Source organism: Nocardia sp. NPDC024068 (genome assembly GCF_040638875.1).
GTDB lineage: Bacteria > Actinomycetota > Actinomycetes > Mycobacteriales > Mycobacteriaceae > Nocardia.
In genome coordinates this window covers 56884-114124 of record NZ_JBEZYU010000002.1, presented here as the reverse complement: position 1 = coordinate 114124, position 57241 = coordinate 56884, and the positions used below count along the sequence as shown (strand labels likewise).

General features: G+C 68.6%; 54 protein-coding genes (2 of these 54 running past the window's edge). 29 read left to right on the top strand and 25 right to left on the bottom strand.

Annotated elements, in window-relative coordinates; all coding sequences use genetic code 11:
* From AB0F41_RS03405 to hpnE, 5 genes are all read right to left on the bottom strand, one after another.
* Positions 1-300, bottom strand: partial view of an acyl-CoA dehydrogenase gene (locus AB0F41_RS03405; RefSeq protein WP_357421428.1) — the 5' portion only. The gene continues 1923 nt to the left of window position 1, outside the view; only the first 300 of its 2223 coding nucleotides appear in the window; its start codon is at positions 298-300; the stop codon falls past the left edge of the window.
* 119 nt (positions 301-419) lie between these two features.
* On the bottom strand, positions 420-2018 hold the full coding sequence (locus AB0F41_RS03400; protein ID WP_357421090.1) for a GMC oxidoreductase: 1599 nt from the start codon (positions 2016-2018) through the stop codon (positions 420-422).
* Positions 2019-2308: 290 nt separating this feature from the next.
* Positions 2309-2821: an SRPBCC family protein gene (locus AB0F41_RS03395; protein WP_357421089.1), complete on the bottom strand. Its 513-nt coding sequence runs from the start codon at positions 2819-2821 to the stop codon at positions 2309-2311.
* On the bottom strand, positions 2815-3423 hold the full coding sequence (locus tag AB0F41_RS03390) for a TetR/AcrR family transcriptional regulator (protein ID WP_357421088.1): 609 nt from the start codon (positions 3421-3423) through the stop codon (positions 2815-2817). Before AB0F41_RS03390 ends, AB0F41_RS03395 begins: the two co-directional genes overlap by 7 nt.
* 41 nt (positions 3424-3464) lie before the next feature.
* Complete coding sequence (hpnE, locus tag AB0F41_RS03385; RefSeq protein WP_357421087.1) at positions 3465-4874, bottom strand: hydroxysqualene dehydroxylase HpnE; 1410 nt, start codon at positions 4872-4874, stop codon at positions 3465-3467.
* Positions 4875-4890: 16 nt separating this feature from the next.
* Between hpnE and AB0F41_RS03380 the strand changes: the two genes are divergently transcribed.
* From AB0F41_RS03380 to AB0F41_RS03360, 5 genes are all read left to right on the top strand, one after another.
* Entirely contained in the window at positions 4891-6117 is a 1227-nt protein-coding gene (locus AB0F41_RS03380) for an oxygenase MpaB family protein (RefSeq protein WP_357421086.1), read from the top strand.
* Between the two features lie 72 nt (positions 6118-6189).
* Positions 6190-6645 carry a nitroreductase family deazaflavin-dependent oxidoreductase gene (locus AB0F41_RS03375; RefSeq protein WP_357421085.1) on the top strand — a complete coding sequence of 152 codons (456 nt, stop codon included), beginning with the start codon at positions 6190-6192 and terminating at the stop codon, positions 6643-6645.
* 57 nt (positions 6646-6702) lie between these two features.
* Complete coding sequence (locus AB0F41_RS03370) at positions 6703-7791, top strand: ADP-ribosylglycohydrolase family protein (RefSeq protein ID WP_357421084.1); 1089 nt, start codon at positions 6703-6705, stop codon at positions 7789-7791.
* Positions 7792-7922: 131 nt separating this feature from the next.
* Complete coding sequence (locus tag AB0F41_RS03365; RefSeq protein ID WP_357421083.1) at positions 7923-8684, top strand: SDR family NAD(P)-dependent oxidoreductase; 762 nt, start codon at positions 7923-7925, stop codon at positions 8682-8684.
* A 155-nt stretch (positions 8685-8839) separates the two neighbouring features.
* Positions 8840-9721 carry an acyl-CoA thioesterase domain-containing protein gene (locus AB0F41_RS03360; protein ID WP_357421082.1) on the top strand — a complete coding sequence of 294 codons (882 nt, stop codon included), beginning with the start codon at positions 8840-8842 and terminating at the stop codon, positions 9719-9721.
* Between the two features lie 29 nt (positions 9722-9750).
* On the opposite strand, the gene AB0F41_RS03355 is transcribed toward AB0F41_RS03360, so the two are convergent.
* Both AB0F41_RS03355 and AB0F41_RS03350 read right to left on the bottom strand, forming a co-directional pair.
* Positions 9751-10770, bottom strand: coding sequence for an oxidoreductase (locus tag AB0F41_RS03355; protein WP_357421081.1), 1020 nt, complete (start codon positions 10768-10770; stop codon positions 9751-9753).
* Between the two features lie 169 nt (positions 10771-10939).
* Positions 10940-11794 carry an SAM-dependent methyltransferase gene (locus tag AB0F41_RS03350; protein WP_357421080.1) on the bottom strand — a complete coding sequence of 285 codons (855 nt, stop codon included), beginning with the start codon at positions 11792-11794 and terminating at the stop codon, positions 10940-10942.
* Between the two features lie 303 nt (positions 11795-12097).
* On the opposite strand from AB0F41_RS03350, the gene AB0F41_RS03345 reads away from it, so the two are divergent.
* From AB0F41_RS03345 to AB0F41_RS03325, 5 genes are all read left to right on the top strand, one after another.
* Positions 12098-13375 (top strand): cytochrome P450, encoded by a 1278-nt coding sequence (locus AB0F41_RS03345; RefSeq protein ID WP_357421079.1) that lies wholly within the window; start codon positions 12098-12100, stop codon positions 13373-13375.
* Between the two features lie 127 nt (positions 13376-13502).
* Positions 13503-13649, top strand: a complete 147-nt coding sequence (locus tag AB0F41_RS03340) for a DUF1059 domain-containing protein (protein WP_357421078.1) — start codon at positions 13503-13505, stop codon at positions 13647-13649.
* 167 nt (positions 13650-13816) lie between these two features.
* The gene (locus AB0F41_RS03335; RefSeq protein ID WP_357421077.1) at positions 13817-14530 is read left to right on the top strand and encodes a 3'(2'),5'-bisphosphate nucleotidase CysQ; all 714 of its coding nucleotides are present in this window, start codon (positions 13817-13819) and stop codon (positions 14528-14530) included.
* A gap of 53 nt (positions 14531-14583) precedes the next feature.
* Positions 14584-15405 carry a mycofactocin-coupled SDR family oxidoreductase gene (locus tag AB0F41_RS03330; protein ID WP_357421076.1) on the top strand — a complete coding sequence of 274 codons (822 nt, stop codon included), beginning with the start codon at positions 14584-14586 and terminating at the stop codon, positions 15403-15405.
* Positions 15406-15593: 188 nt separating this feature from the next.
* Positions 15594-16721: an NDMA-dependent alcohol dehydrogenase gene (locus AB0F41_RS03325; RefSeq protein ID WP_357421075.1), complete on the top strand. Its 1128-nt coding sequence runs from the start codon at positions 15594-15596 to the stop codon at positions 16719-16721.
* Between the two features lie 31 nt (positions 16722-16752).
* Here the strand turns inward: AB0F41_RS03325 and AB0F41_RS03320 are convergent, their stop codons facing one another.
* Complete coding sequence (locus tag AB0F41_RS03320) at positions 16753-17211, bottom strand: MaoC family dehydratase (protein WP_357421074.1); 459 nt, start codon at positions 17209-17211, stop codon at positions 16753-16755.
* A gap of 282 nt (positions 17212-17493) precedes the next feature.
* Between AB0F41_RS03320 and AB0F41_RS03315 the strand changes: the two genes are divergently transcribed.
* Positions 17494-18231, top strand: coding sequence for a sulfite exporter TauE/SafE family protein (locus AB0F41_RS03315; protein ID WP_357421073.1), 738 nt, complete (start codon positions 17494-17496; stop codon positions 18229-18231).
* Between the two features lie 18 nt (positions 18232-18249).
* Here the strand turns inward: AB0F41_RS03315 and AB0F41_RS03310 are convergent, their stop codons facing one another.
* Positions 18250-19317 (bottom strand): crosslink repair DNA glycosylase YcaQ family protein, encoded by a 1068-nt coding sequence (locus AB0F41_RS03310; RefSeq protein ID WP_357421072.1) that lies wholly within the window; start codon positions 19315-19317, stop codon positions 18250-18252.
* A 116-nt stretch (positions 19318-19433) separates the two neighbouring features.
* Positions 19434-20954 carry an SDR family oxidoreductase gene (locus tag AB0F41_RS03305; RefSeq protein WP_357421427.1) on the bottom strand — a complete coding sequence of 507 codons (1521 nt, stop codon included), beginning with the start codon at positions 20952-20954 and terminating at the stop codon, positions 19434-19436.
* Positions 20955-21138: 184 nt separating this feature from the next.
* On the opposite strand from AB0F41_RS03305, the gene AB0F41_RS03300 reads away from it, so the two are divergent.
* Entirely contained in the window at positions 21139-25761 is a 4623-nt protein-coding gene (locus tag AB0F41_RS03300; RefSeq protein WP_357421071.1) for a cation-translocating P-type ATPase, read from the top strand.
* 65 nt (positions 25762-25826) lie between these two features.
* On the opposite strand, the gene AB0F41_RS03295 is transcribed toward AB0F41_RS03300, so the two are convergent.
* Entirely contained in the window at positions 25827-26738 is a 912-nt protein-coding gene (locus AB0F41_RS03295; RefSeq protein WP_357421070.1) for a PRC and DUF2382 domain-containing protein, read from the bottom strand.
* A gap of 405 nt (positions 26739-27143) precedes the next feature.
* On the opposite strand from AB0F41_RS03295, the gene AB0F41_RS03290 reads away from it, so the two are divergent.
* Positions 27144-28811 (top strand): FAD-dependent oxidoreductase, encoded by a 1668-nt coding sequence (locus AB0F41_RS03290; protein WP_357421069.1) that lies wholly within the window; start codon positions 27144-27146, stop codon positions 28809-28811.
* A gap of 13 nt (positions 28812-28824) precedes the next feature.
* Positions 28825-30258, top strand: a complete 1434-nt coding sequence (locus tag AB0F41_RS03285) for an ATP-binding protein (RefSeq protein WP_357421068.1) — start codon at positions 28825-28827, stop codon at positions 30256-30258.
* A gap of 30 nt (positions 30259-30288) precedes the next feature.
* On the opposite strand, the gene AB0F41_RS03280 is transcribed toward AB0F41_RS03285, so the two are convergent.
* Together AB0F41_RS03280 and AB0F41_RS03275 are read right to left on the bottom strand one after the other, a co-directional pair.
* Entirely contained in the window at positions 30289-31029 is a 741-nt protein-coding gene (locus AB0F41_RS03280) for a hypothetical protein (RefSeq protein WP_357421067.1), read from the bottom strand.
* 30 nt (positions 31030-31059) lie between these two features.
* A complete protein-coding gene (locus AB0F41_RS03275; protein ID WP_357421066.1) occupies positions 31060-32205 on the bottom strand; it encodes an FAD-dependent monooxygenase in 1146 nt (381 codons plus the stop codon).
* Positions 32206-32303: 98 nt separating this feature from the next.
* Between AB0F41_RS03275 and AB0F41_RS03270 the strand changes: the two genes are divergently transcribed.
* On the top strand, positions 32304-32921 hold the full coding sequence (locus AB0F41_RS03270) for a TetR family transcriptional regulator (protein WP_357421065.1): 618 nt from the start codon (positions 32304-32306) through the stop codon (positions 32919-32921).
* On the opposite strand, the gene AB0F41_RS03265 is transcribed toward AB0F41_RS03270, so the two are convergent.
* On the bottom strand, positions 32881-34047 hold the full coding sequence (locus AB0F41_RS03265) for an alpha/beta hydrolase (RefSeq protein ID WP_357421064.1): 1167 nt from the start codon (positions 34045-34047) through the stop codon (positions 32881-32883). The genes AB0F41_RS03270 and AB0F41_RS03265 overlap by 41 nt on opposite strands.
* A 57-nt stretch (positions 34048-34104) precedes the next feature.
* Entirely contained in the window at positions 34105-34776 is a 672-nt protein-coding gene (locus tag AB0F41_RS03260) for a TetR/AcrR family transcriptional regulator (protein WP_357421063.1), read from the bottom strand.
* A gap of 38 nt (positions 34777-34814) precedes the next feature.
* Here AB0F41_RS03260 and AB0F41_RS03255 point away from each other — a divergent pair, with 38 nt between their 5' ends.
* Complete coding sequence (locus AB0F41_RS03255) at positions 34815-36326, top strand: NAD(P)/FAD-dependent oxidoreductase (protein ID WP_357421062.1); 1512 nt, start codon at positions 34815-34817, stop codon at positions 36324-36326.
* Between the two features lie 440 nt (positions 36327-36766).
* The gene (locus AB0F41_RS03250) at positions 36767-37897 is read left to right on the top strand and encodes a lipase family protein (protein ID WP_357421426.1); all 1131 of its coding nucleotides are present in this window, start codon (positions 36767-36769) and stop codon (positions 37895-37897) included.
* Between the two features lie 165 nt (positions 37898-38062).
* On the opposite strand, the gene AB0F41_RS03245 is transcribed toward AB0F41_RS03250, so the two are convergent.
* Together AB0F41_RS03245 and AB0F41_RS03240 are read right to left on the bottom strand one after the other, a co-directional pair.
* A complete protein-coding gene (locus AB0F41_RS03245; protein WP_357421061.1) occupies positions 38063-38611 on the bottom strand; it encodes a gluconokinase in 549 nt (182 codons plus the stop codon).
* Positions 38608-38964 carry a hypothetical protein gene (locus AB0F41_RS03240; protein ID WP_357421060.1) on the bottom strand — a complete coding sequence of 119 codons (357 nt, stop codon included), beginning with the start codon at positions 38962-38964 and terminating at the stop codon, positions 38608-38610. Before AB0F41_RS03240 ends, AB0F41_RS03245 begins: the two co-directional genes overlap by 4 nt.
* Before the next feature lie 447 nt (positions 38965-39411).
* Here AB0F41_RS03240 and AB0F41_RS03235 point away from each other — a divergent pair, with 447 nt between their 5' ends.
* Both AB0F41_RS03235 and ligD read left to right on the top strand, forming a co-directional pair.
* Positions 39412-39972 carry a hypothetical protein gene (locus tag AB0F41_RS03235; protein ID WP_357421059.1) on the top strand — a complete coding sequence of 187 codons (561 nt, stop codon included), beginning with the start codon at positions 39412-39414 and terminating at the stop codon, positions 39970-39972.
* 112 nt (positions 39973-40084) lie between these two features.
* Positions 40085-41044 carry a non-homologous end-joining DNA ligase gene (gene ligD, locus AB0F41_RS03230; protein WP_357421058.1) on the top strand — a complete coding sequence of 320 codons (960 nt, stop codon included), beginning with the start codon at positions 40085-40087 and terminating at the stop codon, positions 41042-41044.
* Between the two features lie 79 nt (positions 41045-41123).
* On the opposite strand, the gene AB0F41_RS03225 is transcribed toward ligD, so the two are convergent.
* The 4 genes from AB0F41_RS03225 to AB0F41_RS03210 all read right to left on the bottom strand — a co-directional run bounded on the left by AB0F41_RS03225 (position 41124) and on the right by AB0F41_RS03210 (position 45330).
* On the bottom strand, positions 41124-42380 hold the full coding sequence (locus AB0F41_RS03225; protein ID WP_357421425.1) for an MFS transporter: 1257 nt from the start codon (positions 42378-42380) through the stop codon (positions 41124-41126).
* An 83-nt stretch (positions 42381-42463) separates the two neighbouring features.
* Positions 42464-43612, bottom strand: coding sequence for a galactonate dehydratase (gene dgoD / locus AB0F41_RS03220; protein WP_357421057.1), 1149 nt, complete (start codon positions 43610-43612; stop codon positions 42464-42466).
* Positions 43613-43660: 48 nt separating this feature from the next.
* Positions 43661-44326, bottom strand: coding sequence for a 2-dehydro-3-deoxy-6-phosphogalactonate aldolase (locus AB0F41_RS03215; RefSeq protein WP_357421056.1), 666 nt, complete (start codon positions 44324-44326; stop codon positions 43661-43663).
* Complete coding sequence (locus AB0F41_RS03210; protein WP_357421055.1) at positions 44323-45330, bottom strand: 2-dehydro-3-deoxygalactonokinase; 1008 nt, start codon at positions 45328-45330, stop codon at positions 44323-44325. Before AB0F41_RS03210 ends, AB0F41_RS03215 begins: the two co-directional genes overlap by 4 nt.
* A 68-nt stretch (positions 45331-45398) precedes the next feature.
* Here AB0F41_RS03210 and AB0F41_RS03205 point away from each other — a divergent pair, with 68 nt between their 5' ends.
* Positions 45399-46169, top strand: a complete 771-nt coding sequence (locus tag AB0F41_RS03205) for an IclR family transcriptional regulator (RefSeq protein WP_357421054.1) — start codon at positions 45399-45401, stop codon at positions 46167-46169.
* Positions 46170-46998: 829 nt separating this feature from the next.
* Here the strand turns inward: AB0F41_RS03205 and AB0F41_RS03200 are convergent.
* Entirely contained in the window at positions 46999-47457 is a 459-nt protein-coding gene (locus AB0F41_RS03200) for a cupin (RefSeq protein ID WP_357421053.1), read from the bottom strand.
* A 186-nt stretch (positions 47458-47643) separates the two neighbouring features.
* Between AB0F41_RS03200 and AB0F41_RS03195 the strand changes: the two genes are divergently transcribed.
* Positions 47644-47994, top strand: a complete 351-nt coding sequence (locus AB0F41_RS03195; RefSeq protein ID WP_357421052.1) for a UBP-type zinc finger domain-containing protein — start codon at positions 47644-47646, stop codon at positions 47992-47994.
* A 163-nt stretch (positions 47995-48157) separates the two neighbouring features.
* Here the strand turns inward: AB0F41_RS03195 and AB0F41_RS03190 are convergent, their stop codons facing one another.
* On the bottom strand, positions 48158-48979 hold the full coding sequence (locus AB0F41_RS03190; protein WP_357421051.1) for a DUF1206 domain-containing protein: 822 nt from the start codon (positions 48977-48979) through the stop codon (positions 48158-48160).
* 216 nt (positions 48980-49195) lie between these two features.
* Entirely contained in the window at positions 49196-49651 is a 456-nt protein-coding gene (locus tag AB0F41_RS03185) for a helix-turn-helix domain-containing protein (RefSeq protein ID WP_357421050.1), read from the bottom strand.
* A 45-nt stretch (positions 49652-49696) separates the two neighbouring features.
* On the opposite strand from AB0F41_RS03185, the gene AB0F41_RS03180 reads away from it, so the two are divergent.
* The 4 genes from AB0F41_RS03180 (at position 49697) to AB0F41_RS03165 (ending at position 53530) form a co-directional block, all read left to right on the top strand.
* A complete protein-coding gene (locus AB0F41_RS03180) occupies positions 49697-50563 on the top strand; it encodes an SDR family NAD(P)-dependent oxidoreductase (protein ID WP_357421049.1) in 867 nt (288 codons plus the stop codon).
* Positions 50564-50752: 189 nt separating this feature from the next.
* A complete protein-coding gene (locus AB0F41_RS03175; RefSeq protein ID WP_357421048.1) occupies positions 50753-51208 on the top strand; it encodes a nitroreductase/quinone reductase family protein in 456 nt (151 codons plus the stop codon).
* A 210-nt stretch (positions 51209-51418) separates the two neighbouring features.
* Positions 51419-52387, top strand: coding sequence for an ADP-ribosylglycohydrolase family protein (locus AB0F41_RS03170; RefSeq protein WP_357421047.1), 969 nt, complete (start codon positions 51419-51421; stop codon positions 52385-52387).
* Between the two features lie 192 nt (positions 52388-52579).
* Positions 52580-53530 (top strand): acyl-ACP desaturase, encoded by a 951-nt coding sequence (locus AB0F41_RS03165; protein WP_357421046.1) that lies wholly within the window; start codon positions 52580-52582, stop codon positions 53528-53530.
* A 13-nt stretch (positions 53531-53543) separates the two neighbouring features.
* On the opposite strand, the gene AB0F41_RS03160 is transcribed toward AB0F41_RS03165, so the two are convergent.
* A complete protein-coding gene (locus AB0F41_RS03160; RefSeq protein ID WP_357421045.1) occupies positions 53544-54854 on the bottom strand; it encodes an MFS transporter in 1311 nt (436 codons plus the stop codon).
* A gap of 93 nt (positions 54855-54947) precedes the next feature.
* Here AB0F41_RS03160 and AB0F41_RS03155 point away from each other — a divergent pair, with 93 nt between their 5' ends.
* The 4 genes from AB0F41_RS03155 to AB0F41_RS03140 all read left to right on the top strand — a co-directional run.
* A complete protein-coding gene (locus AB0F41_RS03155) occupies positions 54948-55916 on the top strand; it encodes a helix-turn-helix domain-containing protein (protein WP_357421044.1) in 969 nt (322 codons plus the stop codon).
* A gap of 215 nt (positions 55917-56131) precedes the next feature.
* Positions 56132-56386: a cold shock domain-containing protein gene (locus AB0F41_RS03150; RefSeq protein WP_357421424.1), complete on the top strand. Its 255-nt coding sequence runs from the start codon at positions 56132-56134 to the stop codon at positions 56384-56386.
* A gap of 62 nt (positions 56387-56448) precedes the next feature.
* Positions 56449-56751 carry a hypothetical protein gene (locus AB0F41_RS03145; RefSeq protein WP_357421043.1) on the top strand — a complete coding sequence of 101 codons (303 nt, stop codon included), beginning with the start codon at positions 56449-56451 and terminating at the stop codon, positions 56749-56751.
* Between the two features lie 54 nt (positions 56752-56805).
* Positions 56806-57241, top strand: the 5' portion of a protein-coding gene (locus tag AB0F41_RS03140; RefSeq protein WP_357421042.1) for a MarR family transcriptional regulator. Its footprint extends 101 nt past the window's final position; 436 of the gene's 537 nt are visible here — the first part of the coding sequence; it begins with the start codon at positions 56806-56808; its stop codon lies beyond the right edge, outside the window.

Below are 57241 nucleotides of genomic sequence, written 5' to 3'. Positions count from 1 at the left end.
CGCGGCGCTGGCGACCACCGTGGGCAGCAACGGGCCCGGTAGGAGCGAGCGGCCCGATTCGGCGAGTACCACAGCGAGGTCGTCCAGGGTCCCACCCTGCCCCCCGACGGCCTCGCCCAGGTGGATACCGGGCAGTCCGAGCGCCACCAGGTCCGGCCAGAATGTGGGCAGCACACCCTGTTTCAGCTCGTCGGCGTACTTGCGCGTGTATTCGCGACCGGCGTGGCGGCCGGCGAAACCGGCGACGGTTTCGGCCAGCGCCGCCTGGTCGGCGGTCAGGGCAACAGGCACGGTTCTCATTCCGGTCGGGGGCTCGGGCATATCCCGGACCATGGCCCGGGGACCTTCAGATTAGAACACGTTCTACACCGGGCGCGGGGATTCCGGGTTCCCCGCGCCCACCCGGCGGCGCTCCGATATCAGATCACCGCACCCACGTCCTGGACCACCAGGTTGTCCATGGCACGTTCGGCCACCGCGGCGATGGTCATCGACGGGTTGCAGGCAGCGGCGTTACCGGGCAGCAGCGCCCCGTCGAGGACGTAGAGACCACGCTGCCCGAGCACCCGGCCGTCGAGGTCGCAGACCGAACCCATACACGCGCCCCCGAGCGGATGCCAGGTCGAGGGGAACGCCCGGTTGGTATCGCCCACCACCGAGGCCGCCCCGGCCACCTTGTGCACGGTCTTCTCGATATGGCCGTACTGAATGTCCGCATCGCCGTCCGCGGGCCACGACAGCCGGGCGGTTTCGGCCGCGGAATCGTAGACGAATCGGCCGCGGGCCTCACTCACGCCGTATCCCACCAGCATCGTGGTGCGGGCATCCATCCCCAGCGGCGGGATCGATGCCTGGATCACAGTGTGGGCGGTCGCGGGATCACTCCAGTTGAGGCTGCCGTAGACGACGGGTCCACCCTGTTCCGGCCCGAAATCCTCGGCCAGGTCGGTCCAGGTGTAGATCCGGTCGGCGTTGGTGCCCCAGCCGGCGCCGAGCTCGTCCGGCAGATCCGGGACCAGCCCCTTGCCCGACGCCCGCATGAGCAGACGGGTGGTGTTGAGGCTTCCGGCGGCCATGACGAGCGCATTGGCCGTGAGGATCTTCTGCTCCAGAACCCGGGCCGATTCGTCGGTGCGGTCGACGTGGACGATCCAGCGACCGTCGGGGCCGCGTTCGATATCGGTCACGTTGTGCATCACCTGCACATCGACCAGTCCGGTCGCCTCGGCTTCGGCAACGTAGGTGACATCCACGGAATGTTTGCCACCGTTGTTCACGCCGAAGGCGCCCGCACCGTTGGAATAGGACGCCTTCATCTCGCCGCGCGTTTCGGCGAGTGCGTAGTTCCAGTCGATCGGCATCGGGATCTTCGACACCGGAAGCCCGGCGGCCGCGGCGTTCCGAGCGAAAACCCGCGCCGCCTTGTAGTTCGGATGCGCGATCAGTTCGTCCGGCGCCACCGCCAGTTGCAGCATCGAGGCGACACGCGGGTAGTGGACGCGGTCCATCAGCCGCCAATCCAGTTCCTGCGGGAAGTGGGTGTTGAACACCGCTTCCGCCGGCTGCAGCGACATCCCCTGGTAGAGCAGTGAACCGCCGCCGAGGCCGGCCGCGCACAGCGCGGTCATATTCTCGCCGACCACCGCGTCGAGCAAACCCGTGTAGGGCTCGAGAGCTACCGGCCTGCCGAGCACCTGGGGCGCCGACCCGTACCACAGCAGCCGCTTGTCGGGATCGAGCGGATTACCGAAGGTATTGGCGTCGGGCCCGGTGGCCCAGCGTTTTCCGCGTTCGAGTAGCAGCACGGGGACACCCGCCCGAGCCAGACGCAGGGCAGCGATCCCACCACCGAAACCCGAACCCACCACGATCACCCGGTGCTCTTCGCGCACCATCGGAGTCCGCCGGCGCGGGGTCCGCACACTGTTGTCCGCCGTCGCGACCGCCGCGCCGGTCAGCGTGATACCGGCCGCCGCCGCGGCACCCCCCAGAAAAGTGCGCCGTGAAATTGCGGACAAGAGCGACCTCCGAACCAGCCGTGCACACGACTCCGCGCAGGCGCACCGCCGCTGCCTCACCCCGGACGCAGCGGCCGGGTAGCCGACAACGGAGTGCCCGCGAAGATTTCGCGGGCGGGCTCAAAAGTAGATACATGTCACAGCCGGTGTCAAGAACCTATCGGTCGATTGCCCAATTACGCCCCGAGTCGCCGCCGACCCCTATCGCACCAGCTCAGCGCACTGATCCACGATGGGCTCCAGGCGACATGGACACCTGTCCAGCGCAGGTGGGGAGGCTATTCTCGGCGTCAGCGGGCGACTTCGAGTTCGGCCTTCAGCCGATCGAGAGTGCGCCGGATATTGCCTTTCTGGAATTCGGCGAAACCCCGCTTTCCGGTGGCGATCCGGTCGAACCACAGGGCCGGCGTATCCGGCCAGGTGGTGCGGTCGTCGAACCAGGTCTCGGTGATCCGGGTTCCCCCGGCCACGGCCACGAACTCGTACTCCCAGGTCGCCACGGCCACCGGCAGCAGCAGTTTCCCCACGCCCCAGCGCCGTACCTCGAACCGGAACAGGCTCGGCCGTACCGCCTCGGTCACCGTGCATTCGGTGTGCCACCGCATCGGTCCCCGGCGATTGGCTCCTACGAACGTCATACCGGGATAGGCCGGCGCGCCGGGGTCGGTCACCACCGCACCGGTGTTCTCCGGACTCCACCGGCCCATCTGCGTCACATCGCTCACCGCGTCGTAGGCGGTATCCGGATCGACCGCCACCACGACGCTGTCGGACACCCGCGTGGTCCGGCTTATGTTCACCACTGCTGCAACTCCTTACCGATCCCGTATTTCATCAGCGGGACGATGGTGCCCCGGACGAAGTCCCGCGCCGCCCGCTCATCGTCGAAGTCCACGCCGGCAATCGGCGTGAGCATCAGTGAATGCGCCATCCGCGCGACCAGTTCGGCCACCGGGCGCGGGTCGTAGCGGGCGAGCAGGCCCTGCTCCTGGGCGGCCTGCAGCACGCCCGCGATGTATTCGATGCCTTGGGAGACCATCTCCTGGCCGCGCACGGTATAGAACCCGAGCGCGTCCTCCGGCGCCACCGACAGCAGCTGTGTCACCAGCGGATGGGTCCGGGTGAGCCGCAGGACGAACAGGACGGTTTCCTCGATCTGGGCGTCGACACCGGAGGCCGTGGCGGCGATCGTGGAGGCCTCCGTGAGCACCCGGCCGATCTCCCGGGACAGCGCGGCCTCGATGAGATTGTCCTTGCCCGAGAACCGCCGGTAGATCGTCACCCGATTGATCCCGCAGCGACGCGCGATATCGTCCAGGCTGCTGCGCCGAATGCCGACCTGCAGGATCCGAGCCAGCGTCGCGTCGAGGATCCGTTCATCGACTTCGTCATAGCTGCGAACCATATGGCCGGAGTATAGACCGGGCCTCAGGACGTCACCCCTGGTCACCGGATGGCAGCATGGGCAAGGAGAGCGGCCACCGCCCGTTCCGCGCTCTGCGCCGCGCTTTCCATCGTGGCCGACCAGTCGGTGCGCGTCCAGTCCCCGGCGAGCATCAGGGTGGGGACCGAGGTCCGCTGATCGGGCCGCAATCCGTCGGTGCCCACCACCTGCGAGAAGGTGGCCTTGGGCATTTTCACCACATGCGCGTGCACCACATTCGCTTCGGCCGCTTCCGGATAGTAGCGGCGGATGAGTGCCACCTGTTCCTCGATGATCTCGTCATTGCTCTTGTGGATCTGCTCGTAGGCGCCGCTGGTGGTGAGACAGTACAGCCACGAACCGCCGGGGTCGCGATCGTGCATCCGCTGCCGGTCGAAGACCTCGTCGATCACCCCGGTCCCGCCGATCAGCGCCTCCATAGCCGATTTCGTGGCGAGGGGGCGGTCCAGGTAGAGGTTGGTGCTGACGATGGGCGTCACGTTCAGTTTGTCCGCGGCGGCATAGATCTCGGCGTGTTCGGGGAGATCGTCGAGCAGACCGTGGATACCGGTGTTGGGCACCGCGCAGACCACGGCATCGGCCGGGATCTCGGTGCCGTCGTCCAGCACGACACCGGTCACCGCCCCCTCGGTGACGACGATCCGGCGGGCCAGGGTCCGGAAACGCACCCGCACCCCGTATTTCTCGAATACCCGTTCCGCACCGGTGATATAGAGCGTGTCCAGGTCCACGGTGGGATATCCGATGGTGACACCCACCCGGTCGCGGAGACCGATCCGGATTCCGGTGGCCAGCACATCGGCGAAGATCTTGGCCGATTCGCGGTCGACCGGCTCGGCGGCGATACCGAGCGCCAGCCAATCCCAGAGCGCCTCCCGTGCTTTCGCCGGCATCCCGACCCGTTGGAACCACTGCGCGGTGGTGAGATCGGCCAGGTCGGCGGGCTGGAACAGGGCTTCGCGGCCGAGGCGCGCGGTGGCACGCAGGGCGCGCAGCCGGTCGAGCAGTCCGGCGTCGGGATGGGCTCCGAGCACGGTACGGAGGGCGCCGATCCCGCTGGTGCGCAACGGCACCGCGCGCCCACCCGGCCAGCGCAGCGTGCCGCCGCCCGGGAACTGCACATACTCGCGGGTCCCCACACTCTCGAGATACCGGAACAGGCTGCGATATCCGCTCGCCACGACATGCTGACCGTTGTCGGGAACGTCGCCGACCTCCGGGACACGCATCGCCTGGGTGCGCCCACCCAGCCGGGTGCGCCGTTCCAGCACCGTCACCTGTTTACCGGCCTCCGCCAGCCACACCGCGGCCGCGAGCCCGGCCAGGCCGCCACCGATCACGACATATCGGCGCGGGTCGTTGCTCTGCCGCTCCCCGGCTTCCTGGGCATCCATTGACACAATGTAACGCATTCCATACATTCGTTTCATGGGTTTCGACGACAACGGCGTAGCCGTTCCCAGCCGCCATCCCGCCGCCCCGGTCAAGGTTCCCGGGCTGCGCCCCTTCGCGATGCTGATGGGCATCGGCGCACCGGATTCCGCCCAGTGGGAGGCCATGGGCGCCTCCCTGCTGGTCGGTGACGAACCGATGGACTCACTGGTCGACTGGATGATCGCCACCGGGATGGCCGCGACCCGGCCGCTCTTCGAACGCGCCCTGCATTCCGGAATCGACAGCGTCCCCGACGCCCCGGCACCACTGCGGGATTTCTTCACCACCGTGGAAGCCACCCCCGCCTGGGTGGACACCGAACTGGTGTCGCACGGCGAGCGGGTCCTGCGCCGCGGCGGCTACGACGGCCTGTACCTGGCGCGCGACGTCTCGTTCCTCGGCGGATATCTCGCGTCGGGATTCAACAAGACCCTCTTACGCACCGGCGCGCTGGAGAAGGGGCCTGCCCAGCGTTTCGCCGAGACCATGCAGTGGGCGCTGGACGTGCAGAACGGCATGGCGAAGTTCGGGCCCGGATACCGCTCCACCCTGCACGTTCGTTTCGTCCACTCGCTGGTCCGCCGCCATGTCGCCGCAATGCCCGATTGGGACGGCGACGCCTGGGGGTTGCCGATCAACCAGACCGATATGGCCGCGACCCTGGTGGGTGCCCTCATCGCACCGTTCATCGGCGGAATGGCCATGGGAATCCTGCCTTCCCACGCCGACCGCGAGGCCGCCGCGCATCTCGCCCGATACGTGGGCTGGCTGATGGGCGTCACCGACGAATGGCTGCCCACCGGGTTCCGGGACAGTGTCCGGATCCTGTACCACTGCATGTCGTCGATCACCAATCCCGACGAAACCACCCGCCGCCTGGCCCTGCCCATGGCCGACGATCCCCTCACCTGGAACTACCCGAATCTGCCCTGGCTGCGCGGCCGGATCGCCCGCGCCCAGCATCTGTCGATCGCCAGTATGTATCTGGGCCCCGGCGCCATGCGGCAACTCGGACTGCCGCCCTATATGCCGCCCTGGTACCCGCTCCTGCGCCTGCCCGTGAATCTGGCCCGCAGCGCGGCGGTCCGGATCAGCCCCACCGCCCGGCGCCTTGCCGAAGCGCGCGGGATACGGGAACAGGAGGCATTCAAACGACTCCTGGTCGGCAGCGGCCCCGCCGAGGTCGGGCGATCCGCCCATCACCTCCAGGAGACGGCGTAGCGCACCGGGCCCGGATTCGCCCGGCCTCGAACATCGCTGGGTAGCCTGAGGGCATGCCCCATGGTGACGCGCGTGCCTGACCCCGCGAATTCCGAACCCGCCCGCCGCTACCGGCGCGGGCGGCTGTCCGGCATGGAGAACAGGGTGATGACCGCACTCACCCGCGCGGGTTTGATTCCGTACTCCTACCTGCTCACCACCCGCGGCCGCCGGACCGGGCGGCCCCGGCACAATCCGGTCCTGCTCGTGGACCACGACGAGCGTCAATGGCTGGTTGCCCCCTACGGCGCCGTGGGGTGGGTGCACAACGCCCGCGCCGCGGGCCGGGTGACGCTCACCCGGCGCCGCCGCAGCCGCGATTACGCCATCCGGGAGGTCTCGGCGGACGAGGCCGGCCCCGTGCTGCGGCACTACCTCGAGATCGCCTCGGCGACCCGCGAGTACTTCCGGGCCGAACGCGGAGACCCGGTCGAGCGGTTCGTCGCGGAAGCCGGACAGCATCCGGTGTTCGAACTCACCCCGCTGTGACCGCAGCTCGCGGAAACCTGTTGTGCCGCGCCGGGTCTACTGCGAGGATCGCGGGTCGTGGATGACTACCGGACACTGGTCGACAGAATCCGCGGCACCCTGGTGGGCGGCGCGATCGGAGACGCCCTTGGTTGGCCGATCGAATTCCGGTCGCTGACCGATATCCGGAACGGGTACGGCGATGCCGGGATCACCGGGTTCCTGCCCGGCCCGGATCCCGCTGCGCCGCAACAGATCACCGACGATACACAGATGACGCTGTTCACCGCCGAGGGGCTGCTGCGCTGCCCACCCGGCCACGATCCGGTTCCGGTGCTGCGGCGGGCCTATCTGCGCTGGCTGGCCACCCAGGAGGAACCGCGACCGCCCGGACGGCCCGACGGCTGGCTGGCGGGCCTGGGGTTCCTCTATGCGGTCCGGGCTCCGGGAAATGCCTGTATGAGCGGGTTGCGGCGCCAGTCCGCGACCTACCTGGCGCCGCAGCCGTTCGGGGAACCGGGGCCTGTGAACGCCGGGTCCAAAGGCTGCGGAACGGTGATGCGTTCGGCGCCTTTCGGTCTGGTGGCGGCCGGTGCCCGGGTCGCCTTCGAGACCGCCGCGCGCTGCGGTCAGCTCACCCATGGCCATCCCACCGGTTATCTGGCGGCGGGGGCGCTGGGCGCGCTCGTCGACCGCCTGGTCACCGGATCCACGTTGGCCGAAGCGCTGAGCGAGACCGGCGAGATACTGGGCGCGGCCCCCGGAGCCCGGGAAACGATCGGCGCGCTCGCCCGCGCGGGCGAGCAGGCGGCGGCCGGGCCCGCGACACCCGAACGGGTCGAACAGGTCGGCCAGGGCTGGATCGCCGAGGAATGTCTCGCCGTCGCGGTGTACTGCGCCCTGCACGCCGAACGAACCGGTGATGTCCGGGGCGCACTGCTGCTCGCGGTGAATCATTCCGGCGATTCCGATTCCACCGGCGCCGTCGCCGGAAATCTCCTCGGCGCCCGCCACGGGCTCGCCGCGCTCCCATCGGAGTGGGTGGAATCGGTGGAGGGCCGGGATGTGGCGATTCAGGTGGCCGACGACCTCGCGGTGGGTTTCCACTACGGGGAGCGGCAGCGGCTCGGCGGCCGCTATCCACTCGATACCGCACCGGCCGGCTGAGCCCGCGACCAGCACTATCAACGATACTTCCATGAAAAGTCGCGTTCGGGCCCGTCCGGTCGCTATAACGTAGGCCGGGTTATGTCCGGCGCGTGTCGCCGGGCGACACTGCACCGAGAAGGACGGAAACCATGGAGATTCAGGGATCACGGGCAATCGTCGTCGGAGGGGCCTCCGGTATGGGTCGCGCGAGCGCCGAGGCCCTCGCCGCACGCGGTGCCAAGGTCACGATCGTCGACCGGACGGCCGCCGAAGGCACCAAAATCGCGGCCGATCTGGGTGGTTCCTTCTTCGAGGCCGATGTCACCGATCACGCGGGCGTGGAATCGGTGCTCGCCGAGGCGGTGGCCGAACTGGGCGGCCTGGATATCGCCGTCAATACGGCCGGGGGCGGGATCGCCAAGCGCACCCTCTCCAAGGACGGGCCGCATGATCTGGAGTCGTTCACCCAGATCATCAATCTCAACCTGATCGCCACGTTCAATCTCAACCGGCTACAGGCCTGGCATATGAGTCAGGGTGAACCGAATGCCGACGGCGAACGCGGCGTCATCGTCAATACCGCCTCCATCGCCGCTTTCGAAGGACAGATCGGGCAGGTCGCCTATACCGCCGCAAAGGCCGGGATCGCCGGGATGGCCCTGACCATGGCCCGCGACCTGGGTTCGGTGGGTGTGCGGGTGCTGGCCATCGCCCCGTCCCTGTTCGACACCGGGATCCTGGCGGGTGTGCCGGAGGAGATGGTGACCCCGCTGGTCGCCGGCAACGCGTTCCCGAAGCGGATGGGGCGGCCGGAGGAATACGCCAAACTGGCCTGCGCCATCGTCGACAACGCCATGCTCAACGGCCAGTGCCTGCGACTGGATGCCGGGATGCGGTTCGCACCCAAGTGACCCGCGCTCCCCGCCACGAAGCCGGTGCCCGCGCCGGCCGCGCGGCGGGTTCCCGGGGCCACCGGAGGCCGTAGGGGCGCCGCCGACCATAATGGACCCGACGGTAGCTCGAACTCCGCGGCTCGTGGCCGCACTTCGCACCACTGGAGGTGGCCATGACGCTGGAAGCCGTGCGGCCCGCGGAATCGATCGCCGACCGGATCGGGCTCGAGCGTCTGGAGGAGTTCCGGTTCCGCGGTCGTATCCACGCAGGCGCACCGCAACGCAGTTACGGCGGGGAGGTCGCGGGCCAAGCGGTCCTGGCGGCCGGCCTCACCGCACCCACCGACCGGCCCATCCATTCCGCGCAGACCTATTTCCTGTTGCCGGGCGACACCACGGTTCCCACCGATTTCGTGGTCGAACCGGTCCGGGACGGCGGTTCCTTCTCGACCCGCCGGGTGGAGGCCGTCCAGAACGACCGGGTGATCTTCACAATGCTCGCGTCCTTCCACCGGCCCGAGGACGGCCTGGCCCATCAGATCGCGGCGCTCGACACTCCCGCCCCCGAGGAGGTGCCGGATATCGCGGAGGTGTTCGCCGGGCATCCGGCCGCGCTCCAATGGACCAGCCATTTCCTCGACGCGCTCGGTATCGACGCCCGCTTTCCCGACCCGCCGGCCCGGGCCCACGCCATGCGCGGCGAAGCCTCTTCTCCCCGGCAGCGGGTATGGCTGCGAACCCGGCAGCCCGTTCCCGATGCCGGACTCGAGCAGGCGGCCTGCCTGATGTATCTCAGCGATCTGCTGTTGCTCTCGGCGACCACCGGCCCGCACGGTGACGCACTGGAACACGTGGACCTGCAGGTGGCCACGATCAACCATTCGATCTGGTTCCATGCGCCGATCCGGGTCGACGAGTGGTTCCTGCACGACCAGTACGGCCGCTGGTCCGGCGGGGGCCGGGGGCTCGCGCACGGGGAAGTGCTCGATCAGTCCGGCCGGCTCTGCGCGACCACCATGCAGGAGGGACTCATCCGGCCCCGCCGGCCGCGGTAACCCGGCGCCCGGTCCGATATGAATCCCGGCTACGAGGCGTCGCCGGTGGCGTCCGTCGCCGGACCCACCGCACCGCTCACCGGCGCGTCCGGTCGCGGCGATTGCGCACCGGGGGCGAAGGCGACGCCGGTCAGTTCCTCGGCGATCCCCCACAGGCGTCGGCCGGCCCCGGGGTCCGACGCACCGGGCGGCGTGGCCAGCAGCTCGGGCGGGCCCACCAGGCCCCACCGCTTGTCCGGCCCGTAGAACCCGGCACCCTGGACCTCGGGGTCGAGCGCCGCCCGCAGAATCGACTGGGCACCGGCCTCGGGCGTCTGGGTGACCAACCGGGCCAGCGTCATCACGATATCGCTGTACGCGATACGGACCAGCAGGCTCTGGTCGCGCAGGATCGTGGACCGCACCCCACCGGGATGCGCGCCCACCGATATCGCCCGCGAACCGGCGGCGGCCAGCCTGCGCTGCAATTCGACCATGAAGGTCATGGACGCCGTTTTCGATCGCGAGTAGGTGATCAGCCGTCCGAAACTGCGCTCGGATTGTAGATCGTCGAAATCCAGTGCCGCGCTGCGTCGCCCGTGACTCATACTGCCCACACCGACGATACGTCCGGCCGGGGCCGCGGTGATCAGATCCGCCAGCCGGGCGGTCAACGCGAAATGGCCCAGGAAGTTGATACCGAAATCGCTTTCGAACCCGTCGACGGTCAACGTCCGCGTTCCCGCCACCACGCCCGCGTTGTTGACCAGCAGGTCGATTCCGGGCAACTCGTCGTGCAGGCGCCGCGCACATTCCGCGACCGAGCTCAGATCGCCGATATCGACATGCACGGTCCGGACGTCGGAACCCGGTTCCGAATTCTCGATATCGGCCTCGGCCACCGCAGCGGCGGCATCGTTACGGCAGGCCAGCACCACCGTCGCCCCACGGCGCGCCAGGCCACGGGCCACCTCCAGCCCGATCCCGGTGTTCGAACCGGTCACCACTGCGGTGCGGCCCGACTGATCGGGTGCGTCCGCCACTGTCCACGGTTTGTTCGACGAGCTCACGGCACCTATCCAGTTCCAGCACGGTCTACGCCGCCCACCGTGGATATCGTCGGGGGGCAGCCGGTCCAGCGAAAAGTATAAGACAATTCTCGTTCACGAGAACCCTATTTCCGCCAGCGGCTGCCTAGCCCACAGTGCGGCAGACCGAATCCGCCGTACCCACCGCGTGTTACGAAACCTCCGGCTTTCGCGCGACCCCGCCGAGGATCAGCCCCTCCTCCGGAGTCGCGGGCGAGCGCGCCGGACCGGAAGGCCACCACTGATCCAGCGGCACCACGCCCGGCTCGACCGGCTCCAGGCCGTCGAAGAAGGACATGATCTCCTCCCGGCTGCGGAACCAGCCGGTACCCAGGCCGCGCTCCAGGAATCGCCGCTCCATCTCCCGGGCGAGCCCGTGCTCGGGAGATCCGGCACCCGGATCCCAGAAATGCGTAATCGCCACGAACGATCCGGGGCACAATGCCTCCGCGCAGCGCGCGACGATCTCCCGCGGGCGCTGCGCATCCTCGATGTGGTGTAGCACCGCGCCCAGGATCACAGCGACCGGCCGGCCGGGATCCAGATAACGCCACACCGCCGACTCCGGGGCCAGCAGCAACGGATCCGTGAGATCACCGCGCAGGTAGACCGTGTCCTCGTTGGTTTCCATCAGGACGCGTCCGTGCGCGCTGACCATCGGATCGTTGTCCAGATACGCCACCCGCGCCCAGGGATTCACCAGCTGGGCGATCTCGTGCGTATTGCCGACCGCGGGCAGACCGGCGCCCGCGTCCAGGAACTGCTCCACTCCGACGATGCCGCCGAGATAGCGGATCACGCGGCGTAGCCAGGCGCGGTTACGGCGTGCCATGGCACAGACACCGGGCGCGACCTCGCGCACGGCGTCCAGCACCGCGCGGTCGACCTCGAAATTGTCCTTGCCGCCGAGGCCGGCGTCGTAGACCCGCGCGATGCTCGCGCGGGACGTTTCGACGCCGACCGGCGACCGGCCGGTGGATGACGAAATGAACGGTGTATCCGGCATCGCTGTCTCTCTATCCGGTTGTCCTGGGGTACACGATCGACAGGTAGGGCTCGACAGGTAGGACGACGGGGAGTCTCCGAATTGATCGCTGCCGGAGGCGATCTCTCGAGAAAAGATTTTCGAACTCTCCATTTATACTGGTAGAGGGAGTATTTCGAATCCGAGTGTCGGGACCGTCTCGATTCCGCCGAAGCCGCCAACGCGCCGCGGGCCACGTTCTATCGTTGTCCTCTACATATGTGCGCGAGGGCCGGCCGTCGCCACCCGCGCGCGACCCTGGATCACCGAGCTCGGAGACCGCTCATGAGCACTACCGACAGCGCCCCGGTCACCCCTCGCCGCCACCACCGGCTCGATATCTCCGAACCGGACTTCTGGGCGCGGGATTTCGCCACTCGCGACGAGACGTTCGCCCGGCTCCGCGCCGAACCCGGTCTCACCTGGCACGCGCCGCCTCCGGCACTGTTCCCCCACGACGAGCCGGGCTACTGGGCGGTGACGCGGCACCACGATATCGCCCATATCAGCCGCCACCCCGAACTCTTCACCTCCACGCTGGGTATCAGCATGGATCCGATGCCGGTCGAACTACAGCGGCCCACCACATTTTTTCTCATGATGGACCCCCCGCAGCACACCCGGTACCGGAAATTGATCAGCTCTGCGTTCACCCCGCGCCAGGTGCGGCGGATCGAATCTCAGATCGGCGCCAACGCCACCGAGATCGTGGACGAGTTCCTGGCGAAGTTACGTGACGGCGAGCCGGTCGACTTCGTCGACAGTGTGTCGCGCATGCTGCCGATGCGCACCATTTCCGACATGATCGGGATCGAAGGGGGGCAGCGGGAGGCGGTGGCCTATGCGGCCGAGGCCATGTTCGGTTCGAGCGACGCCGAATACGCGAGCCTGGAGGAACGCGGCGAGTTCTTCCTGGCCCAGTTCGGCATCCTGCACCGGGCCGGAACCGATCTCGCCCGGCATCGGCGTCTGCGGCCCCACGACGATCTCATGTCGGCCATCGTCTCCGCCGAGGTCGACGGCCACGGGCTCACCGACGAGGAACTCGGGGCGTTCATGGTGCTGTTGGCCTCGGCCGGGAACGACACCACCAAGCAGACCACCTCCCATGCGTTCAAGGCCCTCACCGAGCATCCCGCCCAGCGGGAATGGCTGCTCGAGGATTTCGACGCCCGGATCGGCGGCGCGGTCGAGGAATTCATCCGCTGGGGGTCACCGGTCATGCATTTCGCCCGGCACGCGGTCGCCGATACCGAGGTGGCCGGCACGCGGATCCGTACGGGCGAGAAGCTGGTGCTGTTCTATTGTTCGGCCAACCGCGACGAGACCGCGCTGGACGATCCGCATATCTTCGACATCACCCGCACCCACAATCCGCATTCCGGATTCGGGGGTGGCGGTGCGCATTTCTGCCTGGGTGCCTGGCTGGCCCGGATGCAACTGCGTCTGCTGTTCCGCGAACTGCTTACCCGGACGCCGGAGGTGACGCTCGGCGAACCGGAATACGTGCACAGCGATTTCATCCACGGCATCAAACGCATGCCGGTACGCCTCCGCTCATAGGACCTCCCGGACGGATCGGCCGGGGCGGCGCGAGCCGGACCCCGGCGGACGGATAGCGATCATCCGTCGCCGCGCGACGCGGCCCACTACGCTGAGGCCGACCGACCATCCAGAGAGGAATCATTCTATGAAGACCCGGCTGAACTGCCCCTGCGGCGAGCACATCACCGGCAGCACCGAGGACGAGCTGGTCGAGGTGGTCCAGAAACACCTCAAGGAGAACCATCCCGGACACGACTACACCCGCGACGAAATTCTCTTCATCGCCTACTGACCGCCCGACCGGCGGCCCGCAGCCCGGCCGATGATCCCGCGGCGGATCACGGCGCGGCGCCGCCGCGCACCGGTTGCCGCCGCTCGCCGGCGGCAACCGCGGCACAGGCATACCGGGCCCATCGTGGTATATGGATCTGGGCGGTATCACCTGCCGGGAAGGATTCCATGGACGACCACACACTCGCCGCGACCCTGGCGAAAGAAGCCGGCGAACTCCTGCTTTCCATCCGCGATCTGGGCGGCCGGGTCGGCGATCAGCGCTCCGACCGGCTGCTGCTCGAGCGGCTGGCCGAGGAGCGTCCGGCGGACGCGGTGCTCTCGGAGGAATCACCGGACGACCCGGTGCGTACCGAACGGTCGCGGGTGTGGATCGTGGACCCGCTCGACGGGACCCGGGAGTACGGCGAACCGGGTCGATCGGACTGGGCGGTGCACGTGGCCCTCGCGGTGGACGGGGAACCCGTGGCCGGTGCGGTCGCACTGCCCGCCGAGGGTACGGTCCTGCACACCGGACGGCCGCCGATCCTGCCACCGCCCCCCGCACCGGGCACCGTCCGGGTAGCGCTCTCGCGGAGCCGGCCCTCGTTCGAGGTCCGGCAGCTGGTCGCGCGCCTGTCGGCGATCCCGGTGCCGATGGGATCGGCGGGCGCGAAGGCGATGGCCGTGGTGCGAGGCGCCGCCGATATCTACGCCCACTCCGGCGGGCAGTACGAATGGGACTCCTGTGCTCCCGTCGCGGTCGCGGCGGCGGCCGGGCTGCACGTCTCCCGGCTGGACGGGTCGCCGCTACGCTACAACCGGCCCGACCCCTATCTCCCGGATCTGTTGATCTGCCGGCCGGAGTTGGCCGATATCGCTCTCGAAGCGTTGACCGGATAGGCGTTCGCGGGATCAGAATGGTCGGACGTATCCGAAACGACAGGAGTGGTTCAGTGAGCGGTCGACTATCCGGCAAAGTGGCCTTCGTGACCGGCGCGGCACGTGGTCAGGGACGCGCGCACGCGGTCCGGCTGGCCTCGGAAGGCGCCGATATCATCGCCGTCGACCTCTGCGGGCCGCTGCCGCCCGCGGTCCCCTACGATTCCGCGACGCCGGACGATCTCGACGAAACCGTCCGCCTGGTGGAGGGCACCGGCCGCAAGATCATCGCCTCCGTCGTGGACACCCGCGATCTGCCTGCCCTGCGCGCCGCCGTCGACAACGGTGTCGAGGTGTTCGGCAGGCTCGATGTGATCGTCGCCAATGCCGGGATATGCATCCCCGAACCGTGGGACGCCATCACGCCGGCGTCGTTCCAGGCCGTACTCGATACCAATGTCACGGGTACCTGGAACACGGTGACCGCGGGAGCGCAGCGGATCATCGACGGCGGGCGCGGCGGGTCGATCATTCTGATCAGTTCGGCATCGGGCGTGGCCATGCAACCGTTCATGGTCCACTACACCGCCAGTAAGCACGCGGTCACCGGTATGGCGCGGGCACTCGCCGCTGAACTCGGTAAACACTCGATCCGGGTCAACAGTGTCGCCCCCGGTCCGGTCGCCACCCCGATGGGATCCGGGGATATGGTCGGCGCGCTCACCCGCGCGGCCGAGACCAACGGCCTGCTGGCCAATATGAACACCCCGCTGCTGCCGGAGGGTGTCGCCCTGCCCGAGGACATCTCCGAAGCCGTGTGCTGGCTGGCCGGTGACGAATCCCGATTCGTCACCGCGAGCAGTATTTCCGTCGACCTGGGCTCTTCGCAGTACTGAGCCGTCACGGGATCGCCGCACCCCGGGCGCCGGACCGGGGTGCGGCGAGTACGTGCCCGGGCAGGTGGCGCTGCCGGAAAAAGCCGAGGAAAATTCCGATTACCACTTTCCGAGAATGGCATTATCAGGCAACCTGGGTACTGCCGTGAACCGATCCGCGGCATCGTGACGAGAGCAAAGGGACGCCGATGAAATCCAAGGGTGCATTGATCTGGGATTACGCGCAGCCGTGGTCGGTCGAGGAGATCGAGATCGGCGACCCGCAGCAGGGTGAGGTCAAGGTCAGGGTGGAGACGGCGGGGCTGTGCCAGTTCGATCAGCGTCTCGCCAGCGGTGATGTCCCCACCGCGGAATTCCCGATCCTCGGTGGCCACGAAGGCGCCGGTGTGATCGTCGAGGTCGGCGCCGGAGTAGAGCAGCTGGCCGTGGGCGACCACGTGGTGTTCTCCTTCATCCCGGCCTGCGGACTATGCCAATCGTGTCTATCCGGGCATCACAACCTCTGCGACCGGGGGCAGGACCTGCTCACCCGCGGCGCCGTCTCCGACGGCACCTTCCGGATCCACGCCCGCGGCAAGAATGTCCATCCCACCTCACTGATCGGCGCTTTCGCCCCCTATGCGGTGGTGCACAGGAGTTCGGTGGTGAAGATCGACCCGTCGATCCCCTTCGATATCGCCTGCCTGGCCAGCTGCAGCGTCACCACCGGGTACGGCGCGGTGGTCAATACCGCGACCGTCCGGCCCGGTGAGGATGTCGCAGTGATCGGGGCGGGGGCGGTCGGCACGGCCGCGGTCCAGGCCGCGGTCATCTCGGGTGCCCGGCGGATCTTCGCGATCGACCCGATTCAGAGCAAGCTCACCCAGGCGGCGAAATTCGGCGCCACCCACACCTATTCCGATATCGACAGCGCGATCGGCGGGATAGCGGAGGTCACCGGCGGCCAGATGTGCCGGACAGTGATCGTCGCGGTGGGCCGCTGTGACGGCAACGATCTGGCGAAATGGATGCGGATCACCGCCAAGGCGGGTAGTTGTGTGCTGGCCGCTACCGGAGATGCCGCCGAAACCAATCCACGGATGAACCTGTCCTCGCTCACCTTCCAGCAGAAGAGCCTCTGCGGCACGCTGTTCGGCGGCGGCAACCCCCAATTGCTCATCCCGGAGGTGCTCGCGCTCTACAAGCTCGGCGATCTCGGCCTCGGCGAGATGATCACGCGTGAATATTCCCTCGAGCAGATCAACGAGGGTGTCGCGGACATGCTCGAGGGCCGCAATATTCGCGGACTCATCCGGTTCACCGACGCCGACCGCTAGCACGCGCGGCCGGCATCCGGCCGGAACCCGGTCAGAAGACGACCCGGCTCACCGCCTCGGCGATGAGCGCCGGTTTCGCGCCGCCTTCGATCTCGACGGTGTGCTGCACCACCAGTTGCAGCGCGCCGCCGGACACCTCCTCGGCGTTCGCGAGCACGGCGGTCGACCGGACCTTGGCGCCCACCGGCACCGGGCTGGGAAACCGGACCTTGTTCGAGCCGTAGTTGATCCCGAGCTTCGCGTTCTCGAATCCGAAGATCTGCGAGGCGAGCAGCGGCAGCAGCGACAGGGTCAGATACCCGTGCGCGATGGGCCCCCCGAAGGGGCTCTCCCGCTTCGCCCGCTCGACATCGACGTGGATCCACTGGTGGTCGCCGGTGGCCTCCGCGAACTGATCGACCATCTGCTGGGTGACCTCCACCCAGTCGCTGGTTCCGAGGGTTTCCCCCACTCCGCCGAGGACCTCGTCCTTACCGGTGAATGTCCGCACAGTTGTCTCCTTCGATCCCGTGCCGCGCGCTGTCGCGACATCGCAACTCACCTACTAGGTATTCCGCACTTCGCCGCCGAGTTCAAGCCCCAATTGAGACATTTTTGAAGTAAGTCGCAAATTGGTGTTGCTGTGGCCACCTCATCAGTCAATTCGTACGACCGTTATGCTGCGGTCTGGTCGTCACCGGCCCCCCGATCCGACCGCCCACCGCGACCAGCGAGGTCCGGGGCCGCCCACGGTGGCGGTGTACCCGCCGGCAACCCAGGAGACCCGCGTCCGTTGACAGTTCTCACCTTCTGCCTCGTCTCGGTCGCCGGATTCTTCGCCGGACTCGTCGGGTACGTCACCGGGATCGCCTCCCTCATCTCCTATCCGGCGCTACTGGCCGCCGGACTGTCCCCGGTATCGGCCAATGTGACCAATACCGTGGCCATGGTCGCGGTCGGCGCCGGATCCACCGCCAAGGCGGGAGCGGCCGTGGGCGGCAACCCGCGGGCGCTGCTGCTGCACGCGGGCTGCGCCGCCCTCGGCGGTATCGGCGGCGCCGCCCTGCTGCTGACGACCTCGTCCGAAGTCTTCGAGGCCGTGGTACCGGTACTCATCGCCGGCGCTTCGGTCAGCCTGCTGCTACAGCCGAAACTCCGCGAACTCGCCGATGGCAGATCGTTCCCCCGGCTCTACCCGCTCGCCACCGTGGCGGTCGGACTCTACGGCGGCTACTTCGGCGCCGGGGTCGGCGTCATGTTCCTGGCCCTGATCCTGGTGTGCACGTCCGAGACGATCTGGCGTGCCAGCATCCTGAAAAGTGTGCTCACCGGCGCCGCGAATCTGGTGGCCGCGGTCGGCTTCGCCGTATTCGGCCCGGTGCACTGGCTCGCCGCGGCCGCGATGGGGATCGGCGCCTTCGCCGGGGGCTGGTTCGGCCCGCCGCTGGTCGCCCGCCTGCACCCCGGCGCGCTGCGCGTCGGGGTCGCGGTGTGCGGGGTCGGGCTGGCGGGATGGCTCGCGTTCAGCTGATACCCGGCGCCGGCCTGATCACGCGCCGAGAAAACTCTTCAGGCGGCGTTTCTCGGCTTCGAGGGCGGTGGCGAAGGCCTTGCTCTTCGGGGGACCGTCCACGAAGCCCACCTCCACCGCACTGTCGCGCCCGGAGCAGGTGGCCCAGCCGATCACCCGGTCCCGCCACAGCATCGGCATCGCGTAATAGCCGCGGACCCGCTTGGCGACGGGTGTGTAGGCCTCGAAACGGTAGTCCCAGCCCCAGATCCGGCCGAAGCGGCGGCGGTCCCAGACCAGGGGGTCGAAGGGGGCGAGGAAGCGGACCCGGGCGGGGGCTTCCCGGTCGGCGACGGGTAGGTCGGAGGGCCACAGGTAGCGCACGCCGTCGACCACGGTGGCGGACAATTCGCCGGTGGCCAGGAGTTCGCGCAGAGTGGCCGAACCGGTCGCTCCGCCGATCGAGCGGAGCGCGCGGTTCACCGTGGCGGAAAGGGTGGGCTCGGCGGCGGGGGCGAGCGTGCGGGCGATCCGGAGGGCGAGCACGCGACGGCGCTCGGCCGGATCCAGAACCTGCTCGGGTTCCGGCGCCGTCTCGTAGCGGCGGATACCGGACACCCGGTCGGCGACCCGCAACAGCCCGTACCGGTGCAATTCCTCCAAGGCCACGGTGGTCGCCGAGGACGTACCGCCCCAGGCGTTGACGACTCCACGATGACCGAAATGCGCCTGTAGATCCCGCGGATGCACCACGCCTCGTTCCCGTACGAACGCGAGCACATCGGCGGTACGAGCGTCGTGCGGGAAGGCGCCGTTCACCGCGCGCGGGTGGACCCGGGGATGCAGTACCGGACGCAACTCCGGAACGGTGTAGCCGTAGGCGTAGACGAGGTCCTCGTCGATACCGAGCGCGCGGTAGCGCCGGTCGAGATCACCGGCCCGGTATCCGCGGACCCGCTGCCGCAGGATCAGATCCTGGGCGCGGGCCGGGGAGCGGATCGGATCGGCCTGAACGAACTCCATCTCGGCGAGGACCTCCGCGAGCGAGCCGGGGGTCCGCGGCAGCGACCAGGCCACCGCGTGGGAACGCAACCATGCCAGCGACATACGGCGAGGGTAACGGCGGGCTCCGACACCCGCGCCGGGTCCGTGCCCGGGCGTATCCCGCGCTGCCGGGCGCGCCGACCGGGCAATCCGGCTTTTCTTCCCGCGCCCGCGGCCCGCTACTTGCGGCGCCGACCCAGCAGCCGGCCCACACGCGCGCGCACGGAACGTTCGGCGCCCCGGCCGGTCGCCGATTCGGCCGCGCCGGTGATATTGCGGGTCATACCGCCGAATATCACGGCATGGAAAGGCACGATCGCCTTCCAGTACAGATGCCCGGCCAGGCCGTGCGGTTCGAACACCGCGCGCTGCCGATATACCGCGCCGTGCTCCCCGGTGCCGACGCACAGCTCGAGCCAGGCCCGGCCGGGCAGGCGCATCTCGGCCCGCAGCCGCAGCAGGGTGGGCCGCTCGATCCGCTCCACCCGCCACCAGTCCAGCGCGTCGCCCTCCCGTAGCCGCTGCGGATCCCGCCGGCCCCGCCGCAGGCCGACCCCGCCGGCGAGCCGGTCCAGCCAACCGCGCAGCGACCACGCGAGCGGGAACGAGTACCAGCCGTGCTCGCCGCCGATGGCCTCGATCACCGCCCACAGATCTGCCTGATCGGCGCTGGTGGGGCGTTCCCGGAGGTCCTGATACAGGGAGCCACCCGACCATTCCGGGTCGGTGGGCAACGGTTGCGACGGTTCCGCGCCCACCGGATCGGCATCCGACCACCGGGTCGGGACATCGAGGTCTCTGATCCTGGTCAGCGCCAATTCCACAGCCCGCCGGTACCCGATGAGACCGGGGTCGGGGTCGGGGATATGGTCCGCGATCTCGTGCTCGGCACACACCACATCGTTGACCAGTGATTCCATCAGCGGAACGGCGATCGCCCGGGGCACCGGCGTCACCAGGTTCACCCATTGCGCCGACAGCCACGGCGTGAGCACCGGGACCGGCACGATGATCCGCCGGGGCAGTCCGGCGACCTCGGCGTACTCGCGCATCATCTGCTCGTAGGTGATCACGTCCGGCCCCCCGATATCGAACGCCCCGGTCACCGCGGCGGGCAGTTCCGCGGCCCGGGCCAGGTAGTAGAGGACATCGCGGACGGCGATGGGCTGAATGCGCGAACGCACCCAGCGCGGGGTGACCATCGCCGGTAGCCGCTCGGTGAGATAGCGCAACATCTCGAAACTGGCCGATCCGGAGCCGATCACCACCGCGGCCTGGAACACCAGCGCGGGCACCGCGCCGTCGAGCAGGATCCGGCCCACCTCGGCGCGGGAGGACAGGTGCCGGGACAATTCCTGGCCCGCGGGTGCGATACCCCCGAGGTACACGATGCGCTCGACACCCGCCGATTCCGCCTCCCGGGCCACCAGGGTCGCGGCCCGGCGATCCACCTCGTCGAAATCCGACCTGGTCAAGGAATGCACGAGGTAGTAGAGGACCTGCTGATCGGCCAGCGCGGCGCGAACGTCCCGCTCGACGGTGACATCGCCGCGCATGATCTCGACCTGCTCGCACCAGGGCGTATCCGCCAGCTTGCCCGGAGTGCGGGCGAGCACCCGGACCGAATGACCGGCCCGCAACAGTTCCGGCACCAGGCGGCCACCGAGGTACCCCGTGGCTCCGAACACCACACAACGCATCGAACGACCCCTCACCTCGGACAGCATGTGCCGGGCACCGCGGCGAACAGCGCACTCACTGCAGGCTAGCGCCGATTCCGGCGGCGCCGCGCGCGACACCGCGCACCACCGGCAACCGGTACGCCAGCGGGCCCGCAGCCGCCGGTCGCTGTTTGCGGCCGCCGGAGCCGGGTAGCGCCCGTCTATGGGCCCCTCTGTTCGCACTGTGCTGTCGCCTCGCTCGATCACCGCCCCGGTAACCGCCGTCGGCTCCGCGGTCCGCGCGGGAGCGGAACGCGCGGCCGGCACCGGGCGGCAGGCGGTGCAGATCCCGCGACGGACCGCCGAGATGGCGGCGACCGTGGCAACCGGCCTGACTCCGCTGGGACCGGATCGGCGCGGCCGGCTGCGCGATGATCTGGCCGCGCTGCTCGATCCACGCGACCGCCGCGCCCAACGCCGGATCGCGCTGGACGACGACCTCGCGACCATCGAGATCCAGGGGCTGGCCAACGGCCACGGCTCTGCGGTGACCCGCTCGCTGGACCGGCGCCTCGGCCGGCTCCGGGAGGTGCAGTGGTGGCGGGTCAACGCGGTCACCGGACGGATCGTCACCGCCCTGTCGACCGGCGCCGATCTCGACCGGCTACTCGCGGCGATCGAGGAGGTGGAAGCGGAAACCGACGTCGCCGACGAAGGGTGGAGCCGGGCCGCCGAATTTCCCGCCGACCGGGAACCGGTACTCGCGGCGGCGATCGAGGTGGCCGGCGATATCTGCGCGATCGCGGTATCCGCCGCGGGCGCGGTGCCGCCGCTGCGCGGGTTCATGCGCGGCGTGCGGGCGGTGGCCGCCTTCACCGACGCCCAGCCCCGGGTGCGCGCGCATCTCGAGGACCGGCTCGGCGGCGTGCGTACAGATCTCGTCCTGGCCATCGCCAATGCGGCAGGTTCGGCGCTGGGCGAAGGCGCCGGCGGCGGTGTGACGAACCTGCTCGCCGATACCGTTCAGCGCGGATTCGTGCTCACCGAAGCCGTGGCGCGGCACGCCCAGTGGCGGCAGTGGCAGGCCGACATCATGGATGCCGAACATTTCGGGGTCGCCGAACCGCTGCCGGAGTTCACCCGGCCCGCCGATATACCGCGCGGCCCGGTGGAGCGGGTCGCCGACGAGACCTCGGCGGCCGCCCTCGCCGGAGCCGCCGCACTCGCCGGACTCGGCCGCTCGAACGATATTCCGGACGCGCTCCTGCTCGGCGCGCCGAAGGCGGCGCGCGCGGGCCGCGAGGTCTTCGCCGCGACAGTCGCCACGACACTGGCCGCCGCCGGGGTATTGACCCTGCACCCGGTGGCCTGGCGGCGATTGGACCGGCTGTCCGCGCTGGTCGTCGACGCGGAAGTGTTGGCCACCGACCGGCGGGTGGTGCTGCAGGCCGAAACCGTCGAAGACGATTGGCCGGCTCCACGCGTCTGGAACACCGCGCAGCGGCTGCTGTGGTCACCGGATGGCTCGGCCGCCAGGGATTCCGGCGAGCCGGGCCCGGCGCTGGTGCACCCCCACTCGGGGACTCCCGACCAGGGCATCACCACCCGTCCGGTGTGGCGGGAACTACGCGACGGCGAACGGGCCGTGGGCCGGGTGCTGGTGGGTCGCGAACTCGATCCGCGGGCACACGCGGTGCTCCATACCGCCCGCCGTGCAGGGCTTCGAGTGGTGCTCGCCGGCTACCGGGACGCGAACGAACTACGCGGTCTCGCCGATGAGTTCGTATCGGCGCGCGGGTCGCTGAGCGCCCAGGTGGAACGGTTGCAGCGCGGGGGGCACGGGGTGGTCGTGCTCAGCACCCGGGCGCACAAGGCGCTCGACCATGCCGATGTCGCGATCGGTGTTCTCGGCAGCGAGTACAGCGGGACGCATATGCCCTGGACGGCCGATCTGCTGTGCCGTGATCTCACCCAGGTGCAGCGCACCCTCACCGCGATCGGCCCCGCCCGGCAGGTCAGTGAACGCGGCCGGACGCTGGCCCTGTCGGCGTGCAGCCTGACCGGGCTGCTGCTCACTGCCGTGCCCACCGCACGCACCCGCGGCGCGCCCATGATCGCGGCGAATATCGCCGGATTGTTCAACGGCGCGCTGAGCGGTCTGCGCGCCACCGGTGACGGTCCGCCTCCCGACCTCGCTCCCCTGCTGCCCTGGCACGCGCTCGAACCCGCAGAGGTCCTCGACCGGCTGTCCGACCCGGGCCCTGCCGCCGGGCGGTCCTCGGAGGAGCCGGTCGCGCGCGGCCGGTTGCCGCAACTCACCGGGCCGGTCGCGGCCTACCTCGGTCATATGCGCCGCGAGCTCGCCGATCCGCTGACGCCCGTACTGGGTGTCGGTGCGGCGGCGACCGCGATCCTGGGTTCGCCGTCCGACGCGGTACTGCTCTCCTCGGTGCTGACCGTCAACGCGATGATCTCCGCGCGGCAGCGGCAGGCCGCCGAGAACGAACTGCATGAACTCATCGAGGGCGAGCGGCTGACCGGCCGGGTCATCGAGCGCCGCGATATCGACAGTGACGACCCCGCCGCGACCGAACTGCCCGCCGACCGGCTGGCGGTCGGCGATATCCTGCTCGTCCGGGCCGGCGAGGTGGTGGCCGCGGACGCGCGACTGCTGCGGACCGAGGACCTCGAGCTGGACGAATCCGGCCTCACCGGCGAATCGGTGACGGTTCCCAAAGGTACCGACGCCACCCCCGGTGCGGCCTTGGGGGAACGCTCCTGCCTGATCTTCGAGGGCACCACGGTGGTGAGCGGGTCGGCGGTGGCGGTGGTGATCGCGGTCGGTGCCGATACCCAGGCCGGACGGGCCGCCGCGGGCGCGGTCCCACCCGACAAGGGCGGTGTGCAGGCGCAACTGCGATCGCTGACCGATCGCGCCCTGCCGCTGACCCTCGCCGGTGGCGGCATCGTCACCGCGCTCGGCGGCCTGCGGGGACGCGTTCTGCGCGATGCCGTCTCCGACGGTGTCGGTGTCGCCGTCGCCGCGGTGCCCGAGGGGCTGCCGCTGGTGGCCACCGTGGCACAGCTGGCCGCGGCCCGGCGGCTGTCCCGCTACGGCGTGCTGGTCCGCGCCAACCGCGCGGTCGAGGCGCTCGGCCGAGTGGACACCCTGTGTTTCGACAAGACCGGGACCCTCACCGAAGGGCGCCTGCGGCTGACCGCGCTCGCCGGTCTCGACGAGCAGTGGGAGCCCGGTGCGGATTCCGCGGATGCCCGGCGGCTGTTGCGTGCCGCGGCTCGCGCCTGCCCCGATCCCGACGACGGTCCGGTACTGCATGCCACCGACCGCGCCGTGCTGGACGCGGCGGCCGAGTTGCCGGACGACGAGGCCCACCGATGGGATCCACTCGACGAGGTTCCGTTCGAATCCAATCGCGGATACGCGGCCGCGCTCGGCAAGACCGCGCACAAGCTCCGGCTGCTGGTGAAAGGCGCGCCCGAAGTGGTGCTGCCGCGGTGCACCGCGGTGCGGACCGGCGACGGCCCCGTCCCACTCGGCGCCCGGATACGCACACGCGCCGACGCGATGGTCCACGAACTGGCCGAACAGGGGTTGCGGGTGCTGGTGGTGGCCCGGCGCGACCTGCCCGCCCGCCCCGGCGATACCGAGGAAGCGGTGGAAGAACTCACCCTGCTCGGCTTCCTCGGAATCTCCGACACCCCCCGGCCGCAAACGCCCTACCTGGTGCGTTCACTGCAGGACAACGGTATCGCCGTCCGCATGATCACCGGCGACCACCCGGTCACGGCCGCGGCGGTGGCCCGGCAACTCGGCATCACCGTCGAGACCGTCGCTACCGGCACCGACCTGGACGAGCTCGACGAAACCGGCCGCACCGAGCTGATCGAACGCAGCACCGTTTTCGCCCGGGTCGATCCGGAACAGAAGGTGCGGATCGTGAGCGCGCTGCGGCATTCCGGGCATGTGGTGGGGATGGCCGGCGACGGCGCCAACGACGCAGCGGCCATTCGGACCGCCGATATCGGCATCGGACTCGCGGCCCACGGTTCGGCCGCGGCCCGCAATGCCGCCGATCTGGTACTCACCGAACCCGACCCGCGGATACTGCTGCACGCTCTCGTGGAGGGTCGCAGTATGTGGCAGCGGGTCGCCGACGCGGTCGCGGTATTGGTGGGCGGTAACGCCGGAGAGATCGCGTTCACGTTGTTCGGCACCGCGATCGGTGGCCGCGCACCGCTGGGGACCCGGCAGTTCCTGCTGGTCAATCTGCTGACCGATATGTTTCCCGCGCTCGCTCTGGCCTTGGCCGGCGACCAGGAACAACCCGAGACGCGGGACGGCAACCAGTGGGTCGAACAGCGTGCCGAACAATTGGCCGCCATCCCCCCGGCCCATCTGGGTGCCGATCTGATCCGCACCATCGTGGTCCGGGGCGTCGCCACCGCCACCGGCGCCTCGGCGGCGTGGATGACCGGTCGCTACACCGGAACCCGGCGCCGTGCGGACACCATCGGGCTGGTTGCCCTCATCGGCACCCAGCTGGGCCAAACTCTGGTGGCCGGTTATCGCAGCCCACTGGTGTGGGTCACCACCGCGGCAAGTGGCGCGGTACTGGGAGTCGTGGTGATGACCCCGGGGCTGGGCACGTATTTCGGTTGCACGCCGCTGGGTCCGGTGGGCTGGACGGTCGCGACCACCGCGGCCGCGGCCGCCACCGCGGGGTCCACCCTGCTCCCCCGGCTGCTACCCGAAGCCGAAGAGGACGCGCGCCCGGCAGAGCCGGAGCCGGCCGCCGCCCCGGACGAGGCCGGACAGTACGCATAGCAGAACCGAGGGGCACGGGTCTGCGCCCGGTGCCCCTCGGTGGGTGCTGCTACTGGATGTGCAGGTCAGCGACGCCGGTCGTCGCGGTCGATCCCCTCGATATCGATCCGTTCCTTGCGGACGGTATCGGAGATGGTCTCCTCGTCGGCGACCTCGTCGACGGCCAGGCGCACCCGCTCCACCGGGACCGACTCCTTGCTCACCGTCACGCGTTCGGCATGCAGCGTGACCTCCTGTTCCTCCTCGCCGAAATGCGGTGTCACCGACGACGGATCGGTGATGGGTTCGCGTTCGATGTGGACTTCCTCGTGCATGACCGGAACCGTGATCGTCTGTTCCTCGGTGACCACGTATTTACGCAGCCGCGCCCGGCCCACGACGTGTTCCTCGGTGCCGATGTTGAGGTGCTCTTCGGAACGCACCAGCGAATCCGGATGCCGGCTCGCCGTCGTATGTTCCCGGGCCCCCGGGCGCTCGGTCGTCGCCGGGCGTTCGGCGGTGGGCACGTGTTCTGCCGGAGTGGGCGGCCGGGCGGCCGTATCGCCGGTGGTCTTCGCCGGACCACCGGCCAGGCCGGCGGGTCCGGCGGTGGTACCGGCCGCCGTACCGGCGCTGCCTGTCGCGGTGGGTTCCGCGTGCCTGCCGTAGTCCGTCATCCCGGTGCGTCCCTGATCCAGTCCGTAGTGGACGAAGAGCTCGTCCTCCGATTCCTGAGTGATCAATCCGTCGTGCGCGAGATGTGGGGCCGCGCGCACCGCGTCCTTGCGGACCCGGACCTGTAGCTCGTGGGAGCCTTCCCGCACCTGTGCACCGGCCAGCGGCACCAGCGAGTCCTCGCTGAACATCCCTGTGCTCACCGCGGCCCACGTCGGCGCGCCGGAACTGTTGTCGACGTAGACCCGTTTCACCTTGCCGATCTTGGCGCCACCCAGGTCGTAGACGGCGTCTCCGATCAGATCCTCGACATGCTGAGCCATGCTTCCTCCTCGCTTGTTCTCCGATGCACGGTCGGCGAGACGATCAGCGGTACCTTCCCGGACATCCCGGTCCGGGGCCGGCCCCTGCAGGCGGTCGGCCACCCGCTGCCGGTGTACTCGTCGCTTCCGGTCCTGCGGAAGTTCGCATCGGTCACGGCGTCGGCTCATCTCCTCCGTAGCCGACCGGCCGGTCCCGCGACCGACTGCGGCAGCTACATCTGGGCAACTACCCGTTACCGGGAGCGGCAAACACGCCGCAGCGGTTCAGGAATCCGGCCATTCCCCGCCACAAGGATGGAAATCTCACGGAATGATCGCGAGTCGGCAAACCAACAGCACCGATCCCGGATCGATGCGGGCGCACCGATCTGTCACGACACCGTCGATCGGGGCATACTCGTCGGAGTGAGCTCCCCGACCGTGTCCAAACCCGCCATCCTGAGCGTCGACGACGATCCCGGGGTATCCCGGGCGGTTGTCCGCGACCTGCGGCGCCGCTACGGCGCCGATTACCGGATCCTGCGCGCGGAGTCCGGACCGCAGGCGCTGGAGGCGCTGCGCGAGATGAAACTGCGGGGACAGGCCGTCGCGGTGCTGATCGCCGATTTCCGGATGCCGGGGATGGACGGTATCGAATTTCTCGAACAGGCCATGGACCTGCACCCCCACGCGCGGCGGGTACTGCTGACCGCCTATGCCGACACCAATGCCGCCATCGATGCGATCAATGTCGTCGATCTCGATCATTATCTGCTCAAGCCCTGGGATCCGCCGGAGGAGAAGCTCTATCCGGTGCTGGACACACTGCTCGACGCCTGGCGCAGCAGCGACCACCGGCCGGTGCACGGAACGAAAGTCGTGGGCAATCGCTGGTCGCCCCGGTCCTCACAGGTGCGGGAGTTCCTGGCACGTAACCAACTGCCGTACCGCTGGTTCGCCGCCGAGGAGCCCGAGGGCGCGCGGCTGCTCGAGGCCGCCGGTGCCGATCCGCATCGATGTCCGGTGGTGATCACCGCCGAGGGGCAGGCCCTCATCCAGCCCAGCGACGGCGAACTCGCGCAGAGCGTGGGCCTGAGCACCCAGCCGTCCGGCGATTTCTACGATCTGATCGTCGTCGGCGGTGGACCGGCGGGACTGGGCGCGGCGGTCTACGGCGCCTCCGAGGGGTTGCGCACCGTGCTCGTCGAACGAACCGCGACCGGCGGACAGGCCGGGCAGAGTTCGCGGATCGAGAACTACCTCGGGTTCCCCGACGGCCTCTCCGGCTCACAACTGGCCGATCGAGCGCGCCGGCAGGCGGCGAAATTCGGCGCCGAGGTCGTCACCACCCGGGATGTGGTGGGGCTGGAGGTGAACGGCTCGGCCCGCGGCGTGCGCTTCGCCGACGGCGGCAGCCTGTCGGCGCATACGGTCATCATCGCCACCGGCGTCGACTACCGGCGCCATCCCGCCCCCGGCGTCGACGAGTACACCGGTCGCGGTGTCTACTACGGCTCGGCCATGACCGAGGCCGCCGAATGCGCAGGACATGACGTCTACATCGTCGGCGGGGCCAATTCCGCGGGCCAGGCCGCGATGTTCCTGTCCCGCAACGCCCGCACCGTCCATCTGGTCGTCCGGGCGGATTCGCTGGACAAATCCATGTCCTACTACCTGATCCAGCAGATCGGGCAGGTGCCGAATATCCAGGTGCATGTCGAGACCGAGGTGGTCGCGGTCGACGGCGCGGATCACCTGCACACGATCGTCTTGCGCAACAGCCGCACCGGTGCCGAGGAGAAGGCACCGGCCGAACGGCTGTTCCTGTTCATCGGCGCCGCGCCGCAGACCGACTGGCTCGACGGCGTGGTCCATCGCGATCCGTCGGGCTACGTGCTGGCCGGGCCGGATCTTCTGGTGGACGGCGACCGCCCGGCCGGCTGGGAACTCCCCCGGCCGCCGCACCACTTGGAGACCAGTGTTCCCGGCGTATTCGTGGCCGGGGACGTCCATGCCGAATCGGCGAAACGGGTGGCCTCCGCCGTCGGCGAGGGCGCCATGGCGGTGATGCTCGTGCACAGGTATCTGGCCTAGGAAAAGGTGAGCGATGACCCTCTGCGACCCCACCGAACTGCGGACGCTGTTCCTGTTCGAGAAGCTCGACGACGAACAACTGGCCTGGTTGTGTGCCGACGGCCGGATCGAAGAACTGGAACCCGGCCCGGTGTTCCAGGAAGGCGAACCCGCCACCTGTTTCTATGTGCTCATGGACGGGGAGGTGCGGATGACCAAACTCTCGGCGGGCCGCGAAATCGAGATGTCACGCACCGACCACCGCGGCTCCTACGCCGGCGCCTGGACGTCCTACCTGGGCGAACATGCCGAAAGCACGTACAGCGCCTCGCTGTACGTCACGCGGCCGTCCCGGTTCTTCGTACTCGACGCCGGCACCTTCTCGCAGATGATGCACGCCTGGTTCCCGATGGCGGTACATCTGCTCGAGGGCGCGTTCTTCGGTAACCGCAACACCAACGCCCGCATCGCTCAGCGGGAACGGCTGCTGGCCTTGGGGTCGCTGTCGGCGGGTCTGACCCATGAGTTGAACAACCCGGCCGCGGCCGCGGTCCGGGCGACCGCCGGACTCCGTGACCGGGTGGCCGGAATGCGGCACAAGCTGGCGATGATGGCACAGGGAAAATTCGACACCGCCAGCCTCGAAACCCTGGTCCGGTTGCAGGAGGAAGCGGCAGCGCAGGTGGCCAAGGCACCGGAGCTGTCCCCACTGGAGGCCGCGGACCGGGAGGACGTCCTCGGCGACTGGCTGGAGGAGCACGATATCCCCGGCGGCTGGGAGCTCGCGCCGAACTTCGTGCAGGCCGGATTCGATACCGACTGGCTCGAGCGGGTCGCCGCCACCCTCGAGGGTTCGCAGCGGCAGGTGCTCGAGGGTGCCTTCCGATGGCTGAACTACACCATCGAGACCGAACTGCTGATGAACGAGATCGGCGACTCCACCACCCGTATCTCCACCCTGGTGGACGCGGCCAAACAATACTCCCAGATGGATCGCGCCCCGTTCCAGGTGGTGGATCTGCACGAGCTGCTCGACAGCACCCTGGTGATGCTCAGCCGCAAGATCGGCGATTCGATCACCGTGGTCAAGGAGTACGACCGCACGCTGCCCGATGTGCCCTGCTACGCCGCGGAACTGAACCAGGTCTGGACGAACCTGATCGATAACGCGGTGTACGCGATGGAGGGCAGCGGGACCCTGACGGTGCGCACCCGGCACGACGCCGATTGCGCGGTGATCGAGATCGGCGATACCGGACCGGGTATCCCCGCCGAAGCGCAGGGGCGGATCTTCGAGCCCTTCTTCACCACCAAACCGGTCGGCGAGGGGACGGGTCTCGGTCTCGATATCTCGTTCCGGATCGTGGTCAACAAGCACGGCGGAGACATCCGGGTCGAATCGCATCCGGGCGATACCCGGTTCACGGTCTGGCTGCCGCTCACCCGCCCCGAACCCGAAACGGAGTAGTCCGGACGTTCGCCGGTGGATCCGGGCCCGTCAACGCCTGCGGTGGTAGACGATCGGCTGGGCGGCGATCTCGTTGGCCGCGAAATTGGCAAGTACGAAAGAGCGGAAACTGGGCCGCAACACCAGCCCGGGCAGGAACGCGCGAAGCGACGGCCAGGAGGCATGGTTGATCAGGCTGTAGTCGTCCGATTCGCCGGGCAGCGGTTGCATGGGCACCGAATTCGGCAGCGCGGTCTTACGCTGGAACCACCCGGCGGTGTACGCCCAGACGTCGAGCACGGTCTGCCGGTCGGCGCTGTGGAAATAGTTGAACAGGAACCAATCGCCGCGACCGTGATCCACATCCGCGATCCGGGCCGGGCTCCCCGCGGCGACGAGATGGACGGCACGCGCGGAATTCTCGAAAAGGGCGACCAGCTCGAGCCAGGCCTGGGCACCGCGGATGGTCTCCAGATCCCCGACGCCGCGGACCCGGATCAGAACCACCACGTCGTAGCGGGCGGGCCGGACTCCGGCGCGGCGCAGGATCTGCCCGCCCTCCCCCGGCGGACGCAGCGCCGCGCCGAACGCGGTCGCCTCGATCACCTCGTCGTATGCGGCCAGTTGCTCGCACAGCGGCACGATTCGATCCAGAACGCGGCGGCGGGCGCCGGAGCGCAGCGGCAGCGGTCCCGCCCACCGGCCGATCTCGGCGGCGAGGAGCAGAAAACCGTTACCGGTCGGAGTGCTGAGACGGACCTTCGCCGACTGGTGGTCGTTGACGAGACGCATCGGAATTCCTTCGAACGACTGTGGAGGGGTTCAACGCCGGTCGAGACCGGACAGCCGCAGCGCGAGCCGATGGCGCACCGCGGGCGATATGCCCGCGACCCGCAAGCCGATATTGCGTACCGGCCGCGCGACCGCCGGTACGGTGCCGGCGGTGGTGAGCCGGCCGGCCGTCGACATCACCGCACGTGCGGTCCGGTGCCGGGCCGCCGCATGCTCGTCGAGCAGATCCTCGGATTCACCGGTGAGCACCCGCGACAGCGTCCGGCCCGCGGTCACGGCATCCTCGATACCGAGATTCATCCCCTGGCCGCCGGCCGGCGAATGCACATGCGCGGCGTCTCCGGCCAGCAGGATCCGGCCGTCCCGATAGGTATCGGCCAACCGGTGGTGCACCCGGAATCGCGACCCCCACACCACCTCCGTGACCTCCGCCGGGACGGCGCGCGGCCCACGTTCGTCGAGCAACCGCTGGATGAACGCGATATCCGGTTCGTGCGGCGCCTCGTCCACCGCGGCCACGATCCGGAACATCTCGTCGGGCAGCGGCGCGACCACCACCAACCCGGCGGGCGAGAAGTAGAGGATCACCTCGTTACGGGGCACACCGCCGCGCAGCCGCACATCGGCGAGAGCGAACGATTCGGCGTAGCTTCCGCCGGTGAATCCGATACCCGCCTGCTCACGCACGGTGCTGTGCATACCGTCTGCCCCGATCAGGTAGTGGGCCCGCAGCTGCGACCCGTCCGCGAGCGTGGCGACGGCCGCGTCCGCGTCCTGGGTGACGGCGGCCACCGTGACCGGACGCCGCACCTCGACGCCCAGTTCGAGGACCCGCTCCAGGAGGAATTTCTCGGTATCGGCCTGGGAGATCATCAAGGTGTAGGGGTACGCGGTGGGCAGATCGTCGAACGGAACCGGGATCAGTACCTGGTCCCGGTCGCGGATGGTGAAGACCGGGGTGTGCACGCCGCGCGCCACCAGTGCGGGGACGACACCGTAGGGCTCGAGGATCTCCAGGGTGTGCGAATGGACGACGGCCGCGCGGGAGGTGTTCACCCCGGCGGCCTGGCCGTCGACGATCAGAACCTCGTGGCCGAGTTGCTTCAGGACGAGAGCCGCGGTGAGACCGACCGGGCCGGCCCCGACGACCAGGACGTCCGCTGTGGCTGTAGTCATGGTTCCTACCTGCGCTTCCAAAAGTCAACAACTGTTGGCATCAACATTAGAGCCGGCCCCGTCGCGATGTCAACAGCTGTTGGCCTACACTTGTTGACATGAGGAGATCCGCCGCCGAGACAAAAGACAAGATCCTTGCCGCGGCCCGCGAGCGATTCGCCGCCGACGGCTACGACCGCGCGACCATCCGTGCCATCGCCGCCGACGCCGATATCGACCCGGCCATGGTGATGCGGTACTTCGGCAACAAGGAGCGGCTGTTCGCCGCCGCGGCCGAATTCGATCTGGAACTACCGGATCTGACGGCGGCACCCCGGGAGCAGATGGGCCGCGCGCTGGTCACCCATTTCCTCGACCGCTGGGAGCGCGACGAGACCCTGTTCATCCTGCTGCGCGCCGGGGTCACCAACGACGCCATCGCGGACCGGATGCGCTCGATCTTCGCCGGTCAACTCGGCCCGGTACTGCAGGCCGCGGGCAACGATCCCCAGGAGGGGCCGATGCGCGCCGGCCTGGTGGCCTCACAGATCCTGGGCATGGCACTGTGCCGCTTCGTCCTGCGCTTCCCGCCCCTGACGGTGATGACGCGCGAGCAGGTGATCGACTGGCTGGGGCCCACGGTGCAGCGGTACCTCGCCGGCACCCCCGACGACCCGTTCGGCACCGGCGCCGATATCAGCGTGGCCGCACCACCGGCGCCGCCGCCATCCGGCTGATCTGTGCCTGATAGCGCTCGATGAAGGGCCGCACCTGCTGCGCGATCACCTTGTTGTATTCGGCCGGACGCTGCCGCGGATTGGCGTGCCCGGTGCCGCGCGCCTTCACCACCAGCAGATTCCCGTCGATCCCGCCGACCTTGTCGATCAGCACCCGATGGGTGTACACGACATCCACCACCCTGTCCCGGCTCGCGTCGTGCGGCCGGATGAAGACGATCGCGGGGCGCGGTTTACCGTGCGCGGGACGCGATATCGCCCGCAGATCGTCGGTCGCGCCGCCGGCCACGATCGCCAGGAACTGGGCTTCGATCAATCCGTTGCTCGCGACGTCCTCGTTGTAGATCTTGTCCCGCAATACCTCTTCGACCGCGGTCCCGAGATCGTTCATCCGCACACCGGGTGCTCCGGTGCGGTCCAGGAAATTATTGCGGCGGGCATAGGTTTCGACAGCCACCCGGAGCCCCCGGCTTTCCCGCGCGCCCGGCAGCCAGCCCATCCAGCGGACCATATCCTGGCCCAGGCCCCGGCTTTCGGGGCGGACGGCGTTCAGATCGAGCGGCGTACAGTCCAGCATCACCCCCACCAGACGCCGATCGCTGCCGGTGTGGATATGCTCGGCGACCTCCAGGGCGATCACCCCGCCCATACTGTGGCCGGTCAGCACGATGTCGTGCACACCCGACATGACCGCGGCGCGGATCACCAGATCGGCGATCACCTCGGTATCGATACCGCGATTGTCGTAGCGGATGGCCCATACCGCGCCCAGTTGCCGCAGCGCGGGCAGCGACGCGGCGGTACCACTCGCGTTGAGCCCGCCCAGCCCGACCAGATCGACCACGGCGGTATCCCGCTTTTCCGGTAGCGCGGGTTCGGCGATCGGCAACAGAGCCGGTTCGGTCAGTGCCAGCCGGGCCCGTTCCGGACCCACATCGTGCTCCCAGTACTGGGCGAACGCGACCATGACGATCGCCAGTACAGTGGCCACCCGCAACAACGCCAGCCTGGTGCGGCGCAACGTCTTCCAGTGGTGCCCGAGACGCGTTTCGCGCCAGCGGGTCCGTCGACGCTCGTCACACCAGTCCGCGACGGTGGACGGATGCCATTCGTCCATCGGCGACATCACTCCACTGTAAGTGCTCGCGGGCAGTTCGCCCGCCGCGGCGAGCGGTGGTCCGGCTCATAGGCGATCCGCGCGGACCCCGTCCACCAGTAACCGCCGGATGGCCCGGTTCAGATCGGCGATGGCATTCTCGTCCGGATCCCGCAGCCCGTGGACCACCCCGGCGAGCAGCATGCCCGTCACCGCCCGCGCGGTGTTGCGGGTATCGAGATCGGCGCGCAGATAACCGAGTTCGACACCGTGATCGAGGTATCCCGCGGTGAGCGCGTCGGCGGTATCGAGCAGCCCGTAGAGGCGCTGGGTGAGTTCGTCGTCGATCCCGGTGGCATGAAAGAGCAGCAACTGCGCCACCCGGCGATCCGCGGTCAGGATCTGTGTCAGCGCGACGCCGATCCGGTCGATCTGCTCGCGGTACTGATCCAGGCTGGCGGCCGCGTCGGGAGCGTTATCGGTGCCCAGGGCTTCGATGATCCTCGACGCGAGATCGTCGATCACATGGTCGATGATGTCGCGCTTGTTGCTGAAGTAGCGATAGAAGGTGCCGTGCCCGATACCCAGCTCGGTGGCGATATCGGCGATCCCGGTGGCGTGGTAGCCCTTCTCGGCGAAGCAGGCGAACGCGGTGTCGATGATCTCCTGCCGAAGCTCGGCCTTGCGGCGTTCGGCTCTCGTCGATGGCTTCGTCACGCCCCCGATGATACTGTCATCAGAAGCGGAATGATGTGTCATTCTGTGATGTGTCGTTCAGATCGGTAGGAGGGTTCGACGTGACACCTCGAGACGGGGCACCTCTATACGACGCCGTCGTCGTCGGCGCGGGATTCGGCGGAATGGGGGCGGCCATCCAGCTCGACCGTCTCGGACTGCGCGATTTCGTCATCCTGGAGCGCGAAGCGGACCTCGGCGGCACGTGGCATGTCAACCGCTATCCGGGCCTGGCCGTCGATATCGCCTCGGTGACCTATTCCTATTCTTTCGAGCCCAACCCGCACTGGTCGCGTCTGTTCGCTCCCGGCGCCGAACTGAAGAAATACGCGGAGCACATCGCCGATAAATATGCCCTGCGCGACCGCATGCGATTCGGCACCACCGTCGAGAGCGCCCACTGGGACGCCGGGCAACAGCATTGGGTGGTGGCGATATCCGGCGGCGAATCGCTGACCGCCCGCTATCTGCTGACGGCGACCGGTTTCCTGTCCCAGCCCTACACTCCCCCGTTTCCCGGGATCGAGTCCTTCGCCGGCAAGATCATCCACACGACCGACTGGGACGCCGATCACGACCTCACCGATCGCCGGGTCGCGATCATCGGCACCGGTGCCACCAGCGTGCAACTGGTCCCCGAGGTCGCCGCGCGGGCACGCGCGCTCACGGTGTTCCAGCGCACGCCGATCTGGGTGGTCCCCAAGGTCGATATGGCGATACCGCCCGCGGTGCAGCGCCTGTTCGCCCGGATCCCGGTAAGCCAGAAGGCGGCCCGGCTGGTCAATACCTCCCTGCTGGAGGCCCTGATGGTGGTGGGGGTCCTGCACTACAGGCAGGCCCGGCCACTGAACAAGGCGGCGGCCCTGCTGGCCAGGGCGCACCTGCGCACCCAGGTGCGCGACGAACGCGTCCGGGAGCAGCTCACACCGCACTACGACTTCGGATGCAAGCGGCCCACCTTCTCCAACCGCTATTTCACCACCTTCAACAAACCGCACGTCCGGCTCGAGACCGAATCGATCGAGCGGATCGAACCGGGTGGCATCGTCACCGCCGACGGCACCGAGACGCAGATCGACACCCTGATCCTCGCCACCGGATTCAATCTGTGGGACGTGAACTTTCCCGCCTTCGAAATCATCGGCCGCGACGGGGTGGATCTCGGGAAATTCTGGCGTGAGAACCGTTTCCAGGCCTATGAGGGCATCACGGTGCCGAAATTCCCCAATTTCCTGAGCCTCAACAGTCCCTATTCCTACAGCGGCCTGTCCTACTTCACCACCATCGAGGCGCAGATGAAGCATATGGGCCGCCTCTTCCGGGAGCTGCGCCGGCGCGGTGAGACCACCTTCGAGGTCAGCGAACGCGCCAACAGCGAATTCCTCGATCGCGTCACGGAAAAACTCGGTTCCTCGGTATTTTACGGCGGCGATTGCGCGACCGCCCGCAGCTACTATTTCAATCAGCACGGCGAGGCCGCGCTGCTGCGCCCCACCAGTACGGTCAGCGCCCACCGCGAGGCGGTCAGGTTCCCGCTCGACGACTACGTCTACGGTCCGGCGGGGCGCCCGTAGCGATTATGTGACGGCGGATTCCTCCCGGAGGGCGGGGTGGCCCCGCCCTCCGGGCAGCCTGCCGGGCTTGTGACCGATCGAAAGCGGCCGGGTCGATCGTTATGAATTCGGGCAAAAAGGCACGTATCCCCCGAACAAGATCACCGTTACGATACGTCCGCGTCGTAAGGTAGCGCTCAACCGGCAGAACCGAACCTCGGCCACAAGCCCACGGAGACAGTTCATTCGAGTGACCACCACGCTGCCTCCGGGCCGCCGCGGCGCGCACCACGGCGACCGACGATGTTCGCCCTGGGCTTCGCGTATCACCTCCCGGGAACGGCACTCGCGGCACCACCAATGCCGGCCGCCACCGGTCGATTCCTGCTGTCCGAAAGAAGATCGTGTCCAGATTCTCCAACCGAATACTGATCCTCCTGTTGTCCCTTTTCTCGGTGGGAATGTTCGGCGTCGACGCGCACGCCGAACCGCTCTACCCCCAGCCCGACCCGGACCCCTTCTACACCGCCCCCGCCGGCCTCGCCGAGCTACGTCCCGGCGACGTCATACGCACCCGCAAGATCGATACCGGCCTGTACGTGGGTACCGAAGGCTGGCAGGTGGCCTTCCGGTCCACCAACTCCCGCGATGAGCCCATCATGGGGATGACGACGGTGCTCCTCCCCACCGGCGTGGAGCATCCGCCTCTGGTCTCCTACCAGGCGCTGATCAATTCGCTCGGTACCCGATGCAATCCGTCGCGGTCGCTGTTCAACGGTGAGCTCCAGGACGCCGTCGGCGCCATGCTCCCGATCGGGCGCGGCTGGGCCATCTCGGTGCCCGACTATCTCGGTCCGAATGTCGCCTATGCCGCGGGACGGCTCAGCGGCATGGTCACCCTGGACAGTATCCGCGCCGTCCAGCGGGCGACAGAACTCGGACTGTCCGATTCACCGGTGGCCATCGCCGGATATTCCGGCGGCGGTCTGGCCACCGGCTGGGCCGCGGCCATGCATCCGACCTACGCTCCGGAACTGAAGATCGCGGCCGCGGTCGCCGGTGGAATTCCGGCCGATCTCGAGCAGATGGCGCTGGGCCTGGGTTTCGCGCCGCATCCGGGTTTCGGCCTGGCCTTCGCCGCGGCCATGGGACTGGAACGTGAGTACCCGCACCGGCTGCCCATCTCCGATCAGCTCAACGAGAACGGGCTCTGGTTCCGGGAATTCACCCACGACGCGTGCCGTCGATTCCTGCTGTTCCACGGCGCCTTCCGCAGCGCGGACCAGATGGCGGCGTCCAAGAGCCTGATGGACAGTCCGGAAGCCCGTGAGGTCCTGCACGAGAACAGCCTGCGCTACTACGACGGCGTTCCGACCGCACCCACCTATCTCTGGCACGGCCGCTACGACACCCTCACTCCCTACGACGGAGTGGCCGAATTCGCCGACCGGTACTGCCGCGCGGGCGCGCCGGTGAAGCTCACCACCTACGATATCGCCGAGCATATGACCGCGGCCGTCGCCGGATTCGGCGACGCCTGGAACTTCGTGGAGGCACGCTTCCGCGGGGAGCCGGTACCCGACAGCTGCTGATCCGCTCACCCGATCCCGCCGACCGGACGGCACGGCGCAGTGCGCCCGGTCGGCGAGCAGCCGGTACCTCCGTACCGGCTGCTCGCCTGTGCGGGCACCCACACGGCACCGAGCCGGTACGGCCGGCTCCGGACGACCCTCACTTGTCCGTGCGGCCGATCCGGGCTACAGCGTGCCGGTATGGCCAGGGATACGTTCGGCGACAAGATCCACGGCATGGTCGGGCCCCGAGGTACCCCGCACGGTTACGCCCGGCTCGTCCGGGTGCAACGGTTCGAGCGTGTCCAGCTGCGAATCGAGCAGCGTCGCGGGCATGAAATGCGTGCCCCGGGCCGATATCCGGCCGAGGAGGTCCGCCCGGTCGGCGGCCAGATGCACGAAGAAGATGCCCGGGACCGCGGTTCGCAGCCGATCGCGGTACTCCCGTTTCAGTGCCGAACAGGCGATCACCCCGCCGCTTCCCTCGCGTCTCCGGTGGCGCAGCCACTCACCGACCGCGGCCAGCCACGGCCGGCGATCCTCGTCGTCCAGGGGCACGCCGGCCGACATCTTGGCCAGATTGGCGGGCGGATGGAAATCGTCGGCGTCGGCGAACGGTACGTCCAGCCGCAGGGCGAGCAACCGCCCGGTCGTACTCTTCCCGGTACCCGACACCCCCATCACGACCACATAGGGCGACCCCGGCAGGGCAGTCGGATATTGTGCGCCGGTCATCTGGTCCTGTCGGTCTCGGCGGGCCCGAGAGAACCCGCGGGATATTCTTCCAACGGTGCCAGAGTGTCCACGCTCGCGCCCACCGCGGTCAGCGCCAGCGTGAGACTTTCGGGGTCGAGTCCGAATCGCAGCATATTCGGCGCCGTACCGCCGTCGTGACCGAACGGCATAGACGGCACCGGACGGAGCGCCCGGCTCCGGAACCGCCGGTCATCCCAGTCCACCAGATCGGCGCAGAGAAGTTCGAATCCGTCGTCGAGATAACCGCCCGTACGCAGCGCGGCGAGGCCGGGGAGCAGATAGCGGCCCGTCAGATCGCCGGTGCCACCGAATATCACCGGTCGCGTGATCATCGGAATACCTCGGTCACCGCGGACTGCACGACCCGTCTCCTCTTCGCTCGGGCAATCGGGAACGGCATGTTAACGGAAAAGCGGGCCCCGAATCAGCAGCCGTCATTGTCCGGGCGGAACGACCGTTGCCGAGATGAGACAGGTTCGCCACCCCGCGGATTTTCTCCAGAGGACCGCGGCTCCGGCCCGCAAGGCGTTCGCACAGTCATCGGTCCGGCCGCGGATGCATCCGCGGCTCGCCCTTCCCGGAAAATCTCGGCCTGCCCCGGAAATCGCACCGGCGGCCGAAGATTTCGAATTCATTCAAACGCATTGCCCCGAAGGGTGTTCGAAGACATCTGTCGGACATTGCGCCCGCGCCATCGGCATTCGCACGGCACCGACGTGACGACCGCCGCTGGACAATGGTTCAATTTGCGTGCAAACGCTCGGAGCAGGAGGAAACCCATGGCAGTGCGCTACTCGAAACGAGAACAGACCAAACTCGTGAACCGGGTGAAAAAACTTATCGATCAAGGGAACACACTCAACGCCGCGTGCACCGCGGTATCCGAGCGCGAAGGTGGGTCGCCCGCGACGAACACCCTCGCCAACTGGGTCAAGGCCGCCGGTGCCGCCGATGCGGCCGCCGCCGCGCCGGAGCAGCCGAAACGCCGGCGCCGCACCCGGCCCACCGCGGCCGAGGCGCCGGAGCAGACCCCGGCCACCACCGAGCAGGAACAGGCCACCACCGAGCAGGAGCCGGAGGCCGCCGCCACCTCCGAACCACTGCCCACGGCCGCCGACCGCGACCCGCTCCCCGAGCCCGCGGCCGCGCCCGAGCAGGAGCAGGAGCCGATTCCCGCCGCCACCCTGGTCCACGTCCGCACCGCCGGTTCCGCCGCCGATACGGCCCTCGAATTCGACGATCTGCTCGACGAGAACCATCGGCTGCGTACGGCGCTCACCGAAGCCAACCGGGAGATCCGTGCCATGCGTGACCTGCTCGTGGTGTACGCCAGCCGGTAGCCGCCACGATCCTCCGCCGCGGTCCGGGACAGCGGCCGGCATTCGGTCGCGACACGCGAGCCCGACCTTCGGGTCCCCCCTCGCTCCCCCCGCGGCGGGCTAATCTCCGCAGGTGATCGCAGCGCCGGCGCCGATGCTGGCCGTTTCGGGACAGCCACCCGACGATGCCGGGTGGGCGGTCGAGATGAAATGGGACGGGGTCCGGGCGATTGTCGTATGCGACGGCGACGGCTGCCGCCTGTACAGCCGGAACCGCCGGGATATCACCGGCACCTACCCGGAGCTGATCGACACGCTCACCAAGCGTGCGGGGGGCCGCGAACTCGTCCTGGACGGCGAGATCATCGCGCAGACCCCCGAGGGCACACCGTCGTTCGCCCTGCTGCAACATCGGATGCATGTGATCCGCCCGGCGCGGCGGCTGCTGGACACGGTCCCGGTGCGTCTCTTCCTCTTCGACCTGCTGAGTCAGGCTGGCGAGACGCTCACGAATGCGCCCTACCTGCAGCGGCGGGACCGGCTGGCCGCACTGGGCTTCGCGGCCGGACCGGTGCAGACTCCTCCGCATTGGCTGGGTGTCGGCGCAGCACAGCTACTCGGCGCGGCGCGGGAGAATCGCCTCGAGGGCATCGTTTCCAAACAGATCGACTCGGTCTACCGGCCCGGACGCCGGTCACCGGATTGGATCAAAACCCCGCTGCGCGAAACCATCGAAGCGATCGTCGCCGGGTGGACCACGGGTAACGGAGCCCTCGGGCCCACCTTCGGGTCGCTGATACTCGCCGCCTATGACTCCGCTGGCGCACTGGTCCATATCGGCAATGTCGGCACCGGTTTCAGCGCCGCCGACCGCCGTGTCCTGCGAGCCCGCCTCGATACGATCGCCCGCGAGAGAAGCCCCCTGGCCCGTGTTCTGCCGCGCCTCGGGACCGCTCACTGGGTGGAACCCGTCCTGGTCGGCGATATCGAATTCCGGGAATTCACCGGAGACGGACTGCGTCACCCCAGCTGGCGCGGCCTCCGCGCGGACAAGTCGCCGGCAGAAGTGACAATGCCGCCCGCGACACGCTAGACGTCGCGGGCGGCGCACCCGGCCACAGCGTGCGGCCGGACCGGGCCGCACGACCCTCATCGGCGTGCGGCATACCGGATCACACCTGTTCGGGCACCGCCCGCCGCTCGCGGACCCGCTCGACGCGGCCGACGAGCAGGACATACGACGTGATCCCCAGCAGTGTCACGACGGTCATGTACACGAAAGCGGGCGCGAAGCTCGCGTCGGTGACCAGGAATCCGATGACGATCGGCGTCGCGATTCCCGACAGGTTGCCGATGAAGTTGAACATGCCGCCGGTCAGGCCGATCAGCCGTTCGGGGGCCAGCGCCGAGACGAGTGACCAGGTGATGGAGGCCAGGCCGTTGCCGAAGAAGGCCACCGACAGGAACACGATCACCAGCACGGTGGAATCGGTGAAATTCGCACCGATCAGCGTGGTACTCAACAACAGTCCGGCGATGATCGGGCCCTTGCGGGCGATGCCGAGAGGTACTCCGCGCCGGAGCAGGTAGTCGGAGAACACACCGGAGAACAGCACACCGATCACCGCGGCGATGAACGGAAGTGAGGCGAGGAACCCGGATTTGATGTAATCCATATCGCGGTACTTCACCAGATAGGTCGGGAACCAGGTGAGGAAGAACCACAGGGTGGAGGTCAGGCAGAACTGGCCCAGGTACACGCCCCACAGCTTCCGGCGGCCCAGCACCGTCGCGATATCGTTCCAGGTCACCTTGGCGCGGGTGGGCCGGGAACCGGTCAGGTCCACCAGCCCGCCGCCCTCACGGATATGAGCGATCTCGGCATCGTTGGCGCGGGAATCGCGCGGCTCCCGGTACACGAGGTACCAGATCAGGCCCCACAGCACCCCGACTCCGCCGGTGAAGATGAAAACCCAGTGCCAGCTCAGCACCGATTGCAGCCACGACAGCACCGGGGTCAGCAACGCCAGGCCGATGAACTGACCCGAGGTGTAGAAGCCGATGACAGTGGCGCGTTCCCGCTCGGGGAACCACGCGGTGGCGACGCGGTTGTTGATGGGATAGGCCGGAGCCTCGAACGTTCCGACCAGCAGCCGCAGCACGATGAGCGCGACGAAACCGCCGATGATGCCCATGAACACGGTCGCCAGCGACCACAGCACCAGGCACGCGGGGTACAGCACCCGGGGCGGCACCCGGTCGACGAACCATCCGCCCGGAAGCTGCAGGGCGGCATAGGTCCAGCCGAAGGCCGACAGCAGCAGGCCCTGCTGGGCCGAGGACAGGTCCATTTCCTCGGCGATGGCGGGTACCGCGATCGACAGGTTGGCCCGGTCCATGTAGTTGATGACCACGGTCACGAACAGCATCACCGCGATCAGGATCCGGGCTCGGCTCGCTTTCACAGCCAAAGTGCTCGGGGTAGCGCGTTTCTCGATCAAAGTCCTCATACTCACCACTCCGCGAACGAACCGTCACTGTGACGCCAAACCGGGTTGCGCCACCGATGCCCGATGGCCGCCCGCTCGACCACGTACTCCTCGTTGATCTCGATTCCGAGACCCGGCCCGTCCGGAATCCGGACCTGCCCGTCGGCATAGGTGAACACCGCCGGATCCACGAGATAGTCGAGCAACTCGTTGGTGGTGTTGTAATGGATGCCCAGGCTCTGCTCCTGGATGGTCGCGTTGTAGCAACCCGCATCGATCTGCAGGCAGGATGCCAGGGCGATCGGCCCGAGGGGACAGTGCAGTGCCAGCGCCACGTCGTAGGCCTCGGCCATATGCGCGATCTTGCGTGCCTCGGTGATACCACCGCAGTGCGAGGGGTCGGGCTGGATGATATCCACCGCGCCCGAGGCGATCACCGATTTGAAATCCCAGCGGGAGAACAGCCGCTCCCCCAGCGCGATCGGAATCGGCGAGTGCCGCAGAACGTCCACGACGCTGTCGACGTGTTCGGACAGCACCGGTTCCTCGACGAACATCAGGCGGAACGGTTCCAGCTCGCGGAGGAGCACTTTCATCATCGGCTTGTGCACGCGTCCGTGGAAATCCACGCCGATACCGATATTCGGGCCGACCGCGTCCCGGACGGCGGCGATATTCGCCACGCACCGGTCGATCTTGTCCCAGGTGTCGAGGTACTGCAGTTCCTCGGTGCCGTTCATCTTCACGGCGGTGAAGCCGCGACCGACCGCGTCCCGGGCGGCCTTCGCCGTTGCGTCCGGCCGGTCGCCGCCGATCCAGGAGTACACCTTGATGCGGTCGCGCACCCGGCCGCCGAGCAGTTCGTGCACCGGCACGCCCAGCGCCTTGCCCTTGATATCCCACAGCGCCTGATCGATCCCCGCCAGCGCACTCATATGGATACCGCCGCCACGGTAGAAACCACCCCGGTAGAGCACTGTCCACAGATCCTCGATCTGTCCCGGATCCTGCCCGATCAGGTAGTCCGACAGTTCCTCGACCGTCGCCGCGACCGAGGCCGCCCGGCCCTCGAGCACCGGCTCACCCCAGCCGACGACGCCGTCGTCGGTTTCGATACGCACGAACAACCACCGCGGCGGCAGCGTGTACGTCCTGATCGAAGCGATCTTCATGACATTCCTCCTGTGCAGCGGACTGCGTTGTCCGGTGACGAGCGGGCTCTATCGGGTGGAGGCCCAGATTTTCGAGAGTCGGCGTGCTTTGATACGCACCTCGTCGGCGCTGTCGCCCGGCCGGTAGAGCGAGGTGCCGAGGCCTGCGCCGCCGGCTCCCGCGGCGAGCCAGTCCCCGAGGTTCGATTCGTCCACGCCGCCGACCGGCACCAGTTCCACCTCGGCCGGCAGAACGGCGCGGACCGCCCGCATACCGGAAATTCCCAGCGCGTCGGACGGGAACATCTTGAGACTACGGGCGCCCGCGCGTACTGCGGTGAACGCCTCGGTCGGCGTGGCCACCCCCGGGTACGGCCGCATACCGGCGGCGAGAGCAGCGGTGATGACCTGGGTATTCGTATCCGGAGACACGATAACCCCGGCGCCCGCCGCCCGGGCCCGGGCCACCTCCTCGACGCTCAGCACGGTGCCGGCGCCGATCGGGATCCGCTCGCCGAAGCGGCCGGCCAGACGCTCGATGGAGCGGTAGGGGTCCGGTGAGTTCAGTGGCACCTCGATGGTGTGAATACCTGCCTCGACCAGTGCCGCCCCCACCGCGATCACCTCGTCGGGGGTGATTCCGCGCAAGATGGCGATCAGGCCGGATCCACCGGCGGGCGCTGCGTCGGCCATGGGCTTCTCCTCGTTGGTGGTGGTCTGCTGTCTCCCGGTCATCGTGGGCTCCCCTCCGCCGGCACCAGGCCCGACGCGACAGCGACCGACCACAGCCCGGCGGCGGCCGCGTCCTCACCGCCTACGATCCGGGTGGATACGCCGCGCATGCGCAGCGCGACGGCGTAGCGGCGGCACAGGTCGGCGTTTCCGCACAGCACGATCCGGTCCGCGCCGGTCTGGTGCGGTAGCAGATTGCGCACCTCGTCGGCGATGACGACGCCGGACACGTAGTCGGCCAGCGATGCCGGGTCCAGCAATCCGTCGAGCACCAGTGCCCGCGCACCGAACAGGGCGCTACCCAGGCCGCGACCGTAGGGGGAGAAACCCGCGGTCAGACCTCGCGCGAATGCGGTGTCGTCGCGGCGCGCGGTGGTCGCGGTATGACTCAGCAGCCCGTACCGGGTGACGAGGCCGTACAGCTCCCCGCTCATGGCCGTGGTGAAGGAGAGCACCTTGCCGTCGTCGACGCGCAACCATTTGGTGTGGGTTCCGGGCAGGACCAGGGTGTGCCCCGCGCCGGGTTCCCCGATCAGCTCGAGCGCGCCCAGGACCTGCGTTTCCTCACCGCGCAGGACATCGCCGGCGATATCGTCGCGCGGGTCGGAGGGGACGCGCAGACCGGGAACGAGGTGGAGCACCCCCTCGACCGCCGAGACATCCGTGAGCGAATGCGCGAGAGCGTCCAGACGCGCCGGCACCGGGAGATAGCCGGCCTCGCGCCAGCCCTGCGCACTGCCCACCATGCCGCAGGCGAGGGCGGGCAGACCGGGATGATCGCGTATCCAGACGCCACATATTTCCATGAAGGCGGCTTCGTAGGCCCGTGCGCGGGCATCAGGATCGGCGGTATCCGTTCCGGCGGCCATATCGAGCAGCCCGCCGCCGGGCTCGCGGGTGTCGAGGACCCGGCCGCCGGCACCGAGCAGCCAGGATCGCATCGAAGTCGTACCCCAGTCGAGTGCGATGAGGCGCGGCGCCGAGAGCTCTGGCCGGTCGGGTGTCATGACGGTCACTATGACGAGAGCGTCCCATTATTACCAACACGGTCCCTATTTATGGGACCGTAGAGCTCATGACACTCCCCACCGACGATGTCCCGCCCGGCACCCAAACCCTCGCCCGGGGCCTGTCCGTGATCCGGGCGGTCGCCGACGGCGCGCACGGGTTGCGGGAGATCGTCGAGAGCACCGGACTGGGCCGCAGCAGCACCCATCGGCTCGCGCAGCTGCTCGTCGTCACCGGCTTTCTGCGCCACGACAACCGCGGATACACACTCGGACCGGCGCTCATCGAACTCGGTTTCAAGGCGCTGCACGGTAATCCGCTGCCGCTCGTGGCGCGTCCGGTGCTCGAGGAACTGTCGGCCACCGTCCTCGATACCGTCCATCTGGCCGTCGAGGACGGAGGTTCGGTCCTCTACCTCGACAAACTCCCGGGTTCGCGGGGTGCCGAGATGCGGTCGCGGATCGGATACCGGATGCCGCTCACCCGGGCCGGCGTCGGCAAAGCACTCCTGCTCGACGCCGCCGACCGCTGGGCCGGGCAGTACGCCGCCGACGAAGCGGCCCTCCCGCCCGCGGCCCGACGCGGGGAGCTCGACGAATTCCTCACCCGCATGCAGACCTACGCGCGGGCCGGCGCGGCCATGGATCTCGAGGACAACGAACCCGGTATCCGGTGCGTCGCCGCCCCGATACGCGACGCGTCACGTGCCGTGGTCGGCGCCGTCAGCGTCTCGGCGACCACGCCGTATATGCCGGACGAGCGCATGCGCGGCCTGATACCGGTGGTCCGGCGGGCGGCGGGCCGGATCTCGGCGGCCCTCGGTTATCAGGCGACGTGATGCGGTGACGGTTCCGCACCGGCGATATCGCCGGGCCGCGCGCCATCGCCCGATCCGCTGGATGACGGGATATTCAACCGCCGGAATAGAATTCGGGCGGCCGGATGATCCGGCGATCGGCCGGTATCGTGAGGGCATCGGATCGATTCCGAAAATGCGCCCACACGGCAGGGTTTCATTCGTCACTGCGCCCGGGCCACACCCTCCGGTAATCCTTTCTCACGGAAATAGCCACGGGCGCCGCCGATTCGGTTGCCGCGCGAATCAGTAACAATATCGGAATACGATCAGAATCATGATCTGGGACGCCCACCGTTTCCCTTGAAAATCGACTGCCGCCGATACCGGACAAGAGCCCATTCGCGTTCAAAAGTGACCATCCCCGCAGGTGGAACGATCAAGACACAGCCGTAGCGCTACAGGGCATCACGAACCCTGGAATATCCGTGGATTACGCATATTTCCACTGGGCGTACTCGTAGTGCGGCAGTCGAGTCCTTACAGATTCCGCACTCAGGACATTTTCTGTCCGGAATACAGTTCAATTTCATTTAACCTGCACGACCGATAACGTTTATATAACGTGACTATCAATGTGTGCGGCGGCGCAAACGGCTTCGTCGGATCGACCTATTAGGAACAGGAGCGAAAACATGGGTTCAGTGGATCTGGGCAGCCTCGGTGACCTTTTGGGCGCGTTTTCCGATATCCTCAGCGGGTTCGGAGGACTGGCGAGCTTCTCCGCCGAATAATCGGTGAGCGATCGGCGCGGCGAAGCCCGCGCGAGTGGTCCGCCGGACGATGTCGTCCGGCGGGCCGCTCTTTTCCGTCACGGTTCGGACGACCGGGCACAGGCCGGGGCCGGCGCGTCCTGGACCAGGGGTTTCCCGGCCGGTGACGCGTACACCGCGTAGAGCACAACCGGCTCGGCACCGAGATTGAATCCGGCGTGGATGTTCCAGGCACCGGCCGGCTCGTCGATGACCGCCCCGGCCGGATACTCCGGCGCCACGCAGTCCGGGCCGGGATGGGTCAATGTTCCCGCCACCACCAGCCCGCGCACCGGACCGTCGTGGTAGTGCCACCCGGTGGATCCGCCCGGTTGGATCACGATCCGGCGCGCCACGAGGTCGGTGCCCGGCGCGGGCGAGGCCTGAGGAAGCCATACCTGTCCGAGCGGCTCGGAGGTGATTCCGCTGCCGGAAGTCGCCCCGGCGAGCGCGGCGGCGCCCGCCACTCCCGTCGCGGTTATCGTCGCCACGATGAAACCGCTGATGAAGGGCCTCATCAGGGCAGTCTAACCACCGGCTGGGCGCCGAGCGGCCAGACGCCGAGCACACCGCGCCCCGGTTCACGGCACACGAGTGAGCGACGCGTTAGGCTGCTGCGGGCAGGGCTTCGCCCGCGGCGGCACGGCCCGAACGATCGAGAGGTCGCGTTCCCGCCACCGCCCCACCACTGCGAGAGGACCGTGATGCCGACTTTCGAGGGTGTCGATCCGGCTGTCCCACCGAGCGGTCCGGGGTGTCTGGAGTGCGAGCAGGAGCAGGGCTGGTGGGTTCATCTGCGCCGGTGCGCCCAGTGCGGGCATATCGGCTGCTGCGACAGTTCACCGGCCCAGCATGCGTCCGGTCATTTCACCCGGACGGGGCATCCGCTGATCCAGAGCTTCGAACCCGGCGAGGAGTGGTTCTGGGATTTCCGCACCACCGAGATGTTCGAGACGGGGCCGGCGCTCGCCCCACCACACCACCACCCCACCACCCAGACCACGCCCGGTCCCCGGGAACGCGTTCCGGCGGACTGGCGCGACCGGATCCACTGACCGGCCCGCGCCGGTCAGAACTGTCGCGCGCCGGCGGCGAGCACCCCCCGATTCTCGACCTGCGAGAACGCCGAGGCCGCGGGGTCGGCGCACACATCCTCCGATCGGAGGGCCCGGGGACCACACGAGAAGGATCCGCGGCGGCCGGAGAGCGGATACCGGGTCACATGCGGGCGTATCGGGCGCAGGCGAAATCGTACAGACCGTAGGTGGCGATGCCGAGTCCCGCCACGATCAGCAGGAACATGCCGAACGGCTGGGCCCCCAGCGTTTTCAACGCCGCGTCCAGCCCCCCGGCCTTACCGGGATCGGCCTGGGCGACCGCGACGATGACGAGGACGCCCACCCCGCCGATGGCGAACCCCTTGCTGAGGTAACCGACGGTGCCGAGCCGGCGCAGTAGCGCACCGTCGGTGCGCAGTTCCTTCATGAACTTCTGCGTCACCCCTTTGTAGACGTGATAGCCGCCGACGGCGACGATCACCAGGCCGGCGACGACCAGGGCGGCGCTACCGGCGGAACTCTGCATCAGCCGGGCCGACAGACCCGCACTCTCACCGCTGCTGGACCGGCCGCTACCGCGCGCGAAGGCGAAGGCGGTGACACCGTAGGAGAGATAGACCAGCGCGACCGCGAACGCCTTGGCGCGGTGCAGCACGGCGGAACCACCGTCCTTCTGGGCCGCCCGGGTACCGATGCCGAGGATCGCCTCCGCGAGCCGCCACAGCGCCATGAACGCGAACGCGGCCACACCCACGGACAGTACGAGGACGCCACCGGGTTCGGCGGCCAGGGCCGCCATCGCCCCGGACTGGTCGGTGGCGCCTCCACCGGACCCGAACGCGATACGCACGGCCAGATAGCCGATCAGCAGGTGCACGACACCCGCCATCACGAAACCACCGCGGGCGCAGCGTTCGAACGCCCGATGCCCGGTGATCCGGTGCACCGCCGAAGCCGGTCTGGACAGCGAAATCTGGGACATCGAGATCCTCCTGCTACCGGAAGCGCCACCAGGGGTACGCGATACCAGAGGAACCGCGAAAGCCCGGCGGGAATACCCGGCACGCCACGGTTTCTCGCGGTCTCCGATACGCCTGCCGCGCCTCCTTCGTGATCGAACAGATGCCCGCCGCGTACCCGGGAACCACATCACGAAACGGTCGCCGGGGCCGGGCGGCCCGGGGCGACCGCCGACTGCTCAACCGATGCTGCCGCCGCTGTCTCCGGTGGTGGTGGTGTCGAGCAGGCCCGCCAGTTCGTCCAGCAGGGCGACCACCCGTTTGCGCTGCGCCGCTGGTAGATGCGGCAGTTCGACGGCCAGGGCGCTGTCGATCGGCGCGCGGCCACGGGCCCGGAAGACATCCTGGGCGACTCCCGGATCGACCGTCACCCGGACCCGCCGCGCGTCGTCGGGATCGGGCTCGGTGGTCAGCAGATCCTGCTCGCGGAAACGGGCCACGATACGCGACACCAGACTCTGGGTGATCGCCGTGCGCTGCGTGATATCGCGAATCGACGAGGCCGGATGCAGCGCGACGTCCTCCAGCACCGCGTATTCGCTGGGCGGTATCCGGCGGCGACCGGTGTTACCGGTCGCGACGAACGCGATCGCCCGCAACCGGCGGGCGATCAAATGCAGGCTCGCAGCATCCACCACGGCAATATACATCCCTATTCATATAACTTATGATCCATCACTATGTATGGAAAATCGGGCGCCCTGTACGAGGTCCGCCACGGCCTGGACACCGATCTCGGCCTGTTCCGCCGGCGCCGCCGTGCCGCACTCACGACGGTGGCGACCGGACGCACCGTCCTGATCACCGGCGCCTCCTCGGGAATCGGCCGGGCGACTGCCGTGCGACTCGGTGCGGCCGGGGCCACCGTGGCGCTCGTGGCCCGGCGGGAACCGGAACTCACGCGGGTCGCGGCGGAGATCCGGGAATCCGGTGGCAATGCCACCGTCCACCCGTGCGATCTCAACGATTTCGATGCTCTCGACGCCACCGTTGCGGCGATTCTCACCGAACACGACGGCGTGGACATCCTGATCAACAACGCGGGCCGCTCCATCCGGCGCCGGCTCGACGAATCCTACGACCGCTTCCACGATTTCGAACGCACCATGCGCCTCAATTACTTCGCCGCGACACGTCTGATGCTCGCGGTGCTGCCGGGGATGCGGACCCGGCGGTCCGGTCATATCGTCAACGTGCTGTCGGTCGCGAACCAGTTCGGCGGCCCCGGGTACAGCGCCTACGTGGCTTCCAAGGCCGCCCTGGACTCGTTGTCCGGCAGCCTGCACGCCGAAACCCTCGCCGAGGACGTTCGCTTCACCTCGATCTACATGCCACTGGTGCGCACCCCCATGCTCGCCCCCAACGCGCGCTACCGGAACAGCGCCGCACTGACAACGGATCAGGGCGCGCAGGCGGTGTGCCGTGCCCTCACCGATCGCCCGCGCCACTGCGGACCACTCCTGGGCCGGATGGCCGCGCTGATCGATATCGCGTTCCCCGAGTATTCGGCGGCCAAGCGGAACGCCCGGTTCGTCCGGGGGATGTGAGCACGTGTCCGGGTAGGTGAGCATTCGCCCGGGGAGGCGAGTGGGACCTCCGGGAGTGCGGCGCAGATCGTTCCGGCCGGGACCGGGTGGCCCGGCCCGGCATAACGGCGTACACTGTACGGCATTGTGCGCCGTACAGCGTCAGCGGCGCGCGCTCTGTTCCCCGCACCCACCGTCAGGAGTCCACCGATGCCCCGATCGGGCCGCACCGCCGTCCCGCCCCGCTGGCTCAAACCCATGAACCGGGCCCTGCTCCTGGTCCGGAGATTCGGAGGCATGCGGGACCTGCCCGTCCTCACCGTGCCGGGCCGGCGCAGTGGCAAACCACGCAGCACACCGCTGACTGTGATAACCCTCGACGGCGACCGCTACCTGCTGGAAGGGTTCCCCGGCGCCGATTGGGCCCGCAATATCCGCGCGGCCGGCGGATTCGCCGAGTTCGCGACCGGCCGCACCGTGGAACGCGTGCACCTGACCGAACTCGACCCGGAGGCGGCGATACCGGTTCTGCGCGCCTGGCCCGAACACGCCGGCACCGACGGCCCCCGCCTCATGCGCGACGCCGGCGTAGTCGACGCGGTGACCCCCGATGCCTTCGCCACGCTCGCGGGCCGGTGCGCCGTCTTCCGCATCGATCCGGCATAGCGATTCGCCTACGGGCCGGCGCGGATGGAAGGCGGCATGCTGTCCGGATCGGCCGGTCACGCCGGCCGATAACGAACGCGATGGCCTCCGGGGCCGGGGGCGGACCCAGGGTGGACCCTCGCAGAGGGCGCGCGCCGGGTTCATCCGGTCCACCGCTGCCGCCGGCGCCAGGCCGGTGCCGGCGGCCGGGCCTGGCTACGATCGTCGGCGATGGATATCGACGGCATGCTCGATTCGCTGGACGGATTATCGGTCGGGGACGCATTGGGGGCGGAATTTCCGGTGATGCGCCGATCGATCGCAGACCTGCGGTCCGGCGATCTCACACCGGGTCCGTGGGGGTGGACCGACGACACCGAGATGGCCTGCTCCGTCGTGGCCGAACTGCTCGCACGCGGCACTGTCGATCAGGACCGGCTCGCCGCCGCCTTCGCGCGCCGATTCGACCCGCGCCGCGACTACGGTTTCCTATCGGTCGCCACGCTGCGCCGGATCGGCCGGGGTGAGCCCTGGCGGGAAGTGTCCGGCGCGGCCTACGACCACCAGGGTTCGTGCGGAAACGGCGCGGCCATGCGGGCCGCACCGCTGGGCGCCTACTTCGCCGAGGACCCCGGACGGATTGTCACCGAAGCGGTCCGATCCGCGGAGGTGACACATCTGCATCCCGAAGGGGTGGCGGGGGCGGTCGCGGTGGCGGTCGCCGCCGGGGTGGCCGCCCGAGCCCGCCGCGCCGGGGTGCGGCCCACACCGGAACAGTTCGTCGGCTCCGTCCTGGAACCACTCGACGACGGCGAAACCGCACGGCTCATCCGGCACGCCGGCGCCCTGCTCGGCGCCTCCACGGAACAGGCCGCCGCCGAGCTGGGCAACGGATCCCGGGTCACCGCGCAGAACACGGTGCCTTTCACGATCTGGGCCGCCGCGCGGCACCTGGACAACTATCCGGCCGCGATCATCACGTGCATCGCGGCAGACGGCGATATCGATACGACGGCGGCCATCACCGGCGGAATCGTGGCCGCCTACACCGGTTCCGGAGCCGGCGCCGCGGGGGTGCCGCGGGCCTGGCTCGCGGCGCGTGAACCGTTGCCCGTCTGGTTCGAGCGGGAACGGGAGGCCCGGGCCCGCCAGGTTTCGCTGTCCGGCCGTGTCCGCCGGTGGCTGTCCCGGACCCCCTGACTCCCCCGATCACGGGTGTGGGTCCGCGCCGGATAGCCGGTGGCTATCGGTAAGGTGGCGCGCAGTACGCGTGCGTGTTCGCGTCGAAATGCGTTTCATATCGAGGATCGTCGGAGTCGCGGCCCGCCCCACGGGTGGCCCGGCACCGCTGCCAGTTTCGAAATCGTGTCGAGGACGAACTGAGAGGATCTGATGGGCCGGGATCTGACGCAAAAAGAGTTGCTGGTGGAACTGGAGCCGGTGGTCGCCGAGAATCTCGATCGGCACCTGGGCACCGCCAAGGAATGGCATCCGCACGATTACGTCCCGTGGGACGAGGGCCGCAACTTCGCCGCGATGGGCGGGGAAGACTGGGATCCCGAGCAGTCACGGCTCTCGGAGGTCGCCAAGGTCGCCATGATCACGAACCTGCTCACCGAGGACAATCTGCCGTCGTATCACCGGACGATCAGCGAGCATTTCTCCCGGGACGGCGCCTGGGGCACCTGGGTGGACCGGTGGACCGCGGAGGAGAACCGGCACGGGATCGCCATGCGCGACTACCTCGTCGTCACTCGCGGTGTGGATCCGGTGGCGCTGGAGAACGACCGGATGGTGCACCTGACCCGAGGCGTGCACGCGCCGGAGTACTTCCACGGGATGCTGGACCAGGTCGTCTATGTCACGTTCCAGGAATTGGCCACCCGGATCAGCCACCGCTGCACCGGCCGGGTGTGCAACGACCCGGTGGCCGATGCACTGCTCAAACGTATCGCCACCGACGAGAACCTGCATATGCTCTTCTACCGCAACCTCGCGGACGCGGCGTTCGATCTGTCGCCCGATCAGGCGATGGAATCGGTCACCAAGATCATCCTGGACTTCGCCATGCCGGGCCGCGGCATGCCGAACTGGCGCCGTAACGGTGTGCTGATGGTCAAACACGGCATCTACGATCTGCGCCAGCACCTCGACGAGGTGCTCATGCCGGTGCTGCGGATCTGGCGGGTTTTCGAACGCGAGGATTTCACCGCCCGCGGTGAACAGGCCCGCGAGCACCTGGCCGAGTACCTCGAGAAGCTCGGCAAGGATGTCCAGCGGTTCGAGGAGCAGCGGGCCCGCCTGGTCGAACGCGAGGCGCGCCGGGCCGCCGCGGTGGGCTGACCCGGCGCCGGTTCTAGGCGGTGGCGGGCGCCGCCGCCGCGGTCCGGGTGCCCGGCAGTCGGACCGCGGCGCACAGGAGCGCGGCCAGTACGCACAGCCCGGCGGCGACGAAGAAGGCGCTGTCGTAGGAGCCGTGGGCGTCGCGGATGAGGCCCGCTCCGAACGCGGCCACCGCGGCGCCGATCTGGTGTGCCGCGAACACCCAGCCGAATACCACCGGCGCCGCGGCTCCGAACCAACTGCGGCACAGGGCGATCGTCGGCGGTACGGTCGCCACCCAGTCCAGGCCGTAGAACACGATGAAAACCCAGGTGCTCGGTTCGGCGTGTGGTGACAGCAGCGCAGGCAACGCCAGCAGCGACGCGCCCCGGCCCAGGTAATAGATCACCAGCAGGACGCGGGCATCCACACGGTCGGTGAGCCACCCGGAGAAAACCGTGCCGGCGACGTCGAAGATGCCCACCGTGGCCAGCAGGGAGGCCGCGACCGTCGTCGGCATCCCGTGATCGTGCGCGGCCGGGATGAAATGGGTACCGATCAAACCGTTCGTGGTCATACCGCAGATCGCGAAACTACCCGCCAGCAGCCAGAAAACCGGAACCCGCAGGCCCTGGACGAGCCCGCTCGCGGCGGCCGCGAAACTACCGGTGGGCAGCGGCTCGGCTGCACCGGCGGGATCACCGCCGTACGGGGTGACGCCGATATCCTGTGGCCGGTCGCGAATGAACAGCAGCACGAGCGGAACCACCGCGAGGGCAGCACCGGTCACGATCAGCGAGGCCCAGCGCCAGCCGAACCGATCGGTCACATCGGCGACCACCGGCAGGAAGATGAGCTGTCCGGTGGCTCCGGCCGCGGTGAGCAAACCGGTGACCAGGCCCCGGCGTGCCACGAACCATCGGGTCGAGACGGTGGCCACGAAACCCATGGAGATGGATCCCGTTCCCAGCCCGACCAGCACGCCCCACAGCAGGATCATCTGCCAGCCGGCGGTCATGAAGACGCCGACGCCGGTACCCAGCGCGATCGCGACCAGCGCACCGGTGAGAACCGGCCGGACCCCGAAGCGATCCATGAGCGCCGCGGCGAATGGTGCGGTGACGCCGAACAGCACCATGTTCACCGACATCGCGGCGCCGATGGTGGCATGTGACCATCCGAACTCGTGATGGAGCGGGGTCATCATCACGCTGGGCACCGCACGGAACCCGGCCGCGCCGAGAATCGCCACGAAACTCACACCGGCGACGATCCACGCGACATGCAGTCGTGGTCTGCGGCCCACCGGTGCCGGGGCCTTGCCGGGATCGATATCGGTCGTCACGAGGATCCAGCATCCGGTAGCGGCCGCGTGGTCACCAGTGGCAGGATTGCCAATATGCCAGAAAATCGTGCCATCCGGTCGAGCGTTGGCAACATGCCCGCCCGGCGCCACCGGATCGCGGTGCTGCTGCTCGAACCGGCGATCGGCTTCGACGCGACCATTCCGCCGCTGTTGTTCGGCGAGGCCACCGACGACGGCGGAGGCCCGCTGTACGAGGTCGTGCTGTGCGCGCTCGAACCCGGGCCGGTCCGGACGACCTCCGGATACTCCCTCGTCGCGACCGCCGGCGCCGAAGCGCTCGCCGGGGCCGATACCGTGATCGTGCCGGGAACGCAGTTCGCGCCCGCCCGGCGCGAGGGGCTCCTCGACCCCGAACTCGCCACCGCGCTGGCCACCGTCCCGGCCGGTACCCGCATGGTGTCGATCTGCACCGGCGCCTTCGTACTCGCGGCCGCGGGCATGCTGGACGGCCGCCGCGCGACCACCCATTGGCAGTACGCCGACGCGTTCCGCCGGCTGTTCCCCGCGGTCGAACTCGACGAAACGGTGTTGTTCGTGGACGAGGGCGCCCTGCTCAGCTCGGCGGGCCTGGCCGCCGGAATCGACCTGTGCCTGCACATCATCCGCCGCGACCACGGTGCCACGGTGGCCAATCGCGTCGCCCGGCACTGCGTCGTACCCGCGTGGCGGGAGGGCGGTCAGGCACAGTTCATCGAGCACCACATCCCCGAGTACGACGACCGGAGTACCGCGGCCGCCCGGGCCTGGGCGCTGACACATCTGGCCGACCCGCTGAGCGTGGCGGTTCTCGCGGCGCAGGCCCGGATGAGTCCGCGGACATTCAGCCGGCGCTTCCAGGCGGAAACAGGTGTGTCGCCCGGCGCGTGGCTGCGCGACCGCCGGATCCAGCGCGCCCGGGAGCTCCTGGAATCCGCGGATATTCCGGTCGACGCGGTGGCCGCGATGTCCGGGCTCGGCTCGCCGGACAATCTGCGCCACCACCTGCGGCGCAGCCTCGGCATGTCGCCGTCCGCCTACCGCCGGACGTTCACCGCCCCCTGAGCCCCGGCCCGGCGTGCCGCACATCGACAGTGTGTCCCACGTCTCCGTGTGCATACCCCGGCGCGACCGGGGTATGACGGCGAGGTCTCCGCGCCACCTCGGCGGTGCGAGGCATTTCTCTGCCGGATCCACCTTGGGAGAAGTAGCCGATCATGATCGTTTCGCAGACCGCCCACCGCACCGTCCCGACCACGGGGGCCACGCATGATTCGCGGGTGTGGCGGCACGGCACGGTGATCTGGTTCGACGCCCAGAAGGGCTTCGGCTACCTCGCCCCCGAGGACGATATCGCCCCGGTGTACGTGGAGTACCGCAGTATCGACGCGACCGGCTATCGGACGCTCTTCCAGGGCGAACGGGTGGAATTCACCAGCGCACAGCGCGCAGGCGGGGCGGAGGCCGTCACCGTACGGCGTCGCGATCGGACCGACGCCACCCTTCCGGCGGCGGGCCCGCAGGGTCTCGGGTAACAGTCGAGCCGGATCCGCCGGGATCGGTGTTTCACCGACGCCGCCCGGGGCAACCGCCGTCCATGGATGCCGACAACGCGAGTACAGGGAACCCACCGAGCAACCCCGGCCGGCTGCGACCGCCACATACGCAGGTCACCGCCGATGATCTCCGCCGACTGATGGAGGCACCGGACGACCGGGCGACCCTGGTGCTCGCGGCGGGCCGGATCGAGCTGGAGACCGACCCCGAAGCCGCCGCTCAGAGTCTGGCCGTCATCACCCGCGGCGAACTGGCCGCCCGGATCGGCACGACCCCCGACCCGACAGCGCTGGGCACCCAGGTCGCCGAATTGAACACCGAGATCCGGCTGCTGGGTTCCTGATCCCCGCACCGGCGTCGTTGACGTCGAATAGTTTTGTTGCAAAACTGATCCGCGATGGAGATCGCGAAAACCGCTACGCCGTACGCCCACCCGGATCCCGCACGGCTCGCCGACCTGGATCCCGCGCAACTCGCCCACTGGGATCCCGCGCGGCTCGCCGCGGTGATTTCACCGCTGCGCCGCACCCTGCTCGCCGCGGCGCGGGCCGCGGAGAAGTTACCGGAGATCCCGGACGCGCAGATCGAAATCCTGCGGGCGCTGGCGCCCGGTACCGCGGTCGCCCCCGGAGAACTGGCCGAGCAGTTGGGGCTGAGCCGGTCCACGATCAGCAATCTGCTGGCCGGTATGGAAGCGAGCGGGCTGGTCGAACGCCGGCCCCACCCCGGCGACGGTCGCCGGGTCGAGGTCGTGCGCACCGACCGGGCCCGGGATCTGTTCGACCGTTTCGACCTCGCCGCGGGCACGCTCGTCACCGACGCCGCGGCCGCCC

Bases quoted from the DNA above. Each gene is read 5' to 3' on its own strand.
- hpnE (WP_357421087.1), bottom strand. From the start codon at position 4,874: ATGCGTTACATTGTGTCAATGGATGCCCAGGAAGCCGGGGAGCGGCAG.
- AB0F41_RS03175 (WP_357421048.1), top strand. From the start codon at position 50,753: ATGCCCCGATCGGGCCGCACCGCCGTCCCGCCCCGCTGGCTCAAACCC.
- AB0F41_RS03350 (WP_357421080.1), bottom strand. From the start codon at position 11,794: ATGCCGGATACACCGTTCATTTCGTCATCCACCGGCCGGTCGCCGGTC.
- AB0F41_RS03275 (WP_357421066.1), bottom strand. From the start codon at position 32,205: ATGACTACAGCCACAGCGGACGTCCTGGTCGTCGGGGCCGGCCCGGTC.
- AB0F41_RS03325 (WP_357421075.1), top strand. From the start codon at position 15,594: ATGAAATCCAAGGGTGCATTGATCTGGGATTACGCGCAGCCGTGGTCG.
- AB0F41_RS03195 (WP_357421052.1), top strand. From the start codon at position 47,644: ATGCCGACTTTCGAGGGTGTCGATCCGGCTGTCCCACCGAGCGGTCCG.
- AB0F41_RS03360 (WP_357421082.1), top strand. From the start codon at position 8,840: ATGACGCTGGAAGCCGTGCGGCCCGCGGAATCGATCGCCGACCGGATC.
- AB0F41_RS03250 (WP_357421426.1), top strand. From the start codon at position 36,767: ATGTTCGGCGTCGACGCGCACGCCGAACCGCTCTACCCCCAGCCCGAC.
- AB0F41_RS03345 (WP_357421079.1), top strand. From the start codon at position 12,098: ATGAGCACTACCGACAGCGCCCCGGTCACCCCTCGCCGCCACCACCGG.
- AB0F41_RS03225 (WP_357421425.1), bottom strand. From the start codon at position 42,380: ATGCTGTTCGTGACCGTGGTCATCAACTACATGGACCGGGCCAACCTG.
- AB0F41_RS03305 (WP_357421427.1), bottom strand. From the start codon at position 20,954: ATGCGTTGTGTGGTGTTCGGAGCCACGGGGTACCTCGGTGGCCGCCTG.
- AB0F41_RS03145 (WP_357421043.1), top strand. From the start codon at position 56,449: ATGGATGCCGACAACGCGAGTACAGGGAACCCACCGAGCAACCCCGGC.
- AB0F41_RS03240 (WP_357421060.1), bottom strand. From the start codon at position 38,964: ATGATCACGCGACCGGTGATATTCGGTGGCACCGGCGATCTGACGGGC.
- AB0F41_RS03280 (WP_357421067.1), bottom strand. From the start codon at position 31,029: ATGCGTCTCGTCAACGACCACCAGTCGGCGAAGGTCCGTCTCAGCACT.
- AB0F41_RS03190 (WP_357421051.1), bottom strand. From the start codon at position 48,979: ATGTCCCAGATTTCGCTGTCCAGACCGGCTTCGGCGGTGCACCGGATC.
- AB0F41_RS03205 (WP_357421054.1), top strand. From the start codon at position 45,399: ATGACACTCCCCACCGACGATGTCCCGCCCGGCACCCAAACCCTCGCC.
- AB0F41_RS03260 (WP_357421063.1), bottom strand. From the start codon at position 34,776: ATGACACATCATTCCGCTTCTGATGACAGTATCATCGGGGGCGTGACG.
- AB0F41_RS03270 (WP_357421065.1), top strand. From the start codon at position 32,304: ATGAGGAGATCCGCCGCCGAGACAAAAGACAAGATCCTTGCCGCGGCC.
- AB0F41_RS03165 (WP_357421046.1), top strand. From the start codon at position 52,580: ATGGGCCGGGATCTGACGCAAAAAGAGTTGCTGGTGGAACTGGAGCCG.
- AB0F41_RS03180 (WP_357421049.1), top strand. From the start codon at position 49,697: ATGTATGGAAAATCGGGCGCCCTGTACGAGGTCCGCCACGGCCTGGAC.
- AB0F41_RS03295 (WP_357421070.1), bottom strand. From the start codon at position 26,738: ATGGCTCAGCATGTCGAGGATCTGATCGGAGACGCCGTCTACGACCTG.
- AB0F41_RS03235 (WP_357421059.1), top strand. From the start codon at position 39,412: ATGGCAGTGCGCTACTCGAAACGAGAACAGACCAAACTCGTGAACCGG.
- AB0F41_RS03200 (WP_357421053.1), bottom strand. From the start codon at position 47,457: ATGAGGCCCTTCATCAGCGGTTTCATCGTGGCGACGATAACCGCGACG.
- AB0F41_RS03215 (WP_357421056.1), bottom strand. From the start codon at position 44,326: ATGACCGGGAGACAGCAGACCACCACCAACGAGGAGAAGCCCATGGCC.
- AB0F41_RS03300 (WP_357421071.1), top strand. From the start codon at position 21,139: ATGGGCCCCTCTGTTCGCACTGTGCTGTCGCCTCGCTCGATCACCGCC.
- AB0F41_RS03335 (WP_357421077.1), top strand. From the start codon at position 13,817: ATGGACGACCACACACTCGCCGCGACCCTGGCGAAAGAAGCCGGCGAA.
- AB0F41_RS03285 (WP_357421068.1), top strand. From the start codon at position 28,825: ATGACCCTCTGCGACCCCACCGAACTGCGGACGCTGTTCCTGTTCGAG.
- AB0F41_RS03340 (WP_357421078.1), top strand. From the start codon at position 13,503: ATGAAGACCCGGCTGAACTGCCCCTGCGGCGAGCACATCACCGGCAGC.
- AB0F41_RS03265 (WP_357421064.1), bottom strand. From the start codon at position 34,047: ATGTCGCCGATGGACGAATGGCATCCGTCCACCGTCGCGGACTGGTGT.
- AB0F41_RS03155 (WP_357421044.1), top strand. From the start codon at position 54,948: ATGCCCGCCCGGCGCCACCGGATCGCGGTGCTGCTGCTCGAACCGGCG.
- AB0F41_RS03245 (WP_357421061.1), bottom strand. From the start codon at position 38,611: ATGACCGGCGCACAATATCCGACTGCCCTGCCGGGGTCGCCCTATGTG.
- AB0F41_RS03380 (WP_357421086.1), top strand. From the start codon at position 4,891: ATGGGTTTCGACGACAACGGCGTAGCCGTTCCCAGCCGCCATCCCGCC.
- AB0F41_RS03210 (WP_357421055.1), bottom strand. From the start codon at position 45,330: ATGACACCCGACCGGCCAGAGCTCTCGGCGCCGCGCCTCATCGCACTC.
- AB0F41_RS03365 (WP_357421083.1), top strand. From the start codon at position 7,923: ATGGAGATTCAGGGATCACGGGCAATCGTCGTCGGAGGGGCCTCCGGT.
- AB0F41_RS03390 (WP_357421088.1), bottom strand. From the start codon at position 3,423: ATGGTTCGCAGCTATGACGAAGTCGATGAACGGATCCTCGACGCGACG.
- AB0F41_RS03310 (WP_357421072.1), bottom strand. From the start codon at position 19,317: ATGTCGCTGGCATGGTTGCGTTCCCACGCGGTGGCCTGGTCGCTGCCG.
- dgoD (WP_357421057.1), bottom strand. From the start codon at position 43,612: ATGAAGATCGCTTCGATCAGGACGTACACGCTGCCGCCGCGGTGGTTG.
- AB0F41_RS03170 (WP_357421047.1), top strand. From the start codon at position 51,419: ATGGATATCGACGGCATGCTCGATTCGCTGGACGGATTATCGGTCGGG.